Here is a 57,671-nt window from a genome sequence, read left to right on the forward strand (position 1 = left end):
GGGTTGACGCGCGTGAAGAGATCCGCAAAAAGCGCCGCGTTGTGGGCGGGAGGCGGAGCGCTCGGTTGGACCTGCTCGTCCGCGAGGGCATCGGGCGCCGTGAACAGCGCGGCTGCGACGGCGAGCCATGCGAAGCGGCTCACGGTTCGACCTTTTTGGTGACGTCGATGTTCTGCAGCGACGGTGCAGCGGACGTGGATTCGAGCATCGCGCGGATGCTATCGCTGCCCCGGCGAAGCGGCCAAGCATGCACGGCGAAGCTCGCGAAGAGCACGATGGTCGGCGCGAACAGCGCACCATGTCCGAATCGCTCCACGACGAGAGAGGTCACCACCGGCCCCGCGATGCAGCCAATCGCGAACGCCGATGTCAGCCCTGCGGCCCCCGAGGGTGCTTCCCGCACATCGAGGACGTCGCCCGCGAGGGCATACGAGAGTGCGTAGATGGGCCCGACGAGCATCCCCGCCACGAGCGACAGCCCGAAGACGGCGTGGAAGTCGGCGACACGCGCGAGGGCGCACGTGAGGAGGCTTCCACCGAACAGGCACCATGCGAGCACACGACGTCTGCCCACACGGTCACTCAGCGCCGTGATGGGAAGCATGCCCGCGAGGCTGCCGAGCACGAACGCGGAGCAGGCGTAACCCATCTGCGCCGGCGACAGCCCTTGGCGCAGCAGAAAAAACGGGTACAGCGAGAGGATGGCTGCCTCGGCGAAGCCGTAAACGAACACGGCATGAATGGGAACGACCAGGCGTCGTGCGACGTCGAGCGTGGCCCTCACCGGCGTGACCTTCACATCCTCGACGAAGATGCTGACGAGGACCGCGCCGAAGGCCAGCAGCACTCCGCCGCACGTGAAGGCGAACGGCGGAGAATACGCATACAGGTGCGGCCCGACGAACGGCCCCGCCCCCAGCCCCACACCGAACGCGAGCGCCGAAATGCCCAGGACCTTCCCGCGATTCGCCGGCGACGCCTGCGCGAGCAAGGCGGCATGGGCCGCGGTGATCTGCAGCCCCGCCCCCAGCCCTCCCAGCGCGCGCACGGCCGCGAGCCCGAAGACCCGCGGGGCGAGCGGCGATAGAACGGCCGCCACGGCCCCGAGGGTCAACCCGACGACGAGCAAGCGGCGCACGCCATGCCATGGCGCGAGGCGCACTGCGCATGCCGACCCCACGACCACGAGCAAGTAATACGCGCTCGATACGAGTCCGAGGTCGACGTCGCCGTAGCTTCGTTCCCGCGCCAGCTCCGACAGCAACAGGGCGAAGAACCCCATGGCCGCGCCGGCCAGAAACGAGACGATGAACAACACCCAGAGCTGCGGTCGCATCACGACCGCGTGCGCTGCGCGGCCGCCTTGAGAACGCCCATCTGCCGCGATCCGTACCATTGCATATCTTGCGTACCGAACACGCGGACGCTCTCTCCGGTGATCGCGGCCGATTGGGACGATGCGAGGAACAGGATGACCCCGGCAACATCGTCTTTCGGAACCGCGGAGGCCCGAAACGCCTTGGGCGCCATGTCGGTATCGACGAACGCGGGGCACACGGCGTTGACCTGGATGTTGCGCAGCTTCAACTCTTCCGCCAGGGACTTCGTGAGCCCCACGAGCGCATGTTTCGATGCCGCGTACGCGCTCATCAAAGGATATCCGATCAGCGACGAGTCCGAGCCCACATTGATGATCTTTCCACCGCCCCGCGCCAGAAGATGCGGAATGACCGCGCGTGCGCAGTAATACGCACCAAATAGATTGATCTCCGTCACGCGCCGCCACTCCTTCGGATCCGACTCGGCCAGCTCCGCCACATGGGTGATGCCCGCGTTGTTCACCAGCACGTCCACGGCGCCGAAGGTGCGCACACAATGCTGAACGATGCGCTCGCCCGCCTCGGGATCGGAAACATCCGCCGCGATGGTGTCGACGTCTCCCCCGCTCCCGCGGATCTCGCTCGCGGCTTCACGAAGCTCGTCCGCGGTCCGAGATGCGAGGAGCACACGGGCCCCGTTCCGGGCAAAATGCAGCGCCGTCGCACGCCCGATTCCGCGCCCGCCACCGGTGATGATGGCGACTTTGCCTGCCAAGGCACCATCCTTGGTCGTCGTGGAGGCATGACCGTTCGCGGTTGGCTTTTTCGCCGCCACGCGAACCTCGGTGATCGGCGCCGGCGGCGTCTTCAGGCGCGCGAGGGTGTCCGCCACCATCTCCGAGATGAGCGCGACGTAGCGCTGGCCGATGTTCCGAATCGATTCCGCAGTATGGAAATTGCGGGAATAGCTCATTTCGACGCGCAACTTGCCGTTGACCACCGACAGAAACACTTCGATGAGCGTCGTTCGCTTCTGATCGGGCGCCGCGAGGCGCTGGTCCCGGTGCGCGCCGTCCATCTCGAACAACTTGTTCGGCAGCATGGTTCGGTTACCGAGGTAGTTGACGCGCACGGGCGTTATCTTGTGATCGGGGTAGGCGCTCGAGGGCAACCGGTCTGCGATGTAATCGTAGGTGACTCCGTTCATGGGAAGCCGCTCGAACGCGCTCTTCACGTCGTTCACCGCAGCATCCCAGGATCGGCTGGTATCGACCTTGAGCCCCACGGGAAAGTTCACGGCAAAGTTGCCCACGGCATCGAAGAAGGTCCGCCCGTCCCCGAGATCCCGCCCGTGACTTCGGTGGCTGAGCACGATCCACGACTGCCCCGCCCATTCCGCCATGGCTCGATACAGCGGCGCGAGCAGCAGATGATAGAACGAGCGGTCCTTGTGCGCGGCCTTGACGTCTTGGATCAGCGCGCGATGCATCGATTCGTCGAGCTCGAAGCATTCGCTCGCCGAGCTGGCCTCGCTGTTCGGCCCATTGGCATGATCGAACGGAACTTCGAAGCGCGCTTCTGGGGCGGCGAATTCCTTCCAGAAATCGACATGGCCATCGAGCGAACCCTCGCGATCGGCCTCCTCCAGGGTTCGGACCAAATCGGGATACGTGCGGCCCGCCGGGGCGTCGTTTTTGTAATTCGGATTGGCGAGCAATTGACTGTACGTGCGCCACACGTTCTCGAAGACGAGCTGATTGCTAATCAGATCCATGTTGAGATGGTGGGCGACCACGAGGATCTCGTAAAAATCGTTGCCGAGCGGCAGCAGATGAACGCCGCAGAGCGGACCGCGGGACAGGCGCATGCTCTCGCACGTCTCGCGAAGGATCTCGTCGGCCCGTGCATCGCGTTCGGCCGCCGTCTTGCCCTCGGTGTCTGCGACCACGACCCGTATCGGCTCGGCGCCCGGCGGTGCGATGCGCTGTTGCCAGCCGCCGTTTGCACGATGAAACGTGGTTCGAAGGGCGGGATGCCGATCGCTCACCAGATTGACGGCTTTCTCGAAGAGCGGAACATCGAGCGGCTGCATGAACCGGAAGCGCACGTATCCGAACCACGCATACGGCGCGTCGAAGTAGTTGAATATCCAACGCTGCGCCGGTCCGAGCCCGACCTGTTCTCCATTCGAGGGGGCGATGCTCTCCGCCTTCGGCGATCGAAGCGCCTTTCGGTCGATTTTGCCGTTGGCGTTCTTGGGCAAGGTATCGAGAATCTCGATTTGGTGCGGCACCATGTACTCGGGGAGCCGCTCCTTGGCATATTGACGAAGCCCACGTCCGTCGATCCGTCCAGGTTCACCGGACACGTACGCGACGAGCTGCAGATGCCCCCCGCCGCGATCGGTCGCCAGAACGGCCACCTCCCGAACTTGCGGGTGCGAGTCGATGGCGGCTTCGATTTCGCCGAGCTCCACACGAAAACCGCGAATCTTGATCTGCGTATCGAGGCGCCCGTGGAAGTGAATCGTGCCGTCTTCGTCTTCGGATGCGGCGTCGCCGGTGCGGTACAAAAGCTCGCTCCCGGCCTCGGGAAACGGACTGCGCACGAAGGACTTGGCCGTCGTCTCGGGATCGTTCAAGTAGCCACGCGCGATCTGCACACCGCCGATCCACAGCTCGCCGGGCTTTCCCGGCGGGCACCGCTTCATCGATTCATCGAGAACCGCGAGGAAGACGCGGTCGATGGCCTTTCCGATGGGAATGCGCTCGTTGTCGGCGGGCGACTCGGCAATGACGTGGCAGGTCACGTCGATGCTGGCCTCCGTCGGCCCATAGAGATTGGCAAGTCCAACCGAGTTGCCAAAGCGAGCCATCCAGCGACGGACCGCGGAGGCAGGAAGCACTTCGCCGCTGAAGATCAGCCAGCGCAATGCTGGAAACCGTGCCGTTTCGGAAAGGGCATTGAGAAACTCGACGAAGAGCGACGGAACGAAGTGCATCACGGAGATGCGCGCGGACGCGACCCACTCCGCCAAGCGCCACGGATCGCGCACGGTAGCTCGATCGACGGGGCAAACCGTGGCCCCGTACATGAGCGGCCAAAAGAGCTCCCAAACCGAAACATCGAAGCAATACGAGCTTCGCTGCGCGATTCGATCGCCTTGCTGGATCGGAAACGCACGCTGCATCCACTCCAGCCGATTCATGTATCCTGCATGGGTGAGCATGGCCCCCTTCGGCTCGCCCGTCGAGCCGGAGGTAAAGAGGACGGTCATCAAGTCCTCCGGCGTTGCCGATGTCTCGAGGGCCGTGCACGGAGCCTCCAACCATCGCGCGCGGGAGATGGCGGTGCGTCCGGTTGGGGCGCGACCCGCGGCGTCGTCCATCAGGATCAGGAGCTGCACCTGCGCACCGGGGTCGAACGCTCCGAGCACCTCGGCCGATTCGGATTGCGTCACCAAGGTGGTGAGCTGCGCGCGCTGCAGAATGGCCCGCAAGCGAGCCGGCGGATGCTGGCTGTCGAGCGGCACGTACGCCGCGCCGAGCTTGAGAATCCCCATCAGGGCAATCAGCATGTCGATGCCCGGCGCGAGCAGCACGCCCACCAATGCCCCGCGGCCAATCCCGCGGTCGCGCAGCGTGTGCGCAAGGCGATTCGAGAGCTCGTCCAGCTCGCGGTAGGTCACCTTCGCGTCGACGGTTTCGACGGCGATGGCATCCGGTGTCGCGCGGGCCTGGGCAACGAAGGAAAGATACGGCATGTCGATGCGCGAGGTGACGGCACTCTCGCTCGGCCGGCTCGGGCGCGGGCTGATGCGTCCAGCCATTTCCAAGATGGTTCGGCATCCGAGAAGATCGCGCGCATGCACGCCCGTGTGCGTCGCCTCGATCTGACTCACCACGCGAATTCGCTCGAGGGAGTCGAGCCCAAGGTCCGCTTCGAGATCCGCTCCGAGTTCATCGCGGCCGACGGCCCGATGGCAAACGTCCGCGACGATGCGCACCACGCGTTCGACCGCCTCGGGATCTTCCCGGCTTGGGTCGCGCCTCCACTTCGAGATGGACATCACCGGCGGGCTGCTCGCCAGATGCTCGAGCTGGGCCGCGAAGGCGCGCTGAAGCTCGCGCACTTCCTCCTCGGCGAAGAACTCGCGGTCGTAGTTCGAGACGATCTGCAACGTGTCGTCGAAGATCTCGATGACATTGTCGACGGCACCGGGATTCGTTCCCGTCGCCGCTTGGTATCCCACGACTTGGAGCGTGCCATACCGCTTCTGCAAGTGCGTGCGCCCGATGTACGGCAAGAAGAGATTCGACTTGGGGCTCTTGCGCACGAGGGCCGCCGCCAACGGAGACATCGCTCCGTGGGTCATCATGCCCGGCTGCTTCGTCAGGTTGGCGGCGCGCCGCACTTGCGCGCGGTCGATGCCTCCGCCGATTCCATTCACGATTTCGTGGTGCACGCGAATGGCGAGTTCTTCCCAGCCCTCGTCCTCGTGGGGACGTGCAAACGAGAGCGCAAGGTTCTGCGCAAAGCATCCCACGGTATCGGCCAAGTCGACCCCGGGAGACACGCGCCCGCCGGTGGGGAGCTGCAAGATGATCGGATCCCCAACGGGTCCGAGCGAGGCCAGCGTCTTGAGGTACGCGGCAACGAGCAGCGAATTGATGGGAATGCGAAGTTCGCGAACCTTGGCATGCAGGCGATCGGTGAGATCTTTGGACAGCCGGTGCGCGATCGCCCGCGTTTCGATGGGCGCCGATGCCGCCGCTAGTTTGCGCCCTTTCGGGTTCCAAACGAACTTGCCACTTCCCTGCTTGCGGAGATATTCGTCGAGCGCTGCCTCTTCCCCGGTGTCCATCCACCCGTCGAGACGGCGGACGAGACCATTGTAGTCCTCGGGCGACATGCTCTCGGTTTGCTCGGGACGCGCTCCGGAGGAATGCGCCGCGTAACGCTCCATGAACTCGCGGAGCAGGATCTGATTTCCGATACCATCGGAGACCAAGTGATGATTGGCCAGGTGAATTTCGTATTCGTTCTCCGAAATACGATAGGCCGAAAACGTGTGCAGCGGCCATGTGTCCAGCGGCCAATGACGATTGAGCGCCTCGTCGCGCCCCTGGGTCAAGGCGCGCTCACGTTGCGACGAACCGAGGCCTGCCAGATCGGTCACGCGCACCGGCGGCGCGACGAGGGCGCCGTCCCATTCCAGGGTGCACGCTCGCAGGGACGCCTCGTCCTTGCCGACGTGGAACTTGGCGCGAAGAACCGGATGCCGCTGAAGTAGGTCGTCCCAAGCTGCGCGGGCCATTCGCGCATCGAAGGGGCCGAGAACGCGAATCGTCGAGCAAAGGCTGCAATGCGAAAGCCCCGAGAGATGCGCCGCCAGAAACGGGTACTGGCTGTCGGCCAGCTCGAGCTCCGCACGCGCGGCCGTGGGTGTTGGAACGACGTGAAGCTTCACGCTACTCGGCGGCGCAGACGGTGCCCCCACGACGGCGAGCAGCTCGGCGACGGAGAGGGCTTGCATCATGTGCTGGAGAATGTCGGGCTCACTCAGCCGCTCCCGCGCTTCGGCCGGAACCACGGAGGCCATGGCGCTCAGAAGCTGCACGCGCTTGAGGGAATCGAGCCCGAGATCGGCCTCGAGAAAGAGCTCGTCCGAAATATCTTGGACTCGATGTCCGGTGATGCTGCTGATCGCCGAATACACCAGGGCGCGGAGGTTCTCATCGAGTGCCTCCTCTCCGTCGCACGAAGGATTGTCCGTTCCTTCCAAAAAACGATTCTCGACGCTGGTAGTCATTTCCGTTTCCTCGAGGGGCAAAACGAGTCCGAGACGATGTGGGCGAGAGTCTCGATGCCTCAGGGCTCGAAACTGGGGACGGCAGCCCAATCCTGCAGGCTGGACGCGATGAGGGCGTGCGTCGCCTCGCGTTGCGATTCGCTGATGGATCGCGACGGCGGCGGCTGCACGGGCTGCACGGGAGCGAGCGCGGGGTCGGGAACGAAGGCGCGGTACGTCGTTCGTTCGAATGGGTAGCCGGGTATGGGCAAACGCCCGATTCCCGCGTGGAGTTGCTCGAAGTCGAGCGCGACGCCCTGCACGCAGAGCCGCGCGAGCGCCTCCAGCATGGCTGCGCGGTCGTTGCCCCCTTGAATCTGCAGCACGGCATCACGCTGGGCCGAAGTCACCGTCCGTTCGTCGACGGTGCCCGCGGGGGTGATGCCAGCCTCCTGGAGAAAGCGAACCCACGCCTCGACATCGCCCGGCGACGTGTTCTCGCCGGGCCAAATCCAAACTGGGGTGGAACGTCGCGGGTTGGAGCGACCGAGGTGCAAGCCCGGCGCACTCGTCCCCGCTTCGATGGCGAGCAAGAGCTGCTCGAGATGCCGTGCATCGCGCACGACGGCGGCCGCTTTCGCGGCACTGCTGCGTTGACCGCGGTTCATCGACGCGATCAACGCCGGAAGCGGCTGCTCGGGATGCCGGCTCCGATGGTCCAACAAGGTGCGCGCAACGCGGCGCAACGCCTCGGGCGTGCGCGCCGACAGATGAAGAAGATGCGGCCCTGCAGCATCCGCGCCGAGCTTTTGCGCGGGCGGTGCCTCCTCCAGCACGACATGGCAATTGGTTCCGCCGAAGCCAAATCCGTTCACGCCGGCGCGCCGAGGGCCGCTCGAATCCCAATTTCGCGCTCTCCCCTCCGCTACGTGGAATCGCGTTCCCGTGAGCGTGATGTGCGGATTGAGCTCACGGTAGCCGGCGCTGGGCGGAATGACGCGGTGCTGGAACGCGAGAACCGTTTTGATGATGCTGGGAATGCCGGAGGCCGCCAACAGATGGCCAATGGAGGCCTTGACCGATCCCACGGCACAATCGGGCGTACCGTCGGCCGGGGGTGGGAATGCGAGCGCCAGCCCTTGCACTTCGACGGGATCGCCGAGCGGCGTCCCCGTTCCATGGCACTCGATGTAGGAGACGGTGCTGGGATCGATGCGCGCATTGGCGTGCGCTCTCCGTATGGCCTCGGCCTGCCCGCTGGCCGTGGGAACGGTGATCCCTTGCGAATGACCGTCGTTGTTGATCGCCGAACCTTTGATGACCGCGTGAACGACATCGCCGTCGGCGAGAGCCTGCCGCAGCGGCTTGAGCACGAGCGCGCCCACACCCTCGCCGAGAACCATTCCATTCGCCCGCTTGTCGAAGGGCGAGCAGGTCCCATCGGGCGAGAGGGCTTTCAATTGGCTCAAAAATACGAGCGACGTCGTACCGATGTTGAGGTAAACCCCGCCCACGATGGCCATGCTCGTTTCGCCCGAGCGGAGGCTTTCACAAGCCCAATGCAGCGCCACGAGCGCGGACGAGCAGGCCGTGTTCACGACCATGGCCGGTCCCTTCAGATCCATGAAGTGACTGACACGCGCCGCGATGTGGTTCAGACCATTGCCCGGCACGGCGTCGGCCTCGATGTGGGCCGGCGCGAGGGCCTCCCGGAGCTTGCCCACGAGGTCCGCGCGATCGCTCTCCCCCATGGTGTTCCACCAGTCCGATTGTGCGAACTCGTTCTTGAGGAGCTCGAACCGCTGATGGTTCATGAAGTGCTCCGCGTAATAGTTCGTCTCGCAACCGACGAACACGCCGGTGTCCGCAGGCCGCTTCGAGCCATAACCTGCCTGCTGCATCGCCTGCCAGGCCACCTCCAGGAACACGCGCTGCTGGGGGTCCATCGAGGTCGCCTCACGGGGCGAAATACCGAAGAACATCGCGTCGAACGCATAAGGCTCGGAGATGAAGCCGCCCCACTTCGAATACGAAGTATGCGACGTGCCCTCGGCGGGCTCCGCCGCGTACGCGTCGGCCGAAAAACGGTCTCGCGGCGCTTCGCCGATGGCCGACCGGCCTTGGACGAGCATGTCCCAGAACGCATCGAGGTCGTCGGCTCCAGGGACCCGGCAGGCCATGCCGACGATGGCAATGTCGCGATCGCGGGGTGCGTCTTCCCGCTCGACGCGGCACGATGTGGGAGGCGGAGCACCATCGAGCCCCACCAGGTACGCCGTCAGATCTTCCGGCGTCTCGAACTCGAACATCAACGTGGGGTAAAGCGTCCGCCCGAGGCGCTGCGATAGGACGCTCAGCGCGGAGACCGCGCTCACGGAATCGAGCCCGAGCTCGCGAAACGGCCGCGAGGCGTCAATCGCTCCCGCGCTCGTCTGGAGATGCTCGGCAACGACCTCCAGAACGAGCTTTCGCACGTCGTCTGCGCTCAGCGAAATGGGCCGCTCGGTGTACGCCTTCGCCGAAGGAACGGCCAGCACCGGACGCGGTGCGACGGTCCGCGTCGAGGCGCGGTCGAGGACGTGCAGAACCGGCGTACGCTGGCCGAGTGCACCGAACAGCGCGCGCAGGGCGACCTCGGGGGCGAGTGGCAAAAGCCCACTTCGCCGCGTCATGGAATCGATGCCAGCAATCGTTCCCATCCCCCGCCCTTCCCAGAGCGACCAGTTGATGGCCATCGAATTTCCGCGCGCGCCGACGCTGTCGCGGTAAACGCAATACTGATCCAGAAAGGCGTTGGCCGCCGCATAATCGCCTAGCCCTCGCGACCAACGCGCAGAGGTCGCCGCGACGGAGGAGAACGTGACGAAGAACTTCAGCGGCTCTTCCCGCGTCGCAAGGTCGGTCACGATCACACCGAGCATCTTCGGCCGCAACACCGAGGCGATGCTCTCGTGCGTCTTGTCCGTGAGGCGGGCCGCCGTTTTATCGACGATACCCGCGCAGTAGATCACGCCTCGGAATGCACCAAACTGCTCTCTTGCCGCGCCGACGGCCCGCGCCATCGCGTCGGGTTCGCAGGCATCGGCTTCGAGGTAGAGCGCGCGGGCCCCAAGTTCTTCGAGAGCTCGGACGAGGGCAAGCCGGCTCGGATCGGTGCTCGGGGTGCGGCCCGTGATGACGAGATTGACCTTGGCCCGACGTGCGAGCTCCAAGGCAACCTCCGCCCCGATGCCCGTCGCACCGCCCACGAGGAGGTACGTGTCGTTCGGCTCGATCAGCGACGTTGCGTCGGACTCGGTGCGATGGTGCACGAGCTCGCGCGTGAGGCGCTTGCCCGCACGCCAGACGGCGAGCCGTTCGTCGTTCGCGGGCAGCCCGAGCTCGGCGGTGACGACGTCGCGAAGGCGCTCCGCCGTGGCGGCATCGATGTCGATGGCCCGGCAGTCGAGGCCCGACTCCTCGAGGCCAATGGTCTGCGCCATCGCAACCACCGCGGCCGCCATCGGGCGCGGCGACGAGGACTCCACCGGGCAGGCTCCCGCCGTCACGACCAGGAGCGGCGGAGACGATGCCCGCTGCGTCACGAGCGCCTTGGCCAGCGACACCAACCCCACCAGCGCGCGGTCGCTCTCGAGACAAGGCGCGGTATCCGCGCGATCCGCGTCGGCCAAGGCCAGGAGATGAACGATGGCCCCAGGCGCCGTCCCGCGGCCCGCGAGGGTCGAGAGCACGCGCGCCCAGTCCTCCTGCGATCGTGGATCGACGGTAAACACGCCATCGGACGACTCGGAGAACGCGGAGCCCGCAACGACGAGAACGGCGCCGTGCATGTCACGGTGTGCACCGGCATCCCCGAACACCAGAACGGGCCCGGACAGCGATGGTTGCTTGGGCACCTCCTTCGAGGGCACCCAGTTCCAGACGTGCAGCCAGCGCTGCCAACGTGCGTCCTCGCCGCCGGCCCCACCATGGTGGGACGCATCGCCCATCGGGTGAAGCCGCTCGCGAATCAAGGGATAGGCGGGAAGAGAAACCCTTCGACGCGCGGAGGCGGCCTCGAATGCATCGAAATCGAGTTCGCACCCGCGTTCGAACAGCGACGCGAGCGTCCCCAGCAGGCTCTCCAGATTGCCCACTTTCGATTGCAACGTTGGCAGCGCCATGGCCTCGGGTCCCAAGATCGCGCGGGAAAGCGCGGTGAGGGTGCGATCGGGGCCAGCCTCCACGAACACATTGCAATCGGCGGCCACCGCGGCACGAATGCTCGGTTCGAATCGGACCGGCGACATGGCATGCTCGATCCAATATTCGGCATTGGGCGCGGCGTCGCGGATCCATTGCGCCGTGACGTTCGAAAGAATGGGAATCGCCGGGCGCTGAAAGGCAATCGGGGCAAGGACGCGCCGAAATTCGGCCAGCATGGGCTCGAGAAGCGGCGTATGGAACGCCTGCGAGGTCTTCAGGCGCTGTCCCCTCGCACCGTGCCGGTGGACGTCGGCTAGAAACGATACGATGTCGGCCTCGTGCCCGGAGACGACTTGGTGTGATCCATTGAGCGCCGCGATCCAGAGCTTGCCGGTATATGGCTCGAGCCACTGCGACACCCGGTCGGGCGATGCGAAAATGGCGGCCATGGCGCCCGACGTTTCCAGCTGCCCCATCAGACGGCCCCGCTCGAGAACGATGCGCGCCGCATCCGGCAATGCAATGACGCCACCGAGGCAAGCGGCGACGTACTCACCGACGCTGTGCCCGAGCATGCCCACCGGTTCGAGCCCCCAATGCAGAAGCAGACGTCCGACGGCGTAATCGATCGCGAACGTCGCAGGCTGCGTGAGCGCCGTCTGGGCGAGGCGCGCGGGGTCGGCTTCTTTGCCGAATACGAGCTCCTGCAGGGGTGCACCCAGCGCGTCGCCGAAGTGTCCCGCCACCTCGTCGAAGAAGCGCCGGAACGCCGGCTGCTTCTCGTAAAGCGTTTTCCCCATTCCCGGATATTGCGATCCTTGTCCGGTAAACATCAGGACCACGCGCGGAGGGCGGCTCGCCTCCCGGCGGCCCGCGCCTGCGGCGACGCCTCGCAGCTTCTCGATGAAGTCGGCGCGCGACGAGGCCACGAGGCCTGCTCGAACGCCGAGCTGCGCGCTTCGTGTATTGACCGTGAAGCAAACGTCGGACACATCGGCGTCCGCGCGCTGTTCGAGATCGTCGGCAAGCTGCGTCGCCCGCAGACGCAGCGCCTCCTCGGAGTGCGCGGAGAAGCACGCCAGGCTCGGAGACGCGGTGACCTTCGCCGGGGAAACCTCGGGGGCCGGTGGCGCCTCCTCCACGACGAGATGGCAATTCGTTCCACCGAACCCGAACGAATTGATGGCCGCACAACGAGGAGCCCCCGCACGCCGCTCCCAGTCCTTCGCCGCCGCCGCGACGAAAAATGGCGTCTCTGGAAACCGAATGCGCGGATTCGGCGTGTCCACGTTGAGGGTGGGCGGAATCTTCCGCGCCCGCAGGGCGAGAACGACCTTGATCAACCCGGCGATGCCGGCCGCGGTCAGAAGGTGTCCGATGTTGCTCTTCACCGAGCCGATCGCGCAGTAACCGGCTTCCGCCGTATGCTGCGAAAAGACCTGGGCCAGGGCGCGAACCTCGATGGGGTCTCCGATGGCCGTCCCCGTGCCGTGGGCCTCCAGGTATTGCACATCGCGAGGGTTCAGCCCGAATCGCTCGTAGACGGAACCGATGACGTCCCTTTGGCCATCGGGGTTCGGGGTCATGACCCCGAGCGAGGCGCCGTCGTTGTTGATGGCCGATCCCTTGATGACGGCCATGATCTCGTCGCCGTCTTCGAGCGCGCGCGCGAGCGGCTTGAGAAGCACGGCCCCCGCCCCTTCACCGGGCACGAGTCCATCGGCCGATGCGTCGAAAACGCGGCACACGCCCGAAGGCGACAGAGCCCCGGCCGCGCCGAGCAAGAGAACCGACGTGGGCGTCAATAGAAGATTGACCCCGCCGGCCAGCGCCATTTCGCACTCGCCCCGGCGCAGGCTCTCGCAAGCGAGGTGGACCGAAACGAGCGACGCGGAGCATGCGGTATCGACGGTCAAACTCGGTCCGCGCAGATTGAAAACATGCGACGTGCGCGAGGCGATCATATTGAGGATGTTGCTCGCGCAGCTTTCCGGGCGAATGTTCATGTCGCCATAGCGACGGATCCATTCGTCATCCAGCGCAGCCCGCTCGGATGGCGCGAGGCGCTGCACGCTGTCGAAGGTCGACAGCTCCTGCCGCCGGAGCGTCTGCAGGAAATATTCGAGGTAATTGTTGTAGCTCGCGCCGACGAACACGCCCACACGCCGCCCCTGCACACGCCGTCCGAGGTACCCGCCGCGCTCCAGCGTCTCCCATGCCACCTCGAGGAACAGACGCTGCTGGGGGTCCATCCCCAGGGCTTCTTCGCGCGAAATCCCGAATAGCGCGTAATCGAATACATAGGGATCGGTCAAAAAGCCGCCGCGCTGGGGAGCACCTGCCCTGTCGGCATGGCTCACGGAGTCCCAGCGCGAAGGCGGCACGTCGGTGACCGCGCTCTCGCCGGCCAGAACATGCGACCAAAATTCGTCGATGGTGGCGCTGCCGGGGAAACGACCTCCGAGGGCGATGATGGCGATGTCCCCCTCGCCGCCCGAAGGCGCTGCCTCCGGCGCGCTCGTTTCCTCGCTCGCGACCTGTGCCGCCTCGGCGGCTGCCCGCGCGGCTTCGCGGCCGATGAAGTCTGCGACCGCTGCGATGTTTCGGCACTCGAACAGGACGCGCTGTGGAAGCTCCAGCCGGAACGTCTCTTCGAGCTTGCTCAAAAAATCCACCGCTTTGAGCGACGTGCCACCAAGCGACCGAAATCCGGATTCGGGCAGAACGCGGTCGATGGGGCAACGCAAAATCTCGGCCGCCACACGGCGCACTGTGAGGAGCAGGGCCTCCGGCTCCAAGACCGGCTCGTTCGGCGTCGCGGCAGGAGGAGGCGCCATCAGGGCATCGGTTCCCACGATGGCGTCCGCATATTTCCCGTCGAGCAAATCCTGCAGCATGCGATAGCGCTGCACTTTGCCGCTCGTGGTTTTCGGCAATTGCTTGAGCGGTACGACGTAATCGACCAGGATGCCCATCACGTCGAGCACGCGTTCCACCACCGCGCGGTAGACGGATTCGCGAGGTGTCCCACCGCCGGCGGTCCCCACGAAGAGGGCCACGCGTTCGCATCCGGCTTTGTCGTCGTGCCAGCCGACGGCCACCACCTTGCCCTCGGCGACACCGGGCACGGCCGCAGCGCACTCTTCGACGTCGAACGCGAAGAAATTCTGTCCATTGACGAAAATGATGTCTTTGGCGCGTCCGGTGACACTGAGGCGCCCATGGCGCATGAACCCGATATCGCCCGTTCGCAGCCAGGTCCCCTCCGCAAAGAGCGCCGCATTGGCCTCGGGATTCTCGAAATATCCGCGCGTGACGTTTTCACCGTGGATCTGAATGTGGCCCACACGTCCTTGGGGAAGAACGCGGTCGTGCTCGTCGACGATGCGCACCCCGACCCCGCCCACGGGTACACCTTCGTCGGGTATCTGAATGCATGCGTCTCCGTCTCCATCGATGTCGACGACGGCTCCGTGTCGGGCAAGCTGTTTGCGGTCGAGCGAATGACGCAGGTGGTGGCTACCAATCGGCGAAAAGGTGACCGCCAGGCATGCCTCGGCCATCCCATAGACGGGTTGCACGGCATTTTCGTGAAGCCCGCAGCACGCGAGGCGCTCCTGGAACTCCTTCATGACGCGCCACGAGATGGGCTCGGCACCATTGACGATGGCGCGAACGCAGGAAAGATCGAGCCCCTGCAAATCCGCAGGCGAAACCCGATCGAGCACGCGCTGATAACCGAAGTTGGGCGAACCAGAGATTGTCGCCCGGTGCTGGTGCATCTTCTCCAGCCACTTCAATGGGTACTTCACGAATCTCAGGGGCGAGAGATTCACTTGTTTGATGCACATCGCCAGCGGGGTGAAATGAAACCCGATCAGCCCCATGTCGTGAAAGTAGGGCATCCAGCCGAGAAAGACGTCGGCCTCGGTCAGCTCGAGGGCGTCCACGATCCCTTCGAGGTTCGTGAGCAGGTTTCGATGCGTGAGCATCACCCCCTTTGGCCGGCCCGTGCTTCCCGAGCTGTATTGGATGAACGCGACCCGGTCCAGATCGCGCAATGGCCGAATCTCGCCCGGCCGGGCTGCGTCTTCCAATTCTTCGAGGGCCAGGATGCGGCAATCCGGCGCGCCAACGAGCTCCTGCAGCTTCGATTCCTGGGCCGCCGCGGCACTGTCGCCGATGATGGTCGGACGACCGAGTTGATCCCAGACGGCTGCCATTTTGCGAAGCGGCTCGCTCATGACCACGAGGGAGCTCGGGTAAATCAGGGGAGCCGGTACGATGCCGCCGTAGACGCAAGCCCAAAAGTCGACGATGAATTGCGCGCTGTCCCCGGTCAGTAGGAGCGCCCGGTCTCCCTCCTTCAGGCCCGCGCGTTGAAGGGCTCCAAGGCGCACGATGGCGCGCGCGCGGACTTCCTCGTACGAGAGAACATTCTCCGAATCGTCCGGCTGCACGAAGACGATGCCCGGTTTCGACGTGTGCTTCGCAGCCGTATCCATGAGTCCTTGCAGCCCGCCGTCGTAAAGCAGACGCCCCGGAACAGGGACCGGCATTTGGACTGACGGAGACTCCTCCACGATAGATTCACCCGGCACCTGACCGCCCTGCACGTCATTCGACATGGACCGCTCCCATCATTGGGTTGGGACGAGAGAAGAGGAGAACGATCGCGTGTCGTGCGAACCGGCCTCCACCGCGTTTATGGGTTATCGTCGGAACGTCGGCAATGGCCGCGACACTAGCTTAAAATGCCGACAGCCAAAATTAAGTCAATACGAGATTTATCGATTACCGCATCGTCGATTTGCTATTAACATTTTGACAATAGCCGATTTGAAATCAGACGATGCTCATTTCACATCCCAGAACACAGGGCGCTCGAAACCCAAATACGAAGTCGACTCCCGGATGTTTCGATAGCGCCATCTCTATGTGGGACAATGCACGCAAACCACGTTCATCGCGTCGCGACAAGTCATCCAAATAGCGGACAAGCGTGCCAAGAAACCGATTTTCGCGCCGCTATGTTGGATTTCGCCGAACGCGACGCGGTTACCCGCGAATCTCGACAATGGTCGTCGCCGCGCAGTTCGAAATCTGTCGCGACACAACAAATCACGTTTAATTGATTAAAATAAACGTCACCAATGTCATCGATGATTTGCATCACCGTCTCTGGTCTAGGGGAGCAGTGGACGCCGCGTGGTGCAGTGGGGGGAACTTCGTCCACTCATCGTGTCGATATCGCCGAGGCGCGATATGCTTGTATGCGCTCGAATCGAGCCTGTCGCGGATGCTTCTCGTTCCCTCCGAGGGTGCATCCCTGGCCTATCCAAGTTCGGTGCCAGTTTTGACGCTATGCGCGTGTCGAGCTATCACCGGACCGGGATGCCGCTCGATGCGATGTTTTTTCGTTTCATCGTCACACGCGATGCTCGCGTAACGATCACGCCATCTCGCAACGCGACTCGTACGAAGATGGTGGACGGACGATACCGACCGCGCACGGGGACGATCTCGTCCGGATCGGCGGTTGTGCATTTATCGCGACCGAGCGCCCGCCCGGCCCTCGCGCCACTCGCGCGAATCCCATTTAGGCGGCTAGCCGTGTGACGTCCAAATGCGTGCGTCCATCCCATCGGAGGACACGGCCCGCAATTCTGGCGTTGTATCGCGCGTAGCGCTCATGGCGATGCATCGACGATGCAGGTCGCACGCCACGGCGACTCGAAACACCCGATGACCTGCGGTCGTGATGCCGTTGTGGCATCGCGCGCCACGGCGTCGACGGCGCGGCTGGATGTGCTCGCAACGGGAGGAGTTCGCGGTACTCCTCTCCAGATTGCCCTGAGCGAACCCATAGGGCCGTCCCAAGCGCCGCCTGGGGCTAAGCCGGGCGGCGAGGTACCGGAAGGTCGATACGGACGCAGCGCGCCCATGGGCATCGATATCGATGCACACTCGCATACTTCGAAATCGAAGCAGAATGCGGATACGGATATCCGATTGTGCATGACTTCGGCATCGTGCACTCGTGAGAAAATTCATTCGTAAGCACGCACTTACCATATTGACCATCAGCGTTACGAAGGCCTGATTTCCAGGCATTGCGCGTGCGCTGATGCCCCGCCGTAGCACTCTCGCAGGAGCGCCCTAATGCGATAAAGCACCCACTGCCTGCATATTTTGCGTGGTGGCATGTCCTATGCGACTTCGGCGGGAGCAACAGATTCGACCCGCTTGCGGTCGGCTCCGTTCGATTCCTTACCGAGGAGGACGAATATGAATCTTGTGCAAACGAGGCTCGGCCTGCGGCCGTTCGCGGTCTCGACCGCGTTCCTGGCCGGAGGGCTCGCGCTCACCAGCTGTATGACGACCACGTCGGACACCGATTCCGTCGGCGACCCTCAGGGATGCCCCGAATTTCAAACGAGCGGCGCGACCGTCGACGCGAACATCAAAGTCGATGCGAAAGTGCAAGCGTTCATGCAGGCGTCGGCGAACCTGCGCAGCATGACCGAGAAAGTGAAGGTCGACGTCAAGAATGCGTGCGTCAAGATCGCGACGGAACTCGGCGCCGAGGATACCTGGTCGGCCATCGGTGACAAAGACGACGGCATTGCGAATACGAATCGGACGGGAGCCTGCGACGCCGCACGTGCGCGGATCGTCGCAATCATGGAGAGTGACGCCGGAAAGCGCGCGAACTTCGCCCTGGTGGTCTCACGCGGCAAATGCCAAGCGGATTTTCAGGCGCAAGTCGATTGCGAGGCCAAGTGCAGTGCGCAAACGAAATGCGATTCGGGGAAGATCGAGGAGCGCTGTCAACCCGGACAGCTGAGCGTGCAGTGCCAAGACAAGTGCACCGCGCAATCGTATTGCGAAGGCCGCGTCGACGTCGAGGCCAATTGCGAGGGCAAATGCGAAGCCGAGTGCCGCGGCAGCTGCCAGGGGACATGCATCGACGCGAATGGCAAAATCAGCGAAAACGACGCCAATTGCAATGGCAAGTGCAGCGGAAGGTGTACGGGCAAATGCACCGGGCGCTGTCAGGTGGAGGCCTCCGCAGGCATCGCCTGTGGCGCAAGCGTCAAGTGCAAAGGCTCGTGCACGTCCACGTTCACGGAGCCGGTCTGTGAGACGACGTTCACTCCACCCAAGTGCGAGATCGACCAGGCCTGCTTCGCGAGCTGTCGAACGAGCACGGCGGCCAAGGCCAAGTGCGATCCGCCGCAGGTCAAGCTCGCGTGCGACACGCAAACGTCGTCCGACGTGCAAAAGCTCGTCGCGACGATCAATGCGAACTTGCCTCCCCTCTTCGCGACGGCCGAAGAGCACGGGGAAAGCGTCGTCCAAATTGGTAAGGATCTGGTCGCGAGCGGCTCTGCGGTGCTGCGTGCATCGGGCGACCTCGACGTGAAATCGCTTGCATGCGCGACGGCTGCGGCCCAAGCGGCAGAGCACTCCGCAGGGACGCTGCAAGTGGCCGCCAATGCCGGCGCGGAGGTGACGGAGTCGTGCAGCACGCACGCGAAATAAGGGCGAACGCGATGCTCAGGGCGTGCGCGGTGACCGTTGCGATGGTCACCGCGCATCTCCTACCGACGAGCGTTCACGCGAGCGAGCCACCCGGTGATCGGACCGAACCAGACGAACCGCAGCCGAAACGCGAGGTCGTGTGGGCCAACACGGACGTGGGAGTCCAGAGCCTCCACCTGCGGACCTTCGAGGCAAACCCCGACACGGTCACCTGGGGCGTCCTTCCCGGCTCCGCGGCGGGACCGACCATCGGGCTCGGCGCCGGCGTGCGCATCGTTTTCGCGACGCTCGGGGTGCGCGGCCGGTTCAGTAACTTCTACGCCGATGCGCCGGACCGCAGCGGTGGCTTCCAACTCTGGACGCTCGATGCGGAGTTGGGATTCCGCGCACCGCTGGGGCGATTCGAGCCCTACGTCACCATGGCCGGCGGATATGCCACGTTCGGCGGGCTGTCGACGGCCGTTTCGGGCCTCGAGCGAGGGCTCGACGTCAACGGCATCAATACACGCCTGGCGTTTGGCCTGGATTATTATGCGACCAAGAACGTGTCGCTCGGTGCAACGCTGGGAGGCGACCTATTGTTCATCACGCGACACGGCGTCTCCGCGCGCGATTTGGCGACCCCCAAGGACGTCAATACGTTGAACCAAGCGAAGGCCCGCGTGCTCGAGGCCAGCGGGTCGAGCGTGGGCGCGGCCTGGTCGGCCACCGCCGGAGTGGGCATTCACTTTTGAGCCAGCTACTGCGGATTGGCCGGCGCAGGCACGGCGCCCAGCGACTGGCCAAACCATTTCCCGCGCAGTTGCTCGTACGTGCCGTCGGCGCGAGCCTGCGCGACGACGTCGTTGATCACGGCCAGCAGCTTGCCGTTCCCTTTCTTGACGGCGAATCCAATTTTCTCACCGGATTCCAATTGCGCCGCAATTTGAAAATTCGAGTGTGCCGATTCCTTCATCCAATTCTGGATCGCCGGCTGGTCTTCGATGATGGCATCCACCCGGCCGCTACGAAGCGCGAGGAGCACCGCCTCCGTACTCTCGAACGAGATGGGCTGAAACCCTTTGCCCTTGATGAAGTCCTCGCCAATCGTGTTTGCTTGTGCCCCTATCGGTTTGCCCGATGCTTTGAGGCTCGCGAGATCCGTAATGCCGGAGCCGCGTTTGACGACGAGCACCTGGTGAGCCTCGAAGTAGGGCTCGGAAAAGTCCACGTTCTTGCGGCGCTCCTCGGTGATGGTCAGACTGCCCGCCACCAGATCGCACTGCCCGGATTCGAGGAGCGCGCCCGTCTTCAGGTTCTCGAACGAGGTGTCGACGAACGTCCTTTTGACGCCGAGCTTCTTTGCCATCAAGTCGACCAGGTCGACATCGAACCCCACGATCGTCCGATCGCGTTCGAACTCGAACGGCGCGTGGGGAAGGTTCGTGCACGTCGTGAGCGTGCCCGCCTTCACCAACTTGACGTCGGATCCATGCTTGCTGCAGCCCACGGCCCATGCCGATAAGAGCCCGGCAAGGCCGAGCGTGAAACACTTCTTGAGGGTCGACAAGAGACGCACTCCTTGGAGTTGGAACGATCGCGAGCGTTTAGCGCATGTTTCGCAAGCGTCAATCTGGGATATGGCTTCAGAGACACAGAATATTGGACTGTGAATCTGCAGTTCTCTGGGAATTCCGCGAGCTGCGCCTCTCGATGCAACGGTGCGTGGCGCGATGGTCTTCGCCTCGCGTGCAACTTGAAATTTCTATATCGAGTGGCGCAAGGCCATCCGCGCGGTCGACATCAAGGCGCGGGCCGCGTGCGTCGGACGCCGATGCCGGGGAATAGGACGAGCGCCACCAGGATTGGAATCCACAAATAGTAGACATTGAGCGCGCCGATGAACCTGAGCGTGTTGCCGGCGAGGGTCGCACGCCCCGCCGCCTGCGCGATGGCGATGGGACCCGAGACGGCGGAGGGTGCCGAGCCGACGAGGATTCGCACCATGCCACGCAGAGTATTCGCCCAGATCGCCGGCGGCTCGGCGATGGCTGCACCGATGGCCTCACCGAGCCCCATGCTCCGATGTTCAACCGGTGTGCCGACGCTGATCTTGCCATTGGCGTCCGGCGTCGGCGACAGCACGAGCCGCTGGCCCTGGCGTTCGACCTCGAGGCGAACGGCTACCCCTGCATGCCGTGCCACCTTCGCGCGCAGAGCGTCCCAATCGGCGACCGGCTCGCCCGCTACCGTGATGATTCGGTCGCCATCGCGAAGCCCAGCGTCCGATGCCGGACCGCCGGGCACGACGACGACGCGCATGCTCGTGTCGTCGATGGTCTCTTTGCCGCCGAGAAGGGATCCGGCGATCAGCAGAATCGTAGCGCAGAGGTAACAGCCAAGCGGCCCCGCCAGCACGAAGAGGAGCTTTCGCCCGAGTCCCACGCCGGCCCAGGGCCGTTGCTCCACGCCGCACGCCACCTGCAGCCCTTTCACCCCTACGGCAAGGCCCATGGCATAGCGGAGCACCACGAACGCCACTGTGTTGAACAACACGCACGACACGAGAACGAACAGCCCGATCCCGACGGAGGCTCCCTGCATGGGAACGTTCTACGTGCGCGACTCAGGTTAACTCCCTGTCATTTCTCGCCTTCGCGGAAGAATGTGGCCCGACGAAATGTCTCGAGCGGCATGGGCGAATTCCAACCGACGCATCTTCTTTTGGTCCTGTTCGTCGCGCTCCTGCTTTTCGGCGGCTCGCGGGTCTCGGCGCTCGGCAAGGGCCTCGGGGAGGGCATTCGAAATTTCAAGAAAGGCCTGCAGGACGACGAGAAACAAGCACGCGAATAGTCGATTATCGCCCATTCGCGAGCACACCCATTCAATGGCTGAGTCCCCTCCAAGACCCCCGCTCGCTGTCGGAGGTGCCGGCTGCTAGGCTGCGGACTCGGGATGGATAGGAACGTAAGCCTTGTAGCGCAGGAAAAATCGACTCCGGCGAAGCCATGGATGACCCGCTTGTCCGGGTGGGGCGCGAATGTCCGCGTGGATTGCGTGGTCCGCGAGCCCGAAACCGAAGCGCAGGTCGCGGCGTGGCTCGACCCCGCGGGGACGATCGCGCGCGGCCTCGGCCGCAGCTATGGCGATGCCGCCCTGAACGATGGCAAGCACGTCATCGGAATGACCAGGTTCAATCGCTACATCGCATTCGACGAGGCCACGGGCACGTTGGTCTGCGAGGCCGGCGTGAGCTTGGAGGACATCCTACGGCACTTCGCCCCGCGGGGCTGGTTTCCCATGATCACCCCCGGGACCAAGTTCGTCACGGTGGGCGGCTGCATTGCGAACGACGTGCACGGGAAAGCCCACCACGCGCAAGGCTGCTTCAGCAGCTGCGTCGACCGGCTCACGATTTTGCTCGCAAGCGGCGAAATCGTCGCAGCCAGCCGCACCGAGAATCCGGATCTCTTCTGGGCCACCTTCGGCGGCATGGGCTTGCTCGGCATCATTCTTACCGTGAGCCTTCGCCTGAGGAAGGTCGAAACGACGTACTTCCGCCAGAAGGCCATTCGCGTCAACGACCTCGAGGCCATGTTGGCCGCGCTCGATGAATACGATCACGTCTTTCCATATTCCGTCGCGACGCTCGACGTCTTTGCCACGGGTGCCCGACTGGGCCGCGGAGTCCTCGTCGTCGGAGACCACGCGAGCCGAGACGATCTGCCAGCGCGCCTCGCCTCGGATCCACTTCGCGTGTCAGGCCCGCCGAAGCTGACCGTCCCCTTCGAATTGCCGGCGTTCACGCTCAATCGCGTCAGCATTCGATTCGTCAATGCGGTGGTACAGCAAATTCAAGCGCACGCCTCGTCGATTTCCCACTACGAGGCATTCGTCTATCCGCTCGACAAGTTGGCCCATTGGAACCGCGGGTATGGGCCCAATGGTTTTGCGCAGTACCAATTCGTCATCCCATTCGCCAATGGCCTGCAGCGTATGCGGGATATTCTGACGACCATTCTCTCCTCGGGCGAGCTACCTTTTCTCAACGTTCTCAAGCGCCTCGGAAAAGAGAGCGGTGGCCTGCTCTCGTTTCCGCAAGAAGGCTATACCTTCGCCATCGATTTTCCGATTCGGAGAAACACCGCGGCCTTATTGAAGCGACTCGATGCCATGGTGCTCGATGCCGGAGGCCGCGTGTACCTCGGCAAGGACTCGTTCCTCGATGCCCCCACGTTCCGCGCCATGTATCCAAACTTGGATCGCTGGCTCGAGCTGAAAGCCAAATACGATCCGAACGGCGTATTCACGTCGGATCTCGGGCGCCGCGTCGGGCTGACCGAGTAGACCCGCGCGGCGAGGCACGATTTCAAGTACATTGGGCACGCTGCGCCTCCTCGGTGCAAGGCAACTTCGAGGGAGCCCATCGTTTTTGCGCGTGGTGCACTAACCGAGACGGGACAGCGCCTTTTGCGTCAAGTACCGGGCCATGGCGTTGGAAAGTTTGATGAAGTCGACCGGCTTGACGACGACGTCCGCCCCTCCGGCGCGGAACAATTCGTCGGACGGATAGAGACGACCGTAGGCCGTGAGAAAGATGACCGGTGTAGCAAGGACCGGTACGTCGAGCGTGTACCCAGGGAGGCCCGCGCGATCGAGGGTGCCGCGTATCAATTTCACCAGCCCGACGCCATCGAGATGCGAGCGTTTCAACTGGATATCCATGAGGATCATGTCGATGCGCTGGCCTTCGCGTTTCAGGCAGGTGCAGGCCTCCTCGTCGTTCTCCGCTTCGAGCAGTTCGTAGCGATCCTCCAGAAGCAGTCGAGCCGCCGCGAGGTTGCCCGCGTCATCGTCCACATAGAGCACGAGTGGTCGCGTCGCGGGCACGCTTTCAGGCGCCCCTTCACCTGGATTGGGCACGCTGGGCCTCCTCGATGCAAGGAAGTTGGACGTAGAATGTCGAACCGTGTCCGGGTGAGCTCTCGACCCAAATCTTGCCACGGTGCAGGTGCACGATTTCGCGCGAGATGGCCAACCCGAGCCCTGCCCCGCCGGCGTGACGCGTGTTGGTTCCATCGACTTGGTAAAAGCTCTGGAAGATCTTTTCGTGCTCGTGCAACGGAATACCAATCCCCTCATCGCGAACGGTGAAGACCACGAAACCATGGTCGTTGGAAACGGCGACATCCACGGTGCCGCCGTCGTTGGAGAACTTGATGGCATTGTCGACGAGATTGATGAGCACTTGCTGCAGCCGCCCAGGATCCGCATGGAGCTTGGACGCAATGCCATTGGAGCAAAGTCGGATGCCAATGTGCCGTTCTTCGCCAAGGCCGCGCATCTTGTCCACGACCTGTCGTACGGCTTCTTGCGCGTCGAGCTCCGTCGGCTCGATGCGCATGCGCGCGGCGTCGAGTCGGCTCATATCCAGGAGATCTTCCACGAGGCCAATGAGTTGCTCGCCATTGGTACGGACGACGCGGAGATAACCGATGGCATCCGTCCATTGTCCGCGATAAAGGCACACCTTCTGCTTGGAAAAAGGTTCGACGGCACCGCACCGGGGGCAACGCTCCGGTGACCAACTCTCGTCGCCCGAGCCCGGCGATGCCTCACCATTGGGAAGAGCCCGTGCGATGATGAGCTGCTGGCACGAGGAGCAGGTCCACGCGCCCCGTTCGGAAAGGCGGGCCGCGAGGCCGTTGGGGATGTTCACGATGGCATTGAGCGGCGTTCGGAGCTCATGAGACGTGTTGGCGAGAAATTCGGTTTTGAGGCGAGCGCTCTCGCGCGCCGCGTCGAGTGCGACGGTGAGCTTCTCGTTGTTGTCTTTCAGTGCAGAATACAAGCGGGCATTGTCGAGCGAAATGGCGGCCTGGGAAGCCAGAACGGTGAGCACGCGGACTCGGGCCACGGTGAAGGCGTCGGTGGTCTGGTTGTTCTCCAAGTACAGGACGCCGATGAGACCTCCGCCGCGCATGATGGGTACGCATAGAACGGACTTGGGGACGCGCCGCTGGACCACCTCGTCGCGTCCGAACATGGGATCGGAGATCGCGTCGTGGAGCACGCGAGGCTCGCCCGTTCTCGCGACGAAATGGACGACGGCGGGCACGAGATCGGGACACGCCTCGAGCGGGACGGAACGAATCTCGGCTTGCTCGAACGCGCGCGCGCGGGCGACCACCCGAAGCTCCACGTCTCCAGAAGGAAGGCTGCCCCGTTCCTCGGCGAGCATCAAAACGGCCGCTTCGGCGCCGGCCGCCGCGAGGCACATTTCGAGGAGCACGCCGAACACACGATCGAGCTCCATTTCGCTGGAAATCGCCTGGGATGCCTTGAAAATCGCCGCGAGATCGATCGACTCGGAAAGGTTTCCGGAGCTGCTCCACTCCGCTGACGGTACGGAGGGACGGCTGTCTTTCGGCCGAGGTATCGACGATGCTTGCGCATACATACGATCGAGTTGTGCCACTTTGCGTGCGGCGCCCCACGCGTGGTAGGCCTCGCGCGCCTCGGCGATGTAAGGGAGGCCCATCTCGCGCCGGCCGGATTCGATCAGCAGCTTGCCCGCGAGTTCGGATGCAAGCGCGGCATACTGCCGAAAACCTTGCCGGCTCGCTGCGCGGCTCGCATCATCGAGCAGGGTGAGCGCGCGCCAGGAATCGCCGCCCGCACGCGCCACGGCAGCCTCGAGGATCCAATGCATGTGCCGAAAGTTGGCCGGGCATGTCTCGGCCCACCGCGAAAGCCTTTGCCGGCACGCCTCGATCGCCTCCGCACCTTCGCCGGCATCTCCGATATCGAGCCATGCGAGCGCATAGAAGAGGGCGTGCGGGGCATTTTGAATGAGGCCCCGCATGTAGGCCAGATTTTTCTCGGCCTTTTGGCACCACTCGAGGGCGCGCGGAACCTCACCATGAAGGTACAGCGCCTGCGCCATTTCGATGTAAAGGATCGTGACTTGCGTCCCCTGCCCTTCGTTCTTCTTCAACCACGAAGTGACGTCGACGTCGCCGAGCGAAAAGACGCACTCGCCCGAGGTCTTCCCGAGCAGATTGAGAACCCGAAACTGAATGGCTTCGAGAAAGCTGCGCGCCACATCGTTGCGTGTTTGGCTCGCAAAGCGCAAAGCCTCGCCAATCTCTCGATTCACCTCCGCAAGCGGTTCACCGAGATGAAGAAGATTGATGGCCCGGAACATCAAATTGTATCCAGCCCATTGCAATTCGCCGGCATCGAGCCCACAGCGATAGCCTTCGTCGAAGAAAGGCAAACTCGCTTGAAGGTGCTCCATCCACGGCGAGAGGAACGCCCCCATGTGCGTGCCGTCTTTGCACGTGTGCGAGCGTTCGTCGTGCTTTTCGCTGAGCCGCCAGCCGAGCATGCCATACTCGTAGCCGTCGCGGTACGCATCGCATCGGGAACTCAGGAAAATACCGAACATGGCATATGCCGTCGACGACTCCGGGCAGTTTCCATGCGTAATCGATAGATTGGCAAGTTTGGCGGCCAGAACTCCGTCGAGCTCTTGGTTCGTCATGTACGAACTCGGGAGCATGCCGACGAGCAAGCGCATCGCGACGAGAATCGCGGGGGCGGTCATTTCCGGCAGATCGATGAGAGAAGCGATGGGGCGCCCGGCCCTGCCCCGTTCGATTCCCTTCAGTTCGATGTCGAGCGCCGCGTCCAGATCCCCGTTTTCGTCGATATCGATCCCCAGGGCGCGCAATCCGGTACAGCCCCACCGGAGGACGTCTCGATGCTTCGTTTCGAGCGTGTAGAGCCACAAAAGCAATTTGCAAACTTCGGCGCGTTCGATTGGTGTGCGCGCACGATCCATGAGCTCGAGGCTGACCTTCTCCGCGAGCTCGAAGTGGCCGAGCAAATATTCGATTTCGGCCAGCTCGAGGCGCATGCCCATGTTGGTTTCGTGTTCTTGTTCCCAAGGGCCCACGCACGCGAGGCCCGCTTGGTAATACGCACTCGCGGCAGCATAGGCATTGGCGCGCTTGGCGTGCTGCCCGGCCAACAAATTGAGGTGCGCGAGCGTGCGTCGCTCGACGGGGGTGACGAGCTCCCGGGCCGCGTTCAGATGGTCGGCGATGGCGAAAATGTGCTCCTCGTCGGCCCCGGCGCGCTCGAGCAAACGGCGACCGATGCGCAAATGCGATTGCTTCCGCGCTTCGACGTCCTCCGAGTCGTAGGCGGCCTGCTGGACGCGGTCGTGCAAGAAGCGGAATTGGCGATGGACGAGTGCGGGGGTGGCATCGCCCGTGGTGGTTTCGAGACCGGAGGTCGGAAGAACGAAACCAGCGTGGAGCGCAGGCAAAAGCTTGGCGTAAGCTGCCTCCTCGGATGCATCGCAGATCCAGGCCAAGGTCTTGATGTCGAATTGATTGCCGATGCAAGCGGCGAGGTGCACGGTACGAAGGCACTCGGCCGAAAGGGAGCAGAGGCGCCGTGCCAGCAAATCGGCGACGTTCTCGGTGACGTTGCGCGCGAGAATGGCCCCGGGTGTCCACGTGAAATAACGTGCGGCGGAATCGAAGGTCAGCACGCCGTCGGCGTGGAGAGCGCGAAGGAACTGATTGACGAAAAAGGGATTGCCATCGGTTTTCTGCCGCAGCAACTCGACCAGGGGCTCGACATCGTCCTTGCTCCGATGGAGGACGTCGGAGCAGAGCTCGGCCATGTCGGCCGGCTCGAGGGGGCCAAGTGCGATGTCCTCCAAGACGAATTGCTCGGCCCTTCTGTCGTCGATGAACCCCTTGAGCGGATGGGCCGGCCCCACCTCGTTGTTGCGGTAGGCCCCGATGACCAAGAGATTGCGCCGCCCGTCGGCAGGCACGAACACTTCGAGAAGGCGGAGCGACGCGGAGTCGATCCACTGGAGGTCGTCGATGAAGAGCACGAGCGGGTGCTCGGGTTGGCAGAGCACATCGAGAAACTTGCCAAAAACGAGATTGAATCGATTCTGCGTCTCGATGGTGCCGAGCTTTGGCACCTCGGGCTGCGGCCCCAGCAGCCGTTCGAGATCGGGAATGACGTCGAAAAGCGCGCGCGCTTTGTTGCCAAGGGCCCCGACGATCTCGCTTCGCCACGCCGTGAGACTCTGTTGCGGTTCGCACAGGAGCTGCTGGACCAGCTCGTGGAACGCCTCGGTGATGGCCGCATACGGAACACTGCGGCGCAGCTGATCGAATTTCCCCGAAATGAAATAACCGCGGCGGCGGCCGACCGGAACGTGAAGCTCCCGGATGAGCGAGGTTTTTCCGATTCCGGAGTACCCTGAAACGAGGACCAACTCACATGGCCCATCCACCGTGCGCTCGAACGCGGCCACCAGCCGCGCAATCTCCCATTCGCGCCCATACAGCTTTTGCGGGATGGAGAAGGCGTTGAGAATATCGTCTTCGCCCAACGGAAAACTCTCCTCGCGGTTCGTGAGTCCGATGGCGATGCAGCGCTCGAGGTCCGCCTTGACGCCCATGGCGCTCTGGTATCGATCCTCGGGATTCTTCTCGAGCAACTTCAGGACGATGTCGGAGACGGACCGCGGAATGGTTGGGTCGACGTCGGCCGGAGGCTTGGGGCGTCGCGCCAGGTGCGCATGCACCCATTCGAGTGCATCGCTACCGAGGAACGGCACGCGGTGGGTCAACAGTTCGTAGAGCGTCACCCCCAGTGAATACAAATCGGTCCGATGATCGATGGCTCGATTCATGCGGCCCGTCTGCTCGGGTGAAATGTAGGCGAGCGTGAACTCACGCTCCAAAGGGACCTGCTGGCTTGCGTCGCTGGAGACAGGTGTGGTCAGCGTCGTGCTGGCTCCGAAGTCGATGAGTTTGGCCTCGCCGGACTGGGGGCAAAATACGATGTTGGCGGGCTTGACGTCGTTGTGAACGATTTGGGCGCCATGGATCGCATCGAGCGCCGAGCAGATTTGGACGATGATTCGAATCGTCTGCTCGACGGAGAACGCCCGCTCGGCTGCAAGCTTGTCGAGGGACGTGGCGCCAAAATCTTCCAGCACGAGAAATGTCGTTCCTTCGTCCGTGCGGAGCTCGTGGGCACGTATGACCCGAGAGGATCGAACACGCTGAACGGTTTCGAATTCGTGGCGATATCGCGCACGGTCTTCGCGGCGCGCACTCGTTCCTTGCAGCACCTTCAGGACGACCGTTCCCGACTCCGAGTTGCCCGTCGCCACTCGGCGCGCGCGCCAAACGACGGAGCGGGCGCTCTCGGAAATCGTCGCCTCGATCGTGAATCCTTCGACCATCTCTCCCCCGAAAGGCCAATGGTGGCATGAGATGCGTTTCAAGCCCAGCCAGGCCGTCGCGCTATGTCCCGAGCCACGCCTGCCTCGGAACAAAACGTTTCAACTGAGGCGATCTCGGCGACGCGAAATAGCGACGAGCGCAGTCCCCTCGCCGCGCGAAAACGCGATTCTGCGCCCTCGTCTTCGAGCGAGAAGACGTTGCGGCGGCACCGCACACCTTCCACCACGTCGGAAAAAAGGCCCGCGACATCTTGCTCGTCGTTCAGAGAAAACGGTACCGTCGCGCGCGTGCGGTCGGGACTGGACCAATGGCGAATCGTCGACACGTTCCGTAGGGAATGGAGATTCTGGATCGTCCCACCCGACGATCGCCGTACGACCGCGCGCGTCTCGCGCTGGGACTTACCCGGGGAACCCTTGTTTCACCTCATTCCGCAAGCTTTCTCCGACTGGGGTGCGCGGGACGATGAAACCGCGCGCGATCTTTTATCCATCTACGACGCCCTCACCGGCTCCCGCCTGTACGAGGTGCTCCCCCAGCCCACTGTGGACCGGCGACGCCGCTTGCATGGCTTCCAAGCGGAACTCAGCCGGGTCCTCTACGGTGCCTTGGAGGCGGGCATCCTCCGCTTCGAGCGGCATGAAGTATCGTGGCCATTTCCGGAGAACGACGAGAAGCCGGCGGAGCGCAAACCGCAATCCGAGGTGCAAGAGCGGCCGGGTACCTTCACCGCACGTGTCGTCGACCCCGTCGGCGATGCTGTCGATGGCATCGAGCTACTCTTCGAAGCACAGGGTCAACAGAAGAAGGTGCCGACGGACGCCTCGGGCGTCGCGCGTTGGACGGTTACTGCATCGGAGGCCACGGTGCGGATCGCGAACGTCGAATCGGTTCGCCAGAAGCTGATCGATCGATGGACCGCCGCACGCAAACGGAAGACCCCCGAAGGTCCCGAGGTGACCATTTGCGAACTCGAGGACGATGTTCCTCCGTTCACGGTCAGGGACGCCGTCCAACATACCCTGCTCCTCGAGCCGCCGCGAATGGAGATCCCCGAGCAGAAGGAATCCGTCGTGGGCAGTGATGAGCCAATCCTCCTTGCATCGAACGACCCAAACTTCATACCCGGCGGTGGAGTCCGAGCCCAACACGAGAAACGCGGAAAGGACACGAGTCCAGCAAACGAACCACCGGACGTGTACGCGTCGTTCCGCCAAGTCGATTCGCCATCTGCGCCCGACATCGCCTTCGATCATGGATTCTTGGACGACGGAAATGGCAATATCGACCCCGCCAAGCGTCGAGCCGCTACCGCAGAGGACAAGCTGGCGAAACGGAAGTGGGAATTCATCTTGGCGGGCGCGATCCTTCTGCGCCCCGACCTCTACGACGGAAGCTTCGCGTACGATCACTTCATCCACGGAAACGGCGAGGACTGGAAGTTCGACTTCGAGCGATACGTCAGCTCTACGCGAAATAAAGCGGTTCCCGATGTGGCCGTCGATGGGTCGGGAGTAACGACACTCGAGTCGATCATCGAAGACGCACGCGCCGGTGCTATCGAGATTCACGACCGGCTTTCTAGGCCGACATTCGTCATGCAGACCGACGGTGTGACGTGCGGTGATTCCGCGCGCTATCCATATCCGGCGACCGAGAACTGGCAGAAGTCCGTCGGTGGATTCACGATTTGGATGGAAGCGACTGTGACCGTGCAGATGGATCCGGCCGCAGGCACTCGGCATTTCACCGTCGACCTGACCGTGCACGGCGCTGACCGTTACAACTTCGACCCAAGGAAGAAAGACATGGGTAGCGGCACGCCGGACGCCGTGAATGGTCGCTTCGAGGTGAGTGGCCTCGGACATGAGTTCATGCAATATGGCACGTTGAAGAGGACGATCTCCTTCACGGTGGCTTTGCGTCACAACGCGGACCCTCGTGCCAAGCCGGGTGACCAGAACGTCAAAAAGCCCGGAGGGCGAGCGTGACGGTGCAGCGTCGATGGACACTGGTCGTCCAGAGTCTTCTGGCGGCCCTAACCATCCTTTCCACCGGCTGTTCCCGAGACAAGCCCCCCAGCCGCAAGCCGGCGCCCGTGCTCGTCAGCACGGATATCGAGAAGCTCCGAGAGATCATCAACGTTCCGAGTATTCCGATTCGAAACGGCCGCTGGGTGGAAATGCCGCTCGGCCAGGCGGACGAAAGCTCCTTATTGCCCGGCCCGACCGATCTCGGGTTGTACGTGTACCTCGAGCTGGACGCCGCGGGCTGGACGGAGCTCGAGCAGAGCATTGGCCCTGCTCAGGGAACGCGCACCATCGTTGTACGTACCGAGATTGCGTCCGCGATTCTGGGGCCCGTCGTCACCGAGCTGCCGGACGCCGGGGCTGCACGTGCCGTCACCGGACCGAAGTACGACGCTTCCAAAATGCGGCGTGGCACGTATCGCCCTGGCGGGGCCATACGCTTTCACGATGGTTTGCTCATGACCTTTGCCGCGCTCTGACATGATGGGCCGCCGCCAGATTCAACGCGGCGCGCTTCGGTGGCGGTTCATACGGTATGTGCCGCCGAGTGCACGAGACGGCATGCGAAATTGTGGTAACCGAGACGCGCGAAAGCTTTGGCCATCGGGCGGTTGCCTAGATCCGTGTCGGCACGGATGACGGCGGCGCCCACTTGCTCGACCAGCAACCGAGTGATCTCGGCGAGGATGCGGTCGGCGTGGCCACGACCACGATATTCGGGAAGGACGCCGAGGTAGCCCACGACGTGGAAGTCGGAGTTGCGGGAGGGAATGCCAAAGCCGACGACGGCGCCGTTCTCGTCCGTGGCGACGCGCCACCAGTCGCGTTGTCCGAGCATTTGCTCTTTCAGAAAGTGGATGTCGCCTCGAGCCTGCGCCTCGGCGCCCAGGATGACTTTGTTGGCAGCGGACGCAGCGTCGAGCGTGCCCTCGAGGGTCCTGATGAAAAGGTCGACGAAGACCTCGTCGTCAGGTTCGGGGCGGAAGATGAGCCGCCCATCTCGAGGTGGCAAGGGGCTTTCGGAGGTCCACTCGTAGCGGAGGCGCTCGATCACATGGGTGAGCCCCGCGCGGCGGGCCGCCTCCTGACGCCAGGCGAGCGATTCGACGACGGCCGGGGCGTCGCGCCAGTTGGCGGGGACAAAGACGTGGTACTCGGGGGCTTCGCCGAAGGCCTCATGGGCCGCAGCAAGGAGCGCGGCGGAAAGTTCGATTCGCGATTCTCTCGTGAATGACGGGATGGCGTAGAAGCCATCGAGGGCGCTGGGAGCCTTGGATTCGCTCCGCGGGCCCCACCAGATGGCGACGGCGAGAAGGTCACCCTCGGCCGACTCGGCAAGCCACGTCCATTCGAGACGGTACTCACCTGTTTCGAGGTTGGCTCGATAGCTGTCTTTGGTGACCGTGCAGGCCGGGTCGGCCGTAAGGAGTTCCACAATGCGGTCCAGATCGGACGGCGTGGCGGAGCGGAAGGTTGCACCGCTGCGAATCAAGGGAGCCTCCCGGGTATGGTGTAAAAGGCGACCTCGCGCGCGAGCGCGTCGGATACGAGACACGCCGCAAAACCCGCCAATGCCGATGAGCTCAAGGTCGTGAATGGGAATGTCATGGCGAGTCTTCGCGCGAAAAGATGAGCGGGTAAACGACGGTGATCGTCCCGGATGGAGGCACTTGGGATGGAGGCGGAAAGGACAAGTGTTCGAATTCGTGCACGATGCATTGGGCGACGAAACGAACCGTGATGCGGCCCTCGAGGGACGGCTTCCCTTTTCGCCCCTCTTGGTAACACGCGAGAAAGTGCCCAAAGGACGCCCGGACGGTCCGCTGGATGGCGCAGGGGTACGTTGCCGGCCCACCGTCAGGCGAGTCTGCACAGACCTTCAAGGGGCCGATCAGCCCGTACTTCGCCGTATCCTCGAGCTCGGCGGGTGGCTGCGCGCCGCCGCAGGCCAACGACAGCAGTGGAACGACAAGCCGGACGACGGCTGGCATCGGCGGAAGGCGCATGGTGAACTCCTACCCGATAGATCGGCCGCACGGAGCTCGAATTGCGACTTCCTTCTCGAGCCCACATCGCTCCGCACCCGGCCAGTTGCGCCGGCGAGCCGGGCGAGGTACTCGTTTCCCATCAAAGGCGGCGCGGGTGACGAGCGCTCGCAGGAATCATGACCTCGAATCTCCGTCGCACGCTTCTCGCGCTGGTCGCGGTTCTTTCGCTCGCTTTTCTGGGCCTCGCCATTCGCATCGACCGCTTCGGTCAGGAAGATCATGCCAGCCCGGCCGATGCCATGGTCGTTCTCGGCGCGCGGGTTCTATCCGATGGAACGCCTTCCGCTCCGGTGCGTGCGCGCGTCGAAAAGGCGGTCGATCTCTACAAGCACCATCTCGCGCCGGTCGTGTACTTCTCTGGAGGACTCGGCGACAATTCGCCAACCGAAGCCGAGGCCATGTGCGCCTATGCCGTGTCCCTAGGCTTACCGCCATCGGCCGCCCGTCTCGAACCCGAGAGCCACTCGACCAGGGAGAACGCCCAGCGCACGGCTCGACTCCTTCGGGAAGCGGGCCATCGACGCGTGCTGGTCGTGTCCGACCCGTATCACCTCTTGCGCGCACGGCAGTATTTCCGACTCGAGGGCTTCGAAGTGACCACGAGCCCCGCGCTTGCTTCGGACCGGAACGTCCATCCAACGGCCCGCGCCTATTGGACCATGCGCGAGACGGCAGCCTTGGTGCTGCATCCCAGCGTGTTGCTCGCCCCGCCGCCGTGACGACCACCCAAATGGCGGCGCGAGACCGGCGGCGAGGCCCGCATCATGTGGAGTTCCGAGACGCTACACCGCGTCTCTAGAACGCGTCGACGTCGACGACAGCTTGCGCGAAGGCCTGCGGTGCTTCCAACGGAAGGTTGTGGCCGATGCCACCCTCGACGGTCCGATGTTCGTACTTGCCCACGAAGCGGTCACGATAGGACGCGGGCTCCGGATGCGGCGCACCATTGGCGTCTCCCTCGAGGGTGATCGCGGGCACCTTGATAACGGGACGGACGGCGAGCTGCCTTTCCAAGTCGTCATATTGCGCCTCCCCGGGGGCCAGGCCGTAGCGCCAGCGATAATTGTGAATGACAATCGCCGTGTTATCTTGGTTGTCGAGTGTCGTGATGCTTCGTTGGAAGATAGCCTCGTCGAAATTCCACTTTGGCGAATGCAGCTTCCACATGAACCGCCCGAATTCGCGCTTGTTTTTCTCGTAGCCCACCGGGCCGCGTTCCGTCGCGAAGTAGGAGGCGTACCACCATTGGTACTCGGTCTCGGCGCTCGCCGGCGCTTTGGCGGCGTCGACATTGGTCAGTAAGTACCCGCTCACACTCACCATGGCCTTGCAGCGTTCCGGCCATAGAGCAGCGATGATGCAGGCCGTCCGGGAGCCCCAGTCCACACCGCCGATGATCGCCTTCTGGATCCCAAGCGCATCCATGAATGCGATGATGTCGCGGGCAACGGCCGACTGCTGGGCATTGCGGACGGTGCTGCTCGAGAGGAACCGTGTGGTGCCATGACCACGCAAATTCGGGACAAGCACCCGATATCCCGCTTCCGCCAGCAAGGCTGCCACATCGACGAAGCTGTAGATGGCATAGGGCCAGCCGTGCAGAAGAATGACCGGCGGACCATCGGGAGGCCCCGATTCTCCATATCCGATATCCAGCACGCCGGCGTTGATCTGTTTCAGCGCACCGAACGACGTATTCGTCCCCGGCTTGACGGGGGGCAGCCCGCCGGGCCTGACGGTGTCGGCCTGCGCTTTCGAGCAGCCCAACATGCCCACTTGGGTGGCGGCAAATGCCATGGCGGCGGCACCAAAAAAACGACGGCGATCAAGGTCGATTCTTTCGGACATGTATCTCTCTCTCGTTGGTTCGAGGGGGCTCGAACTCGATTTGGAAGCCACTTTGGCGTGAGACACGTGCGTTGACCCGTTAATGCCTGTTAATCGATCGTCACGCGGCCTTTACAGGCGCCGTTCTGACACGTCTGCGGCCCTGTCCGTAGCGGTCTCGAGGACAAATTCCTCGAGCGGATCGTCCCCTACATGAATGCCATCTACGCAGAAGACTTTCTCGATTTCCGCTCACGAGACGAGCATATTTCCCACGGCACCAAGAATGGGTAGACCGTGCGGTAAGTAGTCGGCTTTTACGGGAATACCGTGACGATCGAATACTCGATGCCGTATCTCGTATCACCACGCGCCGTGGCACCGAGAAAACAGAGGTGAGCGTGATAGGCTATTCCTTCGGCAAATTTCGCTTCGTGCCGCAGACTCGCAGTTTGCGCTTGGGCGATGAGCCATTGCGTCTCGGCCGGCGGGCGCTCGACGTTCTTCGCATTCTGGTCGAACGCGCAGGCAGCGTCGTTACGGTGGATGAACTCCTGACGCTGGCCTGGTCCGATAACGTCGTCGAGGCGGCGAACCTGCGCATCCAAATCATGGGCCTTCGGAAGCTGCTTGCCCGCGGGGAGCAACCGTCGGATGCCATCGAAACCGTGCCAAATGGCTATCGATTCTCGATTCCCGTCACACGGTTGTCGGACGAGGCGGACGAGGCGGACGAGGCGGACGAGGCGCCGTCGTCCTCCGAACGACCCTCGAACAATCTGCCCGAATTGCTCGCCACCACATTGGGACGCGCTGAAGTGATTGCGCGCTTGGCGCATTCATTGACGGAAGACCGCCTGGTCACGATTGCTGGGCCCGGTGGTGTCGGCAAAACGACCGTGGCCATTGCCGTGGGGCGGAAATGCCTGCCGCGTTTCTCCGATGGCGTCTGGTTCATCGACTTCGCGTCCCTTGCCGATCCGGCGCTCGTCGTGAGCGCATTGGCCTCCGTGTTCGGGATCGGCGTGCTTTCGAACGAGCCCATGGCCGGTCTGCTTTCGCATTTGCGAGGAAAGAAGATGCTGCTCGTGCTCGATACATGCGAGCACGTGGTGGACTCGGTGACGGGCTTGGTGGAGTCGTTGCTTTCGCAGCTACCCCGGCTTCACATTCTCACGACCAGCCGCGAAGTTTTGCGTGCAACGGGAGAATCGGCCCATCACCTTCCGCCACTCTCGCATCCTGTGAGCACCGAAGGTCTGACCGAAGCGGACTTGCTTTCGTATCCCGCGGTGGCTCTCTTCGTTCAACGCGCACGCGCAAACCTCGGTCGATTCGAATTGAACGATGGCGATGCCGCGATCGTCGCGACGATCTGCGGTCGCCTCGACGGCATGCCCTTGGCCATCGAGTTCGCGGCCGCTCGCGTGGGCGAGCTCGGTCTTCGCGAGATTGTCGCGCGGCTCGACGATCGATTCAGTGTGTTGACGCAAAGCCCGCAAACGGCGGTTCCGCGGCACAGGACCTTGGCGGCTACATTGGAGTGGAGTTACGACTTGCTGCCGCCCGAAGAGCAAACGATGCTCAAGCAGCTCTCGGTCTTCCGTCGTGAGTTCACCGCCGATGCGGCGGTCGCCGTGGCGGATCCCCAATGGCCACGCTCCGCCACGTTGACGTACCTATCGAACCTCTTCGCCAAATCACTGGTCACCGTCGACGTCAGTGCAGAGGTTCCAGTTTACCGATTATTGGACACTCCCCGAGCATTTGCGAGCAAAGCGCTGACCAACGACGAATTGCACGAGGCTTCGCGACGTCACGCCATGTGGGTCGTCGCATTGCTTCAAGCCGGGGAAGCCGATTTCGAGTCCGCGAACTACTCTCACTTGATCGAGCGCCATCGCAACTTGATTGACGATCTCCGCGGCGCAATGGACTGGGCTTTCTCCGAATCCGGCGATCGCGACCTGGGCCTGCGGCTCGTGGGACGATCCATCTTGCTTTGCTACACCCTGTGTCTCTTCGGCGAATTCGCACAGCGACTGAAAGTTCTCTTCGAGCACATTCCCGAAACCGCCACGACGGATCCCATCACGTTGTCGCGCCTGTGGGCCCTTTACGGGCACGCGATGTGGCAAACAGGGGAGTCCATCGATGACGTGACGAGTGCTTTTCGAACGGCGTCCGAGGTGGCTCGAAGCGGGGGAGCGCTCGATTTGCAACTCTATGCGCTCTACGGACTTCATCTTGCTTTCAGCTACAATGGTGATTACGCAGAGTCCATGTCCGCGGTACAGGAATGTGTATCCATCGCACAGGCACCTTCCTCGCCGCTCGTCGCGCTCACGCATCGGAGGATGAGCGCCCATGCCCTTCAGAGCATGGGCGATCTGGCGGGCTCGCGGGCCATCGCCGAAGGCGTGCTGATGGACGCGAAGGAGCTCACCGGGCATGGGCACGCGTGCGGCACGCAAGTCGCGTCGACCGTGGACATTCGACCGATTCTTGCTCGCACTCTGTGGTTGCAAGGTCATCCAAAGCAAGCATGGGAATGTGCCCATGAATGTGTCGGGCTCGCACGCACGGACGAACAGGTCGCCTCGCTCTTGAACGCGATCTCCGTCGGAGTGCTTCCCATCGCGTTTTGGACCGGCAACATGGCTGCGGCAAGAGAATTCGCGGACGCGCTTCTCGTGTCCTCGTTGGAGCACTCCGTCCTCCTTACGTATCGCTTCGCTCGAACCTACCTGGCTGTCTTGGATGGCACGTTCGACGCCAGCCAGGAACCACTGGGTGGTGCGTATCTCGCCGACCTCATTGCAACCATGGATGAAGGAGCGGCTACGGAATCCGCACTTGTCCGCGCCAGCGTGGGCTACGAGCGATGGTGCACGTCCGAGCTGCTCCGTGTTCGTGCTGCACGACTTCTTGCCCAGGGGGATGGCCAATACGATGTGCAAGCCGAGGCACTGCTTCGCCGATCGCTCGATGTCGCGCGGCGCCAGAAGGCGCTGGCCTGGGAACTGCGAACCGCAACGACCCTCGCAAAGCACTGGCAACGTGGAAATCGCCGCACCGAGGGGGCCGAGCTGCTCTCCACGGTCTACGAGCGTTTCACCGAGGGCTTCGACACTCGAGATTTGACACGCGCCGCGACCATCCTTGCGGGAGTTTGATCGCCAATTTGCTCAGCTCGCTCGTGGGGCGAGTGTCGATTTGGAGCACGATCTCGAGTGCGCGGTCGAAAGACAATGTGGGAGCGGTCGCTCCAGCGTGGGGTGGACCGAAACACATATGATTTTTCGCGAACTTATTCGAAGAAGTGGGGCTCAGGTAAGCGTGTATCTTGCAGCTGTGGTCATGGCAACATCGATCGTGGCCGTCGCGGGGTGTGGAGGCAGTGACGGGGCGAGCGTGCTGCCGCCCGACGGAGGGCAGAATGACGGGGGGCCAAAACCGCAGCCCGATGCGGGGGATGCGGGCGATGGCGATGCGTCGCCTCCCGACGACACGGTGGCGATACCGGAGTTCACCCCTGCACCGGGGACGTTCATCGGGCCCCAGGATGTAGCCCTCCACTCGGCGACGGCGGGGGCGACCATTCGCTATACATTGGACGGCACGACGCCCGATTCGACATCGCGCATTTACACGGCGCCGATTGGCGTCGCGAAGTCGATGACCATCAAGGCCGTCGCACAAAAGGCCGGAGCAAAGGATTCCGAAGTTCGAACCGGCGCATACGTCATCAATGTCTTTCCCGGCAATGCTCAGCCGGTTCAGTTCGAACAAGGTAGGGGAACTTATCCAAACGATGTCGAAGAGTCCCTCTCGAGCGAAACCACGGGGGCGACGATTTGTTACACGATGAACGGCCGAGCACCGTCGTGCCAATTCGACGGCGCCGAGGCACGTTGCGCGGCGGGCTCCATGGCTTACGACAAGCCGATCCACGTCGGGGCGACCGGTACGCAGATTCGAGCCATCGCTTGCAAAGGCGGTTTGCACCCATCGACCGAACGCGATGCGATCTACACCCTCGCCGCGGACGCGCCGACGTTCGATCCTACGCCGGCCAATTACAATCCAGCGTCGCCCGTCCCGGTGACGTTGGCCACCAAAACGAACGGCGGCGAAATCCATTACACGCTCGACCGCTCGGAGCCGAATTGCCAGAGCGCCCTCAAGTTCGTCGAGAGCGGTACGTTGCCGACAATCACGGCAGATACGACCGTCAAAGCGATCACATGCAAGAGCAATTACGTCACGAGCGCCATCGCAACGGAGACGTATTTGGGAGAGACGTGCGTCGGCAGCTTCGACATCGTGGAGACCCCTCGGCTTCAGGAGCTCTCACGGTGCAAGCACATCACGGGCTCGCTCACGATCCATGGCAATGGAATCGGCGACATCTCACCGCTCGGGCGCCTCGAGAGTGTCGATGGCGATTTGACCGTCACTGGGACGACCGCAACGTCATTGAACGGGCTCGAGAAATTGGCCGCCGTTGGCGGGTACCTCGTCATCTCCGGCAATTCGGGGCTCGCGCAGCTCGAGGCGCTCTCCGCGTTGCAGACCGTTGGGCAGGAGCTATTCGTTTCCAAGAATGCCATCATCAAGTGGACCGGACCTGCCAGCCTGCGCAAAGTCGGTTCTCTCAAAATTAGCGAGGAGCCGAAGCTTCAGCGCCTCGAGGGATTCTCCGGGCTCGCGGAAATCCTTGGCCGCCTCACGGTCGCCCAGAATGCATCACTCGTAGCGATCGACGCCATGCCGGCGCTGGTCACCCTGACGAGCGGGGCGAATTTCGACTACAACAGCGTGCTCGAAAGCGTCGCGGGCTTCGGAAGCATGCGGAGCATCGACGGTGGCGTGAGCATCCTCTCGAACCCTGCCCTCACGCGCTTTCAGGCTTTTTCGCAGGCAACAAGGATCGTCGGCGCACTCACCATCGAGCAAAATCCGGAGCTGGCGGAGTTGGACCTCGGGAAGCTGAGCACGATCGAGGGACCGTTGACGCTCAAGGGAGATCTGCAGGCACTCACCTCTCTGGCAGGATTGAGCAGCTTGACGCAGGCCAAATACCTTTACCTGGAGGGCAAGTTCGGTTTTACGAACCTCCACGGCCTGGAGAAATTGACCTCTGTCGACGGGGTGGTTTCCATTTCCGGTACGCAGGGCCTGGTCGATCTGTCCGGTTTGGACAATCTACGAGACGCCGGCACACTGTGGATTCACGGCAATCCGCAACTCCAACGCCTGCGCGGTCTGGAGAAGCTCGAAAAGATCACGTCACCGAGAGGTGCGGGGCTTTCGGTCCAGGACAACTATGTTCTGTCCGAACTCGGCAGCTTGGACGCTCTTACCGACGTCGCCGGCGGCGTCGGCATTGGAAACAGTCCGAAACTGAAGCGCCTCAATGGTCTCCGAAAATTGGCCAAAGTTGGTGGCGGGTTGGTCATCAGCCAAGCCGACACCCTGGCCAGCGTGGCCGAGCTTTCGTCATTGACCTCGGTGGGCGACGTTTTGAGCATCCTGGATTGCAACGCCTTGCCGAATTTGAACGGTCTTGGCGCCGTGCGTTCGATTGGCCACAGCCTCACCATCCGGAACAACAAATCCCTGACGCGCGTCGACGATCTCACGCAGCTCACCGACTTGCTCGGCAGCTTCACCGTCAGAGAGAACCCCACACTGCCCATGTGCCAACCAACCCGTCTTGCCGACAGGCTTCGCGCGGAGGGCTATCGCGGGACGGTGGATATCCGTGACAACGGGGGCACCGGCAGCTGCGGCGAGGCTCCTTTGCGTTAGGGTCGCAGCACGACGAATCTCCGCAAAGCTCGCTCAGCAAGCGCCACTCGGGTGGGCCGGTCGAACCGATCGCAGGAGCCGTATCCAGCTCCTCGAAGACGGCCGCCCACCCGCGAGCTACTACCTTACGAAGATCATCGCGTTGCTCGCCAGGTCGTTCTGCGACGCGACTCGCTCGTTCAACGGACTCAATCCCCAGCGTTTCTCGATGAGACCAAGAATGCTGGTCGTATCGTAAATCGTTTTGTCGACGCCACCGCGGGCAAACTTGGAAAAGACGATCGCCGGTACGCGCGTTCCTGGTCCCCACTTGTCCTTGACCGGCGGAGCCACATGATCCCAATAGCCACCGTTCTCGTCGTAGGTCACGATGACCGCCGTGTCCTCCCCATGGGGACCGTTGATGACCGCCTCGATGAGCTCGACCGCCTTCTCCTGCCCTTTTTGCAAGTTCGCGCCCGGATGCTCGTTGAAACCGCCTAGCGGCTTGACGAACGACACCGGAGGCAACGTGCCATTTTTCGCCGCCACGACGAAGTCCGTTTCGTCTTTCAAGTGGGCGCGCCCGGGCTCGCCGCTGGCATACGCGGCGTAATACACGAATGGCTGATGATGGAAGGTGAAGCCCGACGGCGGACTGCCGCTCGCCGCCGCGTTCCATCCTGCCGAATACCACGCCCAGTCGATCCCTGCGGCCGTGAGCTGATCTCCGATGGTGGTCCCCGTCAGCACCGGCAATTTGGTTCCGCTGCTCGATGTCGGTTGGTTCGTGGGAACCGTCGTGTTGACCACATAGCCATCCGGCGTGCACGTTCCATCTTTCGTCAGCTTTCCGGACGCATCGATCACCGCCCGCTTGTCCGAAGGGCAGCCTTCCCAGTGCGGCGTGGCTGCTGCGATCAACCATTGATGGTTGAGAAAGGACCCACCAAACGCCGCATGAAAGAAGTGGTCGCATACGGTCACGTGGGGCGATCGAGATCCAATCAACTTGACGACGGGCAGACTGCTCGTTGGGTAATAGCCGAAGGCGAGCCCCTTCGAGCTGTTGTTCGAGACGAACAGGTTCATCGCTCCGCCGTTGATCTGAGCGATCTCTTGATAATAACGATGGGTCAGATCCTTCGTGGCCTGATGGATCGGCACGTACTTCGTGATATCGAAGGCCGCGTTCGGCAAATCGGTCGGGATGTTCGAATCGGTTTGCGGAAGCGTCGTATAAGGGGTTCCGGTCGACGGATCCACCTGCGCGATTTTCGCCCCAGCCGAAGACAAACCTTCCGCGCCGGGGTAGCTGCCGTACAGGTTGTCGAAGCTGTGATTCTCCATGAAAATCACGACGATGTGTTTCAACGACGAGAGCGAGGGCGGTGCCTCGGCGTCGCTCCACGAATCATTAGGCGGCGCGGAGCCGCTTTGCGGATCGCACTCGACGGATGCGTCGGGTGCACCTCCGGTATCCCCCATCGAGTCCGAGGAACTGCAGCCACCGGATGCGTACAAGGAGAGTGACACGAAAACGCCGTATTGGATCCATGCAGAACGTTTCATCATATTCACCTTGAATGTCGGACCGCACCGAGTGCTTGAATCGATGGGCGAAGGCGTGATCGTCGAGGGACGCTATCGAGCGCGCATGGCGAAATGGCCGACGGGCTTCTCGATTCCGGTTTTCTCCCCCGCGGGAACTTGCGTGTAGATGTCGCGAACCGGGGCGAGCACCGCCTCGCGTCCGCGGGTAAAGCTTTGCTCTTCCACGATGGCGCGATACGCGCGATCGAGATCGAGCGCGCGAGTCGGGCTGGGAAGGAGCAAATGATCGATGCGCTGGTGAAGTCGCGCGGCCTCGTTCGCGCGCAAGGAATGACTCTCGCCGAAAAAGCGATGCATCACTTCGGCGTTCTCGTGAAAATCGTCGGCGGCACCATTCTCGGCGAGATAGCGCGTGTATTCATATCGCCCATCCGAACCCTGAGGCTCCGGCAACGCCTGCAAACCGCGTTGGGTCCAATGCCACCACCCGCGCGAACGGCTCGTCGTAGCCTGCACCGATCGCACGTTGGGTGGCGTGCTACCGACCTTTCGCGGAAAGGAGAAGATGCTGTCGGTGGTCGCTCCCACGCCGCCGTGGCAGCCGACACAGTAGAGCGTTTCCTCGTAGGATTGAGGTCGCAACGTTCCGTCGGCGGCCTCGATGAAGCCTGCGAGGAGCCAGCCTCGATCGTTGTCCACACCGCGATCCCACTGCCACAAGTACGAAAGCGCCCCGTCGAGCGATTCCTCCTGCTCGAATGTTTCTCGCTCCGCCTGTCGCTTCAAATCCGCGTAGCCGAGCCATCGCGCCTTTTTCGCATACCGCAGCTCCTTCATGCGCGGTGCCATGGTGACCGTTCCGTCGGGCCCGACGTCGAGGTAGCGCACGCTGTGCAGAAATTCCGTATTGAGTGGGAAGAGCCCCACGGCGATGGGAAGGCGACCGGCGCGTTCCTCCTCCCGTGCGCGCCCCACGTAGTGCATTCGCCCTGCATCACGCGGATCATCGTCGCTCCCGGAGGGCGCAGCGCGATCGAATGCCACGCGGTTCGCGCGCGAAAGAACACCGTCCAAATCGAGATCGACACCGAGCTCTCCCTCGTCGACGGCGGGGATGGGCACGTCGGTTCGCGATATGAGCGCTTCGACGATAGCCAGGTTGACTTCGTAGACGAGTGTACTTGGATGTCCTTCCCTATCCTGCCGAAACGATGGATCGAGACGAATGAGCACATCGCCTGCCGAACCGTTCGTGGGAAGGAATGCGCCTACCAGTGGGTAATAGGCAAACGCACGCCACCCCGAGAGGCCGCCGCCCGGACCATGGTCGAAACCATCTTCGTCGAAATCGAATCCTGCGTCGGGGACATAACCGTCCCATCGTCCATCTTTTGCACCATCCCACGAATCAGGGAGCGACGTCAGGGTTCGAGCAAGTGGGAGCTCACCGTGTTCGTCGCGATAATTGCTTTTGCGCACGTAGTCGAGAATGCCTTCGTCGCTCGACTTCGTCGCGCGCAAGATGGGCGGGGCCAGGAGATTCGTCCAGCGGTTTTTCGCGGCCGCCGGCGCCATGGTCCACCGAAGTTGAAGCCCTTCGTCGTCCACGAAATTCGGAGGCGAGGAACGAGCGTGACATGGATAACAGGAGTTCCTCCCCCTCGTTCCCGGAGCCATTTGCGGCTTCGCGTAGCACTGAGGTGGGATATAAGCGAACCGGTTTTCCAACGGACCGAAATCCGTCATTCCACCGGGAACCGATGGCACCACATGGTCGCTCACGTCGGCTCTCTTGACGACATTCGCAAATACGTCCGACGGCGTCGTCTCGCCGTGAGGACGGGTGCGACACGCTAAGAGCATCCACGAGAGAAGCACGATGGAGAGGGGTGCAGATCGCATGGTCGAACGTTCGCGCCACGATGCTGCGTGGGCGGCAAGAGCCCTTGTCGCGCGCAGTCGCATCAGCAGCTTTTTCGAAACTACGTTACGAAGATGACACAAATGATACCGGTGTCAAAGCCCAAAACGGAAGGTCGATTTGCATTTATTCCCGGAACCGACCGAAAGTCGATACCGCATCGCGTTACTACCGGCCGGTGCCGTGAACAGCGCCCCACCGGACCGACAGGCCCGCGACTTCCCCGCACCGTGCCGTCCATCGATGCCTTCTTTCGAATGCGGTGAGTCGAATCGAATATCGTGGTTAACCTATTCGTTGGTTAAACATTATTGAAATTGATGTTGCGATACCAAAATGCAAAAACAGCGGCGACATGCGCAATGCCGACGCTCGGCTTGGGCCGCAGGTCGGCGTTGCGGCGCGGGCACCCCCAAATGGCGCCCTGTCGGGTGTGTGTCGATGTTCGGCGCGACGACCGCGGCGACGATGAATCGGGCAAAACCACGCTGCTGCGGGCACTTCTCGATGCGAGCACCGTCCCGACGGAACGCTTCTTCTACCTTCCGCAGGACATCGACAGAGACGCTAGTTTCTCGAATGGCCTAGATGCAGCACTTGGTACCCGTCCAATATTTGCCGGTGCCGGTGCACGAGCCCGAGGTGCCGTCGACGCATTGGCTGACGTTCTGGACGCAGCACTGGCTGCCCGTCCACATGAAGTTCGTGCCACTGCAGTAACCCGAGGTGCCCGAGGTGCAGATGGCATCCTTCTCGATGCAGCATTTGCTGCCCGTCCATTTGAAGCCCGTGCCGCTGCAGTAGCCCGAGGTCCCGTCGACGCATTGATCGACGTTTTGGACGCAGCATTGGCTCCCCGTCCACATGAAGCCCGTGCCGCTGCAGTACCCCGACGTGCCCGCGGTGCAGATGGCATCCCTCTCGATGCAACAGCGTTTGCCCGTCCATTTGAAGCCCGTGCCGCTGCAGTAGCCCGAAGTCCCGTCGACGCATTGGCTGACGTTCTGGACGCAGCATTGGCTGCCCGTCCAATCGAAACCCGTGCCGCTGCAGTAACCCGAGGTGCCGTCGACGCAAAGCGTACCGCCGGTGGAGGGCGGCCTCGCGTCCTTCTCCGAAGTGCCTCCGTCTTTCGTGGACGGGTCGGGATCGGCGGGACAGTAGGACGATTTCTTGCTGACGTAACACGTGTCGTTCTTGTCCGCGCACACGCCATCGATGCATGCGGCGGCCAAAAAGGTTGCGCTGCTGCTGGAGCAGGAACAGCACGTCGGGGCGCAATCCATGTACGAGGTGCACGAGCTGCCGACCGACCTGGTTCCCGGCAGCGCCGACGGCGGATTCACCGGGCATGCATCGTTCGCTTGGAAGCCGCCACTCGAGACATTGCGGTTCGAAAAATCGTCGTTGCCGTTGCCGTCCGAGTCGGAGGAACAGGCGCCGCTTCCCAGGGTGATGCCCAGAAGACCGACCGCCGAGAGCGCAAAAAGCCGATGGTGGAAAAAGGAAGCCATGAGAACGAGAGCCTTTCCCGCGGGCACCACCCGCACTGGCACGGGTCCATCGCATATCTACGCGCGACGGGCCAGATCCTTCCCCGCGCTTCCGCGCTGGCGCCTTTTGCATATTTCGGCGTATTCCCATTCGGCCAGAAGACAATGCCCGAGCCGAAGTACCACATCGGTTGTTTTGGAACGAAGCCGGCCTGCTCGATGTCAAACGTACGAACTTCCCCCAGGCCATGGCAGCACCAAGGGCCAGCGTGGTGGTCAGCATGAGCGGTTCGTCCTCGGTTTGCGGGCCAACGGCAGCGCCGTGGGAAGCTAGCCACCGAGACTGGCGCCGTAATATCGAGCCGCTTCGCGGAAAGCTCGTCGACAGCGGCAGCATTGCGCGATCGGTGAAAATCCCGCCCCGAGCGAGAGCGACAACGAAAGGCGCACCGTGCCGCCGAGCTGCGCATTGATGGTGGTCTCGCGATCGATTCTTTGGGAGATGATGCACCGGGGCGGTTGCACGTCGATCTCGACGGAACGAAGCCGCCGCCCACCTTGCGGGCGAGCGAGACCAGGAGAACGGGCGGTCGGTCAACGAGAACGAATCGGTTCCCTGCCCCGTCGGCGAGCATCGCGCGCGCATTCACGCTCGCGCCGGAGGATCGCGAATTCCGTAGAGATTAATGCCGAGGTTAACGCTGGCAGCACGGTCAGCGTTTTCAAATTGGTTGGCCTGTTCAGTGACGCGAGTTGCCCTTCCTGCGAGTATTGTTTCGCTACCGCGAGCAGACTCTCGCTAGGGATGGTTTGAATCTGGTCCTGATACTCGTCAGCGATCTGCGTTTTCTTAAAATCACTACCTAAGCACCCAGCTAAATTGAGATTGCAATCATCATGGTTGATACGCACTCATGTGTAATTATTTGGATCTCCTTATTGCGGTCGCACGAAAGCGATTTGCGCACAGGCAACACACACTTGAAGCCGCGTCGCGGGTCTCTGTTAGCCGACCTCGAACACCTACCATCGAGCCGATGACGCCGAAATAACGCGACCGGGCCCTGGATGGAATCAATCGACTGAAGTCTTTGCAGTATCGGATTTCGGCCCGAATCGTCGTCTTCTTCGCCAGGAGGCGCCACCTTCCGGCGAGACGCGCTCTCCAATCATCTATCGCCAGTTCGGTCCCCAGGACTACTCATACCAAAGATCCGGACGAGCCGGAGACCAACAAGTAGCGCTCCGGCTCGAAAGAATACCACGAAATGCAGCCGTTTACCCTCGGCGAATCCAGAAGGACTCGATTCGGTCGTTCATTTTGGAACCCACCCATGGCACCAGAACGCACCCACACGGGTCGTGAGCAGACCAAGTTTGTCGGTCACCCGAAAGATCTATGTTGTCGTAACCCGTCACGACATTGCAATCGTTATATGAATTAAATCCAGAGATCCTGTCAGCCCAAAAGAACATTGCTCGTAGCTTGTATCCGGAAGCGTCGCAAGGCTCGGCGCCCTCGATGCGAGTTAGGCTAGGCGGGTTATTGTTGGCATGCTCAAACCACTCCATGAGTAGTACATTACCAACTGCGGGCGCGAGAGCGGATGCAGCACCCTTAGTGCACGTTTTTGAGAGAATGGGCGACCATTCCCCAGGCGGAGCCTTGCCTACAAGGATGGTGCAGACCTCCTGGGGAGACGCGTCGGGATTCGTTTCGAAACCGGAAGTCTCCAAATTGGTTTCGCTCTGAAGATCATTTTCTTCCGAACCGCCTTGGGCGCCGCAGGCGATCGTCCCGAGCAAGGCGCTCGCCGCAACGACGCGAATACCGATTTCTGTAAACAAATGATGCGATAACGCGATAGTGAGCATTGGTGAGTCTCCTTTGCGATTGACGCAATGCGATGGCACACGGGCGACAACTCGGCAGCACGCGTTTCGGCTTTGACGAACATATAGTCGTCAATGTGCTCGACCGATGCGCCTGCGCACGCGCGAAAATGGTCTGAAGATGCCGTTACCCTTCCATTCGCCCGTCGCGCCCCTTGTTCGTAGGCAGTGATAGAACTTTTGTACATCAACGCGAGAAGCTGCTTTCGATGTCGGTTTGAGCCTTCCGCCACGGCAGATCCCCTGCCGCGCGAGATCCCCTGCGGCCTGAGGAGCGCGAGCACGTCTTGAAACGGAAGGCACTACTCTACGCGGGGACAGGGGTTCGGCGGCGGATCCCATGAGATTCACCGCCAGCGTCTCGGACGAGCCTCGGCTGGTCGCTAGGGGTTGGCCCCCAATGGCGGGTGGCTCCTCACGGTTCGAGCCGCACGAAAAGGACGTCATTGTTCAAATTGATCTCAGGCGCGTTCCTACTGGGAGCATAGGGTTCGATGGAGGCCACCAGGTTGTCATCCAAATCCAAGCGATGGCCTGGCGCTATGGTTGCGCCATTGACGAGCCACTCCGCAAGTCGTCGAATCACGGATACGGTCGGAGAAATGCCTTGAGCCTCAACGGCGGTAACGAGTTTTGGTCGCGCGAACTTCAGGAGGCCTCGCGTGTGCAATCACGTGCTCCAACCCCGAGGTCGCATCCAATTCAACGACGAAGTTCACCTCGTGGCCGAGATCGAACCGGCGACGGGGCTCCAGGCGCGCGACAGCGTAGCCATCGTGAGCCGTACGCATTCAGAACCACGAAGGGTCGCCGCTCGGCAAGCCAAATCCCCGCGGCCCAAGCTGTCTGAAGGTGCCCATCCAACTACTTGCTTTCGCGTACCTTCTACAGTTCGCGCGAGAGCACGGCGATGGTGCGAATCTCTTTCTGTTTCTCGACCACTCCGCCAACTTTCGGCGGACGCTCTAAGAAGAGAGCGACCGGGCAAACATCCCGAGGTGCTCGCCCGCGGAGTCGCGAGGACGCACCCGCAGTGGCTCAACGTGTACGGCGTAGAGCCGCACCTGATCGCACTCGACTTGGCCACGCCAGTACGAAGGCAGCGCAGATCACGCTCACGAGCACCCATCTCGGCGGAACGCACGCGCCGAAGAGTGGGTCGAACTTGGATGGCGACCGAGGCAAACCAGGCCATCCAGGACACGAGCAGCAACCTTCGTGCCTTCACCACACACCACGGTCCGCGGCGGAAATCACGCGCACATCGTAGTGCCCAGGGACGGAATCGAACCGCCGACACGGGGATTTTCAGTCCCCTGCTCTACCAACTGAGCTACCTGGGCTCCGGGCTGCGATTCATGCCCGAGCGTGGGACCCCTTGTCAATCAGTTCGCGCAGAATCGACACAAAACATTTTTCAGGCGGGGCCGAGCGTCAGGGAGATGGCGGGCTCTCGAGCAGCATCAGGAGCTCCGTAACGCCGTGGGAATCCGCGATCGGCGGCCCCGCGGGGCGGAAGCCGGCCTTCTCGAGGACGCGGATGGATCCGACGTTCTCCGCGGCCACGTAGGCGTGGAGGGGGCGGGTCCGCTCGTGGTGGGCCACGAAGGCCGCCAGGGCGGCGGAGGCGATGCCCCGGCCCCAGTGGGCGCTGCCAATCCAGTAGCCGACGAGGCGCTTGCCATCCCCCTCCCAGCTCACGATGTTGCCCACCACGACGCCGTCCACCACGATGGCCTTCTTCATGTTGCTCGGGATGGGCAGCACCTTCTCGCGCCAGTGCGCCATGAAAGCGTCGTACTCACGCGCCGGGAAGGCGGCCATCCGGTTCGCCTCCGGCTCGCGTTGGTGTTCGAACAGGATGGGCAGATCGTTTTCCGTCACATCGCGCAGAAGCATCCCACTTCGATAACCATCGGGAGCGGCGGAGGCACCGCTCCCGCGTCTCGATTTTGCGGATTTTTCGACCCTGCTGCGACTAAGCCTGGGCTGGATGAACACGAAGGTCAAAAACTCGGGCCTGCGCGAGCTGCATCGGCTCGATGGGGCGCTGCTGCTCATGCACTTCGCCTTTCGCGGGCTGGTCGCCGAGGCGGACGCGTTCCTTCACCGCCGCGGGCTGTCCCGGGTGCACCACCGCGTGCTTTTCGCCATAGCCCGCAGCGAAGACCTGTCCGTCGGCGGATTGCAGGAGCTGCTCGGGGTCAGCAAGCAAGCCCTGCACAGGCCGCTCAAACAGCTACAGGACGAAGGCTACGTCGTCGCGCAGCGGGATCCGGCGCAGCACCGCAGCAAGGTTCTCCGGCTCACGGCGAAGGGCGCGCGCGTCGAGAATGCCGCCTCGAAACGCGAACGACAGGCCATCGGCGAGGCGCTCAAGAGCGTGAAGCCAAGCCATCGCCGCGCGTGGTTCGACATCATGGACGTCCTGGCCCGCCGCGCCTGATCGCCGTGCCTTGCGCTCTCAGGTCAACCATGTTGACCTGAGAACATGCTCGCCCTCCTCTTCGGCACCGTCCTCGCGCTCAACGCGCTCTGGTTCGGCGTCGCGTTCGCATCTTTTTCCCTGCGGCCGGTGCCGGCGGCGAAGTTGCTCGTGCCGCGGGATGCTCGCTCCTCGCCGCTGTTCGGGATCCTCGCGGCATCGCTCCGTTTCCTCGGCGGCATGAACCTGGCGATGGCCCTTTTCGCGATGCTCCTCCTGCTCTTCGCGCCCCTGTTTCCCCTGCCCGGCCAGCGCGCGCTGTTCGCGGCGGTCTTTGCCATGGGACATGGGACGCAATTCGCAGGCAACGTCCCCGTCGCGCTTCGTCGGACTCCACTTTGGCCCGTGTGGCGCGGCCCCATGCGATTCATCTTCGGCGTGGACTTCACCTTGATGGCCGCCAACGCAGCCCTTTGCGTTCTATACCTCTTGCAGTGAGTACACGATCTCGTGTGCCTCGGTGGGGTCGGGCACCTCCCAGCGATCCATCATCGAATGAATGACGCGCTCGGGAACGACGGCGTCGCGGGAGCGATTCTGCGACCAGAGTGAGTCGCGTGACGCCTCGACGTACACGATGGTGATGCGCGCATGGTAATCGGCCAGGAGCGACAACAGCGGCGCACGAAAACGCCGTGAGATGTTCGTCGCATTCCAGACGAACCGCTCACCGCGCCGCAAATGTTCCTTGGCGCGCTCGCGCGCCGTTTGGACGACCTGACCCTGATTGTCCGAGTGATCGATATCGAGCTCCTCGCGCAATCCATCCAGGGATACGACGGGCCAATCCGGGAAATGCCTTTTGACGTAAGTATCTTTGCCCGAGCCCGGAAGGCCCGCCATGACCACGACCTGCACCTTGGTGTCGTCCCATGCCTCCACGTCGGGATGGCGCCCCTCGGAATGAAAAAACGTGTAACGCGTGTGCGGAGAGGCAAACGTGCGCGGACGATCGAAACAACCTTCGTCGCGGCAATATTCGCGATAGAGATCGATGTTGTCCAAAATACGTTGCAAGTCCTGGCACACGCGCCCGCGAATGTCCGCCTCGGCCACCAACGCGAGCAAATCGCACCGAGCCACCAGGCTTATTTCGGCGGCGAATCGGCGGGCGTCGTCGCGTTCGATGAGATAAAAGGGAATCTGATGATATCGAATCAGGCCGCACACCCTTTCGCGAAGTGCAAAGGGCTCGCCGAGCTCCCATAGGATTTTGCGCGCCATGAGCTCACCGCGGCGGGAGTGGCCTTTGGCCGTGACCCGCCCGTCGTCTTCTGTGCGCGTGGTCGCCGGCTTGGCCACGTCGTGCAAAAGGCACGCGAGGTAGACCGCGCGGCGATCCTCCTCCGGCAGCTCGCGCCAGGCCTTCATCGCCGCGAGCGTCTCCAGCACCATGCGCGTGTGGATCCATACGTTGCCCTCGGCGTGGTGAATGGGATCCTGCGGGCAGGCCTCGAGCGCACGCACCCAGGGGAAAACCTGCAGCGCGTCCCATGGCACGCGGTAGTCGGGTGCTTGCGGAAGTTCGATGGCAGCCATGCCGACGCTCTATAGGGCCAGCCCGCGCGGAAGGCGAATCCACGGGGCGAGATCTGCTACGGTTCGCGTGCCGTGTCTTCCAAGTATCCGCGCTCGTTTCATCTTCCCTGGTCGCCCGGGGGCACGTCGGACGACAAGCGTCTGCACGACGTTTCAGGTCTGCTCGGCGTCGAATTGGTGGTGACCGAGAAGTGCGACGGGAGCAACCTCACGTACACGCGCCATAGCGTTTTTTCGCGCTCGCACGCGGGCCCGCCATCGCATCCAAGCTTCGACTTGGCCAAGGCCACGCACGCGCGATTGGGCTATTTGATCTCCGAGGGCACCTCCGTCTTTTGCGAATATTGCTACGCCGTGCACTCCATCGAATACCGCGCCCTACCCGACTATTCGCTGGTCTTCGGCGTGCGCGACGACCAATCCGGCACGTGGTGGGAATGGGACATGGTGACGGCCCAGGCGGCCGATCTCGGACTGCCCACGGTCCCCGTGCTATTCCGCGGCATCCTCGAAACCGAGCGCCAACTCCAGGCGCTCACCGAGGACTTGGCGGCGCAGCCCTCGGCCTTCGGAGGCATCCGCGAGGGCGTGGTCGTCCGCCGTGCGGCGGTCTTCGGCAACACGGAATTCCCACGGAGCCTCGCCAAATGGGTCCGCAAGGACCACGTGACCACCGACGAACACTGGATGCACCAAAGCATCACGCCACAGCGCCTCCGCTCATCGCCGCCCCCCGCGGACTAGGCCTACCCCAAAGCGGCGTCGAGGCAGAAAAAGAAGAAGAAGAAAAAGAAGAAGAGATGCTGCCCCACCCGGCAGCGCTCACCCCTGCTCTCCATGTCCTCATTTCGCGCTGCTGCCCGCCCCAAAGTGGGTGCTCATGCCATGCTTCCCGCATCATCGCCCGCCGCCCCTTCCGCATGGCATTCCGCGCCCACAGGGGCGGGCCGCCCGGATCGCCTTGAAAGCGCCACCGGGCACGGCCACAGGGGGGGCCATGGGATTCGCTATTCGCGAATCGCGAATCGCGAATGCTCCGTAACCCCTTCATCCCGGAGCCATCGCGTCGTGGATACGGCCGGAGCTGCACACCGCCGTCCAGCTCTCGTTTCGGAGCTTAGCGCCTGAGCTCGACCAGAAGCCCATCGCGCACCGGGGCGAACTCCTTCGCCAGCGCCTCCCACGTCGCGTGTTCGCCGCTCCGCACCCGCGCCCACCATGGGCCGGCCACGCGAAAGTCGACGATGGCGCCGTGCTCGGCGATCTGCGTCGCGAACGCCAGCACGCGCAGGGCATGCAGCACCCGCTTTGGCGAGGACTCCGCGTCGAACCTCTTTTGGGCCTTGGTCCAATCGGAGTCCGATCGCGCCTTGGCCGAATCGCGGAGACGCGCGACATCGCGCCGGTATACGAACGGGGGCCGCGCGTCTTTGAGCCGGTGCTCGGCGGGTGCGAAAAGCCCCTCGAGGGCAAAGATGCTCTGGTCCTCCAGCGCCTTCGCGTACGTGCCCGCGCCGTGCACCACGACATTGAGGTTCTCGCCCCAGAGCAGGTCCTGGCGCGCCTCCGCATCGTTCAACACGACGAGGAAGTCCTCATCGGAACCCTCGCGTGCGGTTCCATAGACGTGGGAGCCGCAGCGGACGCAGAGACGCACATCGCTGTCATTCCGGCGCAGAACGCGCAGCACACGGTCGTAGTCGATGCGGAGCTCGCTCATGCAAGGAGCATAGAATTTCGCGACGTGGCGACGGACGAAAACGCCCGATGGACAACGCAGCGTTCGGCACTACGGACACCGTAGATCCGTATTGTCGAGGAGACCGCACATGCCCCGCACCCAAGCGAACCTGGAGCTCTCGAACCCCGCCGGACTCTACGATCCGGCACCCAAACGCGACGACTTCGATGTACCGGCGAGCCCCCCTCGTTGACTCCGCGGCTAAGGCCCCCCGCAGCGATTGAGCAGCATTTCCACCGATTCGAGGCGGCCGCTTCCGCTCTTTGGAAAAGGGCTCGTGGCGGCCACCAGCTGCGCGCGCACGCTCTCGATGCGCGCGCGATCGCCCAGGGCGCATGCGCATTGGGCCATCGCGCGAAGGAGCTCTCGGTGGATGCGAACCGTCGGCGGCCCCGCGGCGAGGGCGCGGTCGAGGTACACGAGGGCCTCCCGGTGCCAGCCACGCTGCGCGAGGTTCTTGCCGAGGATGTAATCGGCCAGGGCATCGTGCGTGCGCTCCGACCACGCGCCGATTTTCGCGCCGGAGAGCAACGGTTCCGGCTCTCTCTCTTTCGTCCCCAGCAGGAACGCGGCCATCGGCTCGCGGGCTGCAGGCTCGTGCGCGGCCATCGCCTTCACCTCCAGGGTGCGCGCCACATCTTCGTCCACGGTGCGCGCCGCGAGCGCTCGATACCGCTCCGACGCGGCGTCGTAGGCGCCGGAGAGAAAATCCCAATCCGCGATGGCCTCCTCGGCGCGATCGCGGAAGGTGCGGGGCGTCGCAGGATCGCCGGCCATGCGCTCCAGCGCCGCGCGGCCCTCGGCGCTGTTGCGCGGCTCGCGGAGCTCGAGCAAACCGCGCCCGTAACGCGCCGAGTGCGACTCGGGATCGCGCCGGAGCACGTCGTCGTAGAGCTCGCGGGCGCGTTCTTCGCGGTGCGAATCGCGGCAGGCGTCGGCCTCGTGCAGAAGTGCATCCACGACGTGGGGGCACCTTCGGCCGAAAATCGCCGGTCGATCGAACTTGGCCTTCGCGTACGCCTGCGTCTCCGGAAGCAAGGGTACGGCCGCCAACGACGCGCGAAACTCGTCGTCGAGCGCATCCCACCCTTTGCCCACCGCATCCTCTACGCGCGCCCCGCCATACACGGCGCGCACCTTGTCGACGCCATAGCGCTGCATCATCCAGCGGATGAACGCCCCGGCCACGGTGTAACTCTTCGCCGCCGACTGCCCGAGAAAATCAATGGAAAACACGGCCCGCGCCCGCGGCAGGATGCCGAGATCCAGCATGGCGTGCGCCCAGCTTTCGTCGGTGAGTTCGTCCTCGTCGGGGGATGCGGCGACGGCGACGCCCTCGATCAAGCCGGGATTCGGCCAAAGGCCGCCCCACGCGCCGGCGATGCGAAACGGCCCGCGCCCGAAGCTCCCCGCGATCACGTGCGCGATCTCGTGCCCGAGCACGGGGTGCGGGTATCCGTGCATCTGCAAGTAGACCTCGTGGCGCCAAGGCTTGGCGATATACGTATCCCCTGCCCCCATGAGGCGCTTTTTCTCGCCGGCATCGCGAAAGAAGAAGGCCGTGATGCGCTCCGGCCCGCGCGCGCCGAGGGTGTGCTCCACGCTGGCGATCTGCTCCTCGCAGTCTTTGAGCACGAGCAGCGCTTCGTCCTCGCGAAGGTCGTCGGGGTAGACGGCATCGCAGCGCGGCCCGCTCTTTTTGCCGCCAAGCTCGCGCGCGATGGTGGCCGGTGTCTCCCAGTGCCCCAGCTCGGGGCCGAACGCGGTCACCCCCACGCTCGCGGCCAATGCCAGCGCCGCACACACCGCACGCGCGGTGCTGGTGCGATCCTTGGCCGCCCACACGAGCCTCCCCTCGTCATTTCGCCCGAGGAGCGATGCGCCGAAAAACACGGCCGCGAGGCTTGCCAGGCTGCCCAGCCGGTACGTGAGCAGCGCCGCGCCCGAGTCGATGACCGTGTCGTACAGCGTGCCGCTGAAGTACCCGACGAACGGGTCGAACGCGAACACCATCGGTGAGGCGTAGAAACGCCATAGGCTCACGACCACACACGCGAGCGGCCCGGAAAGCGCCGCTACCACGACCCAAACACGCTTTCGCGTTCGCACCACCTCCGCGGCGCACGCGCCCCACACGCCACCGAGCACCGCCCCGATGGCGGCCGTCAGCACGAAGCCCAACGTGCCGCGCGCCGCATCGCAAAAGCCGACGCGCGCCCCATGCACGATGGCCGTTGCCCAGGCAACGAAGGCAAGGGCAAGCCCGCTCGCCGCCCCTCGTACCGTGCTCTCCACTGGTGGCGGCCGCCACCGCCTCGATTCGAACGCCGTGGCGATGGCCGCTGCACTCGGCACGATGATGCCGCTGGCCAGGGCATGCTCGTACCCCGGCCCGCCGAACAGCGGCAAAAAGCCGATGGCCAAGAGCAGCACCGCCACCACGGCGGCCGCGATACGTTGCGGCCGCGAACGCCAAATCGCCGGCATCGCCGTGCAGCTACACAGCGTGGACGCCGTCGTCGCCTTCGGGCGGCGGGGTGCTCGGCGTCTCCGGAGGCGGCGCCACCGGAGGCTCCAGCACCAGCGGCAGAATCTCGTCCACCCGCTTCACCAAGTGGATACTCAACTCGGCCAGCACGTCCTTCGGCACGTCATCCAGATCGCGCTCGTTGCGCGCCGGGATGAGCACCTCTTTCATGCCCGCACGGTGCGCCGCCAGCAGCTTTTCCTTGATGCCGCCGACCGGAAGCACATTGCCGCGCAACGTGATCTCGCCGGTCATGGCCACGTCCCGCTTCACCGGGCAATGCAACAGCAGCGACGCCACCGCGGAAAACATGGTGATTCCTGCGCTGGGCCCGTCCTTGGGCGTCCCGCCCTTGGGCACGTGCAAGTGCAGATCGATCGAGCGCAAGAACTCCTGCTCCAGCCCGAGCGCCGACGCCTTGCTTCGCACGAACGTCACCGCGGCGGTGGCCGACTCCTGCATCACCGCCTTCAAGTTCCCCGTGACCACCACGGATCCCTTGCCCGGCATGCGGGTCGCCTCGATGAAGAGCACATCGCCCCCCGACGGTGTCCATGCGAGCCCCGTGGCCACGCCCGGCACGAGCTGGTCCTCCGCCGTCTCGCGCGAGTAGCGCGGCGCACCGAGCACCTTCTCGACCATCTCGGTCGTCGCCACCTCGTGCACGTCCTCGCCTTCGGCCAGGCGCATGGCCACGTGGCGGCACACCGCACCAATCTCGCGCTCGAGCCCGCGAACCCCGGCCTCGCGCGTGTAGCTGTCCACGATGGTCTCGATGCCCGGCTCGGTGAACTCGAGCCGCTCGGGCGTCAGCCCGTGCGCGGAAAGTTGCTTCGGCGCCAAAAACTCGCGCGCGATGTTGCGCTTCTCCATGCGCGTGTAGCCCGGCACCTCGATGACCTCGAGGCGATCCCAGAGCGGCGCGGGAATCGTGTCGGGGTTGTTCGCCGTCGCCAGGAAGGTGATCTGCGAAAGATCGAACGGCGTATCCAGGTAATGGTCCTGGAAGGTCGAGTTCTGCGCCGGATCGAGCACCTCGAGCAGCGCCGCCGCCGGATCGCCCATCATGTCGACGCCCAGCTTGTCGACCTCGTCGAGCACGAACACGGGGTTGCGCACGCCGACCTTCTTCAAGCCTTGCACGATGCGGCCCGGGAGCGCGCCTACGTAGGTGCGCCGATGCCCGCGGATTTCCGCCTCGTCGCGCACGCCTCCGAGCGCGATGCGGTGGTAGCGACGCCCCATCGAGCGCGCGATCGAGCGGCCCAGTGACGTCTTGCCCACGCCGGGCGGCCCGATGAAGCATAGAATCGGGCCCTTTTTGTCGGCCCTCAGCTTGCGCACGGCGATGTATTCGACGATGCGCTTCTTCACCTTCTCCAGGCCGAAATGGTCCTCGTCCAGGCAGCGGCGCACGTCGGCCACGTCGAGCTTGTCGTGCGTGGTCTTGTTCCACGGCATGTCCGCGAGCCACTCGAGGTAGCTGCGCGTGACGTTGTACTCGGCGGACTGCTGCTGCATGCCGGCGAGGCGCGACAGCTGCTTTTTCGCGATCTTTTGCGCGTCCTCGGAGAGCTGGGCCAGGCGCAGGCGCTCGCGCAGCTCCTCCACCTCGTCGTCTTCCCCGCCCTCGCCGAGCTCCTCTTTGATGCTCTTCATCTGCTGGCGCAGGATGAGCTCACGCTGCGATTTGCCCTCGTCGGCGACCATGG

31 protein-coding genes and 1 tRNA gene (2 of these 32 running past the window's edge) are annotated in these 57,671 nt (G+C 63.2%); 12 read left to right on the forward strand and 20 right to left on the reverse strand.

All coding sequences use genetic code 11. From position 1 onward, the window contains the following. The 4 genes in view from LZC95_22335 to LZC95_22350 are tightly spaced (at most 59 nt apart) and all read right to left on the reverse strand, a layout consistent with a single transcriptional unit that may run on beyond the window. Nucleotides 1–143 carry the start of a hypothetical protein gene (locus tag LZC95_22335; protein ID WXA99544.1) on the reverse strand. The gene continues 664 nt to the left of window position 1, outside the view, so 143 of the gene's 807 nt are visible here — the first part of the coding sequence; it begins with the start codon at nt 141–143; its stop codon lies off the left edge, out of view. Further along, nucleotides 140–1,336 carry an MFS transporter gene (locus LZC95_22340; GenBank protein WXB00210.1) on the reverse strand — a complete coding sequence of 399 codons (1,197 nt, stop codon included), beginning with the start codon at nt 1,334–1,336 and terminating at the stop codon, nt 140–142. Before LZC95_22340 ends, LZC95_22335 begins: the two co-directional genes overlap by 4 nt. After that, a complete protein-coding gene (locus LZC95_22345) occupies nt 1,336–7,131 on the reverse strand; it encodes an amino acid adenylation domain-containing protein (GenBank protein ID WXA99545.1) in 5,796 nt (1,931 codons plus the stop codon). The genes LZC95_22340 and LZC95_22345 overlap by 1 nt, the downstream gene beginning before the upstream one ends. A 59-nt stretch (nt 7,132–7,190) precedes the next feature. Next, complete coding sequence (locus LZC95_22350) at nt 7,191–15,923, reverse strand: SDR family NAD(P)-dependent oxidoreductase (GenBank protein WXA99546.1); 8,733 nt, start codon at nt 15,921–15,923, stop codon at nt 7,191–7,193. A gap of 1,660 nt (nt 15,924–17,583) precedes the next feature. Here LZC95_22350 and LZC95_22355 point away from each other — a divergent pair. Both LZC95_22355 and LZC95_22360 read left to right on the forward strand, forming a co-directional pair. Continuing rightward, nucleotides 17,584–18,840: a hypothetical protein gene (locus LZC95_22355; protein WXA99547.1), complete on the forward strand. Its 1,257-nt coding sequence runs from the start codon at nt 17,584–17,586 to the stop codon at nt 18,838–18,840. A gap of 11 nt (nt 18,841–18,851) precedes the next feature. After that, the gene (locus LZC95_22360; GenBank protein WXA99548.1) at nt 18,852–19,574 is read left to right on the forward strand and encodes a hypothetical protein; all 723 of its coding nucleotides are present in this window, start codon (nt 18,852–18,854) and stop codon (nt 19,572–19,574) included. 5 nt (nt 19,575–19,579) lie between these two features. Here LZC95_22360 and LZC95_22365 read toward each other — a convergent pair whose 3' ends face one another. Next, nucleotides 19,580–20,389, reverse strand: a complete 810-nt coding sequence (locus LZC95_22365) for an ABC transporter substrate-binding protein (GenBank protein ID WXA99549.1) — start codon at nt 20,387–20,389, stop codon at nt 19,580–19,582. A 233-nt stretch (nt 20,390–20,622) separates the two neighbouring features. Beyond that, on the reverse strand, nt 20,623–21,423 hold the full coding sequence (locus LZC95_22370) for a PDZ domain-containing protein (GenBank protein ID WXA99550.1): 801 nt from the start codon (nt 21,421–21,423) through the stop codon (nt 20,623–20,625). 90 nt (nt 21,424–21,513) lie between these two features. Here LZC95_22370 and tatA point away from each other — a divergent pair, with 90 nt between their 5' ends. Further along, a complete protein-coding gene (tatA, locus tag LZC95_22375; protein WXA99551.1) occupies nt 21,514–21,672 on the forward strand; it encodes a twin-arginine translocase TatA/TatE family subunit in 159 nt (52 codons plus the stop codon). Between the two features lie 159 nt (nt 21,673–21,831). Then, nucleotides 21,832–23,166 (forward strand): FAD-binding oxidoreductase, encoded by a 1,335-nt coding sequence (locus LZC95_22380; protein ID WXA99552.1) that lies wholly within the window; start codon nt 21,832–21,834, stop codon nt 23,164–23,166. A gap of 99 nt (nt 23,167–23,265) precedes the next feature. Here LZC95_22380 and LZC95_22385 read toward each other — a convergent pair whose 3' ends face one another. Beyond that, on the reverse strand, nt 23,266–23,742 hold the full coding sequence (locus LZC95_22385; GenBank protein WXA99553.1) for a response regulator: 477 nt from the start codon (nt 23,740–23,742) through the stop codon (nt 23,266–23,268). Beyond that, nucleotides 23,726–29,107, reverse strand: a complete 5,382-nt coding sequence (locus tag LZC95_22390; protein ID WXA99554.1) for an AAA family ATPase — start codon at nt 29,105–29,107, stop codon at nt 23,726–23,728. Before LZC95_22390 ends, LZC95_22385 begins: the two co-directional genes overlap by 17 nt. Nucleotides 29,108–29,524: 417 nt before the next feature. On the opposite strand from LZC95_22390, the gene LZC95_22395 reads away from it, so the two are divergent. Both LZC95_22395 and LZC95_22400 read left to right on the forward strand, forming a co-directional pair. Continuing rightward, nucleotides 29,525–31,099 (forward strand): Ig-like domain-containing protein, encoded by a 1,575-nt coding sequence (locus LZC95_22395; GenBank protein WXA99555.1) that lies wholly within the window; start codon nt 29,525–29,527, stop codon nt 31,097–31,099. After that, nucleotides 31,096–31,617, forward strand: a complete 522-nt coding sequence (locus LZC95_22400; protein WXA99556.1) for a hypothetical protein — start codon at nt 31,096–31,098, stop codon at nt 31,615–31,617. Before LZC95_22395 ends, LZC95_22400 begins: the two co-directional genes overlap by 4 nt. 47 nt (nt 31,618–31,664) lie before the next feature. Here LZC95_22400 and LZC95_22405 read toward each other — a convergent pair whose 3' ends face one another. Further along, nucleotides 31,665–32,630, reverse strand: a complete 966-nt coding sequence (locus tag LZC95_22405; GenBank protein ID WXA99557.1) for a GNAT family N-acetyltransferase — start codon at nt 32,628–32,630, stop codon at nt 31,665–31,667. A gap of 112 nt (nt 32,631–32,742) precedes the next feature. Then, the gene (locus LZC95_22410; GenBank protein WXA99558.1) at nt 32,743–33,144 is read right to left on the reverse strand and encodes a hypothetical protein; all 402 of its coding nucleotides are present in this window, start codon (nt 33,142–33,144) and stop codon (nt 32,743–32,745) included. Between the two features lie 158 nt (nt 33,145–33,302). Here LZC95_22410 and LZC95_22415 point away from each other — a divergent pair, with 158 nt between their 5' ends. After that, nucleotides 33,303–33,905 (forward strand): YdcF family protein, encoded by a 603-nt coding sequence (locus LZC95_22415; GenBank protein WXA99559.1) that lies wholly within the window; start codon nt 33,303–33,305, stop codon nt 33,903–33,905. A 76-nt stretch (nt 33,906–33,981) separates the two neighbouring features. On the opposite strand, the gene LZC95_22420 is transcribed toward LZC95_22415, so the two are convergent. Beyond that, nucleotides 33,982–35,034: an alpha/beta hydrolase gene (locus tag LZC95_22420; protein ID WXA99560.1), complete on the reverse strand. Its 1,053-nt coding sequence runs from the start codon at nt 35,032–35,034 to the stop codon at nt 33,982–33,984. A 380-nt stretch (nt 35,035–35,414) separates the two neighbouring features. Between LZC95_22420 and LZC95_22425 the strand changes: the two genes are divergently transcribed. Together LZC95_22425 and LZC95_22430 are read left to right on the forward strand one after the other, a co-directional pair. Continuing rightward, on the forward strand, nt 35,415–38,189 hold the full coding sequence (locus LZC95_22425) for a winged helix-turn-helix domain-containing protein (GenBank protein WXA99561.1): 2,775 nt from the start codon (nt 35,415–35,417) through the stop codon (nt 38,187–38,189). Between the two features lie 184 nt (nt 38,190–38,373). Then, nucleotides 38,374–40,827 carry a chitobiase/beta-hexosaminidase C-terminal domain-containing protein gene (locus LZC95_22430; protein WXA99562.1) on the forward strand — a complete coding sequence of 818 codons (2,454 nt, stop codon included), beginning with the start codon at nt 38,374–38,376 and terminating at the stop codon, nt 40,825–40,827. Nucleotides 40,828–40,947: 120 nt separating this feature from the next. Here the strand turns inward: LZC95_22430 and LZC95_22435 are convergent, their stop codons facing one another. The 5 genes from LZC95_22435 to LZC95_22455 form a co-directional block, all read right to left on the reverse strand. Next, entirely contained in the window at nt 40,948–42,381 is a 1,434-nt protein-coding gene (locus LZC95_22435; GenBank protein ID WXA99563.1) for an alkaline phosphatase family protein, read from the reverse strand. Nucleotides 42,382–42,450: 69 nt separating this feature from the next. Beyond that, nucleotides 42,451–43,935, reverse strand: a complete 1,485-nt coding sequence (locus LZC95_22440) for a hypothetical protein (GenBank protein WXA99564.1) — start codon at nt 43,933–43,935, stop codon at nt 42,451–42,453. A 930-nt stretch (nt 43,936–44,865) separates the two neighbouring features. After that, entirely contained in the window at nt 44,866–45,795 is a 930-nt protein-coding gene (locus LZC95_22445; protein WXA99565.1) for a hypothetical protein, read from the reverse strand. 3,142 nt (nt 45,796–48,937) lie between these two features. Next, nucleotides 48,938–49,010: transfer RNA gene (locus tag LZC95_22450), tRNA-Phe, on the reverse strand. A 91-nt stretch (nt 49,011–49,101) separates the two neighbouring features. Next, the gene (locus LZC95_22455) at nt 49,102–49,566 is read right to left on the reverse strand and encodes a GNAT family N-acetyltransferase (GenBank protein ID WXA99566.1); all 465 of its coding nucleotides are present in this window, start codon (nt 49,564–49,566) and stop codon (nt 49,102–49,104) included. A gap of 94 nt (nt 49,567–49,660) precedes the next feature. Here LZC95_22455 and LZC95_22460 point away from each other — a divergent pair, with 94 nt between their 5' ends. Both LZC95_22460 and LZC95_22465 read left to right on the forward strand, forming a co-directional pair. Next, nucleotides 49,661–50,113 (forward strand): MarR family transcriptional regulator, encoded by a 453-nt coding sequence (locus LZC95_22460; protein WXA99567.1) that lies wholly within the window; start codon nt 49,661–49,663, stop codon nt 50,111–50,113. Between the two features lie 45 nt (nt 50,114–50,158). Next, a complete protein-coding gene (locus tag LZC95_22465; protein ID WXA99568.1) occupies nt 50,159–50,590 on the forward strand; it encodes a hypothetical protein in 432 nt (143 codons plus the stop codon). Here the strand turns inward: LZC95_22465 and LZC95_22470 are convergent. Continuing rightward, nucleotides 50,573–51,691: an AAA family ATPase gene (locus LZC95_22470; protein WXA99569.1), complete on the reverse strand. Its 1,119-nt coding sequence runs from the start codon at nt 51,689–51,691 to the stop codon at nt 50,573–50,575. The genes LZC95_22465 and LZC95_22470 overlap by 18 nt on opposite strands. Before the next feature lie 72 nt (nt 51,692–51,763). Between LZC95_22470 and LZC95_22475 the strand changes: the two genes are divergently transcribed. Beyond that, the gene (locus LZC95_22475) at nt 51,764–52,435 is read left to right on the forward strand and encodes an RNA ligase family protein (protein ID WXA99570.1); all 672 of its coding nucleotides are present in this window, start codon (nt 51,764–51,766) and stop codon (nt 52,433–52,435) included. A 373-nt stretch (nt 52,436–52,808) separates the two neighbouring features. On the opposite strand, the gene LZC95_22480 is transcribed toward LZC95_22475, so the two are convergent. The 3 genes from LZC95_22480 to lon form a co-directional block, all read right to left on the reverse strand. Then, nucleotides 52,809–53,411, reverse strand: coding sequence for a nucleotidyltransferase domain-containing protein (locus tag LZC95_22480; GenBank protein ID WXA99571.1), 603 nt, complete (start codon nt 53,409–53,411; stop codon nt 52,809–52,811). A 222-nt stretch (nt 53,412–53,633) separates the two neighbouring features. After that, on the reverse strand, nt 53,634–55,919 hold the full coding sequence (locus LZC95_22485; GenBank protein ID WXA99572.1) for a hypothetical protein: 2,286 nt from the start codon (nt 55,917–55,919) through the stop codon (nt 53,634–53,636). Nucleotides 55,920–55,929: 10 nt separating this feature from the next. Then, a protein-coding gene (gene lon, locus LZC95_22490) for an endopeptidase La (protein ID WXA99573.1) crosses the window boundary here: on the reverse strand, nt 55,930–57,671 show its 3' portion. It continues 595 nt past the right edge of the window; the window shows 1,742 of its 2,337 coding nt (coding positions 596–2,337); its start codon lies beyond the right edge, outside the window — the gene reads right to left on this strand; its stop codon occupies nt 55,930–55,932.

Source organism: Sorangiineae bacterium MSr12523, from assembly GCA_037157775.1.
Classification (GTDB): Bacteria; Myxococcota_A; Polyangia; order Polyangiales; family Polyangiaceae; genus Pendulispora; species Pendulispora brunnea.

What these genes read in the sequence shown, in the direction of transcription:
- LZC95_22465 (WXA99568.1), top strand. Translation starts at nt 50,159, where the DNA reads ATGCTCGCCCTCCTCTTCGGCACCGTCCTCGCGCTCAACGCGCTCTGG.
- LZC95_22390 (WXA99554.1), bottom strand. Translation starts at nt 29,107, where the DNA reads ATGGTCGAAGGATTCACGATCGAGGCGACGATTTCCGAGAGCGCCCGC.
- LZC95_22430 (WXA99562.1), top strand. Translation starts at nt 38,374, where the DNA reads ATGGCAACATCGATCGTGGCCGTCGCGGGGTGTGGAGGCAGTGACGGG.
- LZC95_22440 (WXA99564.1), bottom strand. Translation starts at nt 43,935, where the DNA reads ATGGCGCCGGCGGCCGCGAAAAACCGCTGGACGAATCTCCTGGCCCCG.
- LZC95_22455 (WXA99566.1), bottom strand. Translation starts at nt 49,566, where the DNA reads ATGCTTCTGCGCGATGTGACGGAAAACGATCTGCCCATCCTGTTCGAA.
- LZC95_22360 (WXA99548.1), top strand. Translation starts at nt 18,852, where the DNA reads ATGCTCAGGGCGTGCGCGGTGACCGTTGCGATGGTCACCGCGCATCTC.
- LZC95_22340 (WXB00210.1), bottom strand. Translation starts at nt 1,336, where the DNA reads ATGCGACCGCAGCTCTGGGTGTTGTTCATCGTCTCGTTTCTGGCCGGC.
- LZC95_22470 (WXA99569.1), bottom strand. Translation starts at nt 51,691, where the DNA reads ATGGCTGCCATCGAACTTCCGCAAGCACCCGACTACCGCGTGCCATGG.
- LZC95_22480 (WXA99571.1), bottom strand. Translation starts at nt 53,411, where the DNA reads ATGAGCGAGCTCCGCATCGACTACGACCGTGTGCTGCGCGTTCTGCGC.
- LZC95_22485 (WXA99572.1), bottom strand. Translation starts at nt 55,919, where the DNA reads ATGCCGGCGATTTGGCGTTCGCGGCCGCAACGTATCGCGGCCGCCGTG.
- LZC95_22420 (WXA99560.1), bottom strand. Translation starts at nt 35,034, where the DNA reads ATGTCCGAAAGAATCGACCTTGATCGCCGTCGTTTTTTTGGTGCCGCC.
- LZC95_22415 (WXA99559.1), top strand. Translation starts at nt 33,303, where the DNA reads ATGACCTCGAATCTCCGTCGCACGCTTCTCGCGCTGGTCGCGGTTCTT.
- LZC95_22370 (WXA99550.1), bottom strand. Translation starts at nt 21,423, where the DNA reads ATGCAGGGAGCCTCCGTCGGGATCGGGCTGTTCGTTCTCGTGTCGTGC.
- LZC95_22345 (WXA99545.1), bottom strand. Translation starts at nt 7,131, where the DNA reads ATGACTACCAGCGTCGAGAATCGTTTTTTGGAAGGAACGGACAATCCT.
- LZC95_22445 (WXA99565.1), bottom strand. Translation starts at nt 45,795, where the DNA reads ATGGCTTCCTTTTTCCACCATCGGCTTTTTGCGCTCTCGGCGGTCGGT.
- LZC95_22410 (WXA99558.1), bottom strand. Translation starts at nt 33,144, where the DNA reads ATGCGCCTTCCGCCGATGCCAGCCGTCGTCCGGCTTGTCGTTCCACTG.
- tatA (WXA99551.1), top strand. Translation starts at nt 21,514, where the DNA reads ATGGGCGAATTCCAACCGACGCATCTTCTTTTGGTCCTGTTCGTCGCG.
- LZC95_22435 (WXA99563.1), bottom strand. Translation starts at nt 42,381, where the DNA reads ATGATGAAACGTTCTGCATGGATCCAATACGGCGTTTTCGTGTCACTC.
- LZC95_22355 (WXA99547.1), top strand. Translation starts at nt 17,584, where the DNA reads ATGAATCTTGTGCAAACGAGGCTCGGCCTGCGGCCGTTCGCGGTCTCG.
- LZC95_22460 (WXA99567.1), top strand. Translation starts at nt 49,661, where the DNA reads ATGAACACGAAGGTCAAAAACTCGGGCCTGCGCGAGCTGCATCGGCTC.
- LZC95_22350 (WXA99546.1), bottom strand. Translation starts at nt 15,923, where the DNA reads ATGTCGAATGACGTGCAGGGCGGTCAGGTGCCGGGTGAATCTATCGTG.
- LZC95_22380 (WXA99552.1), top strand. Translation starts at nt 21,832, where the DNA reads ATGACCCGCTTGTCCGGGTGGGGCGCGAATGTCCGCGTGGATTGCGTG.